54 protein-coding genes (2 of these 54 running past the window's edge) are annotated in these 57,671 nt (G+C 60.9%); 21 read left to right on the plus strand and 33 right to left on the minus strand.

The features are described 5' to 3' along the window. On the plus strand, positions 1-558 hold the 3' portion of the coding sequence (locus tag XB14_RS29905; RefSeq protein WP_077967561.1) for an IclR family transcriptional regulator. 267 nt of this gene lie to the left of the window's left edge; the window shows 558 of its 825 coding nt (coding positions 268-825); its start codon lies off the left edge, out of view; the stop codon is at positions 556-558. Positions 559-791: 233 nt separating this feature from the next. Here the strand turns inward: XB14_RS29905 and hutH are convergent, their stop codons facing one another. From hutH to XB14_RS29970, 13 genes are all read right to left on the minus strand, one after another. After that, a complete protein-coding gene (gene hutH / locus XB14_RS29910; RefSeq protein WP_077967563.1) occupies positions 792-2,312 on the minus strand; it encodes a histidine ammonia-lyase in 1,521 nt (506 codons plus the stop codon). Between the two features lie 148 nt (positions 2,313-2,460). Then, positions 2,461-2,949 carry a YbaK/EbsC family protein gene (locus tag XB14_RS29915; protein ID WP_077967565.1) on the minus strand — a complete coding sequence of 163 codons (489 nt, stop codon included), beginning with the start codon at positions 2,947-2,949 and terminating at the stop codon, positions 2,461-2,463. A gap of 79 nt (positions 2,950-3,028) precedes the next feature. Further along, a complete protein-coding gene (locus tag XB14_RS29920) occupies positions 3,029-3,931 on the minus strand; it encodes a LysR family transcriptional regulator (protein ID WP_077967567.1) in 903 nt (300 codons plus the stop codon). Between the two features lie 235 nt (positions 3,932-4,166). After that, positions 4,167-4,751, minus strand: coding sequence for a hypothetical protein (locus tag XB14_RS29925; protein WP_077967569.1), 585 nt, complete (start codon positions 4,749-4,751; stop codon positions 4,167-4,169). 125 nt (positions 4,752-4,876) lie between these two features. Next, entirely contained in the window at positions 4,877-5,653 is a 777-nt protein-coding gene (locus tag XB14_RS29930) for a hypothetical protein (RefSeq protein WP_143348603.1), read from the minus strand. Between the two features lie 100 nt (positions 5,654-5,753). Then, entirely contained in the window at positions 5,754-6,047 is a 294-nt protein-coding gene (locus XB14_RS33705) for a hypothetical protein (RefSeq protein ID WP_077967573.1), read from the minus strand. A 318-nt stretch (positions 6,048-6,365) separates the two neighbouring features. Continuing rightward, complete coding sequence (locus XB14_RS29940) at positions 6,366-7,223, minus strand: carbohydrate ABC transporter permease (RefSeq protein ID WP_077967575.1); 858 nt, start codon at positions 7,221-7,223, stop codon at positions 6,366-6,368. 9 nt (positions 7,224-7,232) lie between these two features. Then, a complete protein-coding gene (locus XB14_RS29945) occupies positions 7,233-8,126 on the minus strand; it encodes a carbohydrate ABC transporter permease (protein WP_077967577.1) in 894 nt (297 codons plus the stop codon). Then, entirely contained in the window at positions 8,123-9,220 is a 1,098-nt protein-coding gene (locus tag XB14_RS29950) for an ABC transporter ATP-binding protein (protein ID WP_077967579.1), read from the minus strand. The genes XB14_RS29945 and XB14_RS29950 overlap by 4 nt, the downstream gene beginning before the upstream one ends. Positions 9,221-9,225: 5 nt before the next feature. Further along, positions 9,226-10,014 (minus strand): 6-phosphogluconolactonase, encoded by a 789-nt coding sequence (locus XB14_RS29955; RefSeq protein WP_179119705.1) that lies wholly within the window; start codon positions 10,012-10,014, stop codon positions 9,226-9,228. A 65-nt stretch (positions 10,015-10,079) separates the two neighbouring features. Continuing rightward, complete coding sequence (locus XB14_RS29960) at positions 10,080-11,351, minus strand: ABC transporter substrate-binding protein (RefSeq protein ID WP_077967584.1); 1,272 nt, start codon at positions 11,349-11,351, stop codon at positions 10,080-10,082. A gap of 31 nt (positions 11,352-11,382) precedes the next feature. Continuing rightward, on the minus strand, positions 11,383-12,318 hold the full coding sequence (locus XB14_RS29965) for a PfkB family carbohydrate kinase (protein WP_077967586.1): 936 nt from the start codon (positions 12,316-12,318) through the stop codon (positions 11,383-11,385). Beyond that, positions 12,309-13,694, minus strand: coding sequence for a 6-phospho-beta-glucosidase (locus XB14_RS29970; RefSeq protein ID WP_077967593.1), 1,386 nt, complete (start codon positions 13,692-13,694; stop codon positions 12,309-12,311). Before XB14_RS29970 ends, XB14_RS29965 begins: the two co-directional genes overlap by 10 nt. A 173-nt stretch (positions 13,695-13,867) precedes the next feature. On the opposite strand from XB14_RS29970, the gene XB14_RS29975 reads away from it, so the two are divergent. The 7 genes from XB14_RS29975 (at position 13,868) to XB14_RS30005 (ending at position 21,534) form a co-directional block, all read left to right on the plus strand. Further along, the gene (locus XB14_RS29975) at positions 13,868-14,641 is read left to right on the plus strand and encodes a GntR family transcriptional regulator (protein WP_077967594.1); all 774 of its coding nucleotides are present in this window, start codon (positions 13,868-13,870) and stop codon (positions 14,639-14,641) included. Between the two features lie 207 nt (positions 14,642-14,848). After that, positions 14,849-15,958: a flavin-containing monooxygenase gene (locus XB14_RS29980; protein ID WP_077967596.1), complete on the plus strand. Its 1,110-nt coding sequence runs from the start codon at positions 14,849-14,851 to the stop codon at positions 15,956-15,958. A gap of 263 nt (positions 15,959-16,221) precedes the next feature. Continuing rightward, complete coding sequence (locus XB14_RS29985; RefSeq protein WP_077967598.1) at positions 16,222-17,565, plus strand: extracellular solute-binding protein; 1,344 nt, start codon at positions 16,222-16,224, stop codon at positions 17,563-17,565. Positions 17,566-17,641: 76 nt separating this feature from the next. Beyond that, positions 17,642-18,532, plus strand: a complete 891-nt coding sequence (locus XB14_RS29990; RefSeq protein WP_060521199.1) for a carbohydrate ABC transporter permease — start codon at positions 17,642-17,644, stop codon at positions 18,530-18,532. Positions 18,533-18,539: 7 nt separating this feature from the next. Then, a complete protein-coding gene (locus XB14_RS29995) occupies positions 18,540-19,427 on the plus strand; it encodes an ABC transporter permease subunit (RefSeq protein ID WP_077967600.1) in 888 nt (295 codons plus the stop codon). 42 nt (positions 19,428-19,469) lie between these two features. Then, a complete protein-coding gene (locus tag XB14_RS30000) occupies positions 19,470-20,591 on the plus strand; it encodes a sn-glycerol-3-phosphate import ATP-binding protein UgpC (RefSeq protein WP_077967602.1) in 1,122 nt (373 codons plus the stop codon). 28 nt (positions 20,592-20,619) lie between these two features. Then, complete coding sequence (locus XB14_RS30005; protein WP_077967604.1) at positions 20,620-21,534, plus strand: TIM barrel protein; 915 nt, start codon at positions 20,620-20,622, stop codon at positions 21,532-21,534. Positions 21,535-22,045: 511 nt separating this feature from the next. Here XB14_RS30005 and XB14_RS30010 read toward each other — a convergent pair. The 10 genes from XB14_RS30010 to XB14_RS30055 form a co-directional block, all read right to left on the minus strand. Next, positions 22,046-22,627, minus strand: coding sequence for an intradiol ring-cleavage dioxygenase (locus tag XB14_RS30010; RefSeq protein ID WP_077967606.1), 582 nt, complete (start codon positions 22,625-22,627; stop codon positions 22,046-22,048). A 78-nt stretch (positions 22,628-22,705) separates the two neighbouring features. Beyond that, the gene (locus XB14_RS30015) at positions 22,706-22,897 is read right to left on the minus strand and encodes a hypothetical protein (RefSeq protein WP_234804185.1); all 192 of its coding nucleotides are present in this window, start codon (positions 22,895-22,897) and stop codon (positions 22,706-22,708) included. Between the two features lie 198 nt (positions 22,898-23,095). Beyond that, positions 23,096-26,269: an efflux RND transporter permease subunit gene (locus tag XB14_RS30020; protein WP_077967608.1), complete on the minus strand. Its 3,174-nt coding sequence runs from the start codon at positions 26,267-26,269 to the stop codon at positions 23,096-23,098. Continuing rightward, positions 26,266-27,696 carry an efflux RND transporter periplasmic adaptor subunit gene (locus tag XB14_RS30025; RefSeq protein WP_077967610.1) on the minus strand — a complete coding sequence of 477 codons (1,431 nt, stop codon included), beginning with the start codon at positions 27,694-27,696 and terminating at the stop codon, positions 26,266-26,268. Before XB14_RS30025 ends, XB14_RS30020 begins: the two co-directional genes overlap by 4 nt. Beyond that, entirely contained in the window at positions 27,693-28,097 is a 405-nt protein-coding gene (locus XB14_RS30030) for a FixH family protein (RefSeq protein ID WP_077967612.1), read from the minus strand. Before XB14_RS30030 ends, XB14_RS30025 begins: the two co-directional genes overlap by 4 nt. 108 nt (positions 28,098-28,205) lie before the next feature. Continuing rightward, a complete protein-coding gene (locus XB14_RS30035; protein ID WP_234804186.1) occupies positions 28,206-28,571 on the minus strand; it encodes a hypothetical protein in 366 nt (121 codons plus the stop codon). A gap of 525 nt (positions 28,572-29,096) precedes the next feature. Then, positions 29,097-29,918 carry a response regulator transcription factor gene (locus tag XB14_RS30040; RefSeq protein WP_077967616.1) on the minus strand — a complete coding sequence of 274 codons (822 nt, stop codon included), beginning with the start codon at positions 29,916-29,918 and terminating at the stop codon, positions 29,097-29,099. 183 nt (positions 29,919-30,101) lie between these two features. After that, positions 30,102-31,193 (minus strand): hypothetical protein, encoded by a 1,092-nt coding sequence (locus XB14_RS30045; RefSeq protein WP_077967617.1) that lies wholly within the window; start codon positions 31,191-31,193, stop codon positions 30,102-30,104. 32 nt (positions 31,194-31,225) lie between these two features. Next, on the minus strand, positions 31,226-32,557 hold the full coding sequence (locus tag XB14_RS30050; RefSeq protein ID WP_234804187.1) for an HlyD family type I secretion periplasmic adaptor subunit: 1,332 nt from the start codon (positions 32,555-32,557) through the stop codon (positions 31,226-31,228). Between the two features lie 20 nt (positions 32,558-32,577). Then, on the minus strand, positions 32,578-34,416 hold the full coding sequence (locus XB14_RS30055; RefSeq protein WP_077967619.1) for a type I secretion system permease/ATPase: 1,839 nt from the start codon (positions 34,414-34,416) through the stop codon (positions 32,578-32,580). Between the two features lie 601 nt (positions 34,417-35,017). Between XB14_RS30055 and XB14_RS33420 the strand changes: the two genes are divergently transcribed. Next, a complete protein-coding gene (locus XB14_RS33420; RefSeq protein ID WP_179119706.1) occupies positions 35,018-35,722 on the plus strand; it encodes a hypothetical protein in 705 nt (234 codons plus the stop codon). 383 nt (positions 35,723-36,105) lie between these two features. Here the strand turns inward: XB14_RS33420 and XB14_RS30065 are convergent, their stop codons facing one another. Both XB14_RS30065 and XB14_RS30070 read right to left on the minus strand, forming a co-directional pair. Further along, complete coding sequence (locus XB14_RS30065) at positions 36,106-36,690, minus strand: hypothetical protein (RefSeq protein ID WP_077967620.1); 585 nt, start codon at positions 36,688-36,690, stop codon at positions 36,106-36,108. Positions 36,691-37,260: 570 nt separating this feature from the next. Beyond that, positions 37,261-38,244 carry a LysR substrate-binding domain-containing protein gene (locus XB14_RS30070; RefSeq protein ID WP_077967621.1) on the minus strand — a complete coding sequence of 328 codons (984 nt, stop codon included), beginning with the start codon at positions 38,242-38,244 and terminating at the stop codon, positions 37,261-37,263. 36 nt (positions 38,245-38,280) lie between these two features. On the opposite strand from XB14_RS30070, the gene XB14_RS30075 reads away from it, so the two are divergent. The 5 genes from XB14_RS30075 to XB14_RS30095 all read left to right on the plus strand — a co-directional run bounded on the left by XB14_RS30075 (position 38,281) and on the right by XB14_RS30095 (position 42,436). Then, on the plus strand, positions 38,281-39,675 hold the full coding sequence (locus tag XB14_RS30075; RefSeq protein WP_077967622.1) for a M20 family metallopeptidase: 1,395 nt from the start codon (positions 38,281-38,283) through the stop codon (positions 39,673-39,675). Positions 39,676-39,709: 34 nt separating this feature from the next. Further along, positions 39,710-40,540: a transporter substrate-binding domain-containing protein gene (locus XB14_RS30080; RefSeq protein ID WP_077967623.1), complete on the plus strand. Its 831-nt coding sequence runs from the start codon at positions 39,710-39,712 to the stop codon at positions 40,538-40,540. 6 nt (positions 40,541-40,546) lie between these two features. Continuing rightward, positions 40,547-41,257 (plus strand): ABC transporter permease, encoded by a 711-nt coding sequence (locus XB14_RS30085; protein WP_210190055.1) that lies wholly within the window; start codon positions 40,547-40,549, stop codon positions 41,255-41,257. A 2-nt stretch (positions 41,258-41,259) separates the two neighbouring features. Continuing rightward, complete coding sequence (locus tag XB14_RS30090) at positions 41,260-42,000, plus strand: ABC transporter permease (protein WP_077967624.1); 741 nt, start codon at positions 41,260-41,262, stop codon at positions 41,998-42,000. A 226-nt stretch (positions 42,001-42,226) separates the two neighbouring features. Next, positions 42,227-42,436, plus strand: coding sequence for a dodecin (locus tag XB14_RS30095; protein ID WP_065774255.1), 210 nt, complete (start codon positions 42,227-42,229; stop codon positions 42,434-42,436). A 235-nt stretch (positions 42,437-42,671) separates the two neighbouring features. Here XB14_RS30095 and XB14_RS30100 read toward each other — a convergent pair whose 3' ends face one another. From XB14_RS30100 to XB14_RS30135, 8 genes are all read right to left on the minus strand, one after another. After that, entirely contained in the window at positions 42,672-44,450 is a 1,779-nt protein-coding gene (locus XB14_RS30100) for a cation:proton antiporter (RefSeq protein WP_077967625.1), read from the minus strand. Between the two features lie 327 nt (positions 44,451-44,777). Next, entirely contained in the window at positions 44,778-45,287 is a 510-nt protein-coding gene (locus tag XB14_RS30105; protein ID WP_327327660.1) for a PTS sugar transporter subunit IIA, read from the minus strand. A 335-nt stretch (positions 45,288-45,622) separates the two neighbouring features. After that, on the minus strand, positions 45,623-45,904 hold the full coding sequence (locus XB14_RS30110) for a MurR/RpiR family transcriptional regulator (protein ID WP_077967627.1): 282 nt from the start codon (positions 45,902-45,904) through the stop codon (positions 45,623-45,625). Between the two features lie 48 nt (positions 45,905-45,952). Next, a complete protein-coding gene (locus XB14_RS30115) occupies positions 45,953-46,972 on the minus strand; it encodes a Gfo/Idh/MocA family oxidoreductase (protein ID WP_077967629.1) in 1,020 nt (339 codons plus the stop codon). Positions 46,973-47,000: 28 nt separating this feature from the next. After that, entirely contained in the window at positions 47,001-47,795 is a 795-nt protein-coding gene (locus XB14_RS30120; protein ID WP_077967631.1) for a TIM barrel protein, read from the minus strand. Positions 47,796-47,877: 82 nt separating this feature from the next. Next, the gene (locus XB14_RS30125; protein WP_077967633.1) at positions 47,878-48,666 is read right to left on the minus strand and encodes an ATP-binding cassette domain-containing protein; all 789 of its coding nucleotides are present in this window, start codon (positions 48,664-48,666) and stop codon (positions 47,878-47,880) included. Then, positions 48,666-49,787 (minus strand): ABC transporter permease, encoded by a 1,122-nt coding sequence (locus XB14_RS30130; protein ID WP_077967634.1) that lies wholly within the window; start codon positions 49,785-49,787, stop codon positions 48,666-48,668. Before XB14_RS30130 ends, XB14_RS30125 begins: the two co-directional genes overlap by 1 nt. A 118-nt stretch (positions 49,788-49,905) precedes the next feature. Next, on the minus strand, positions 49,906-50,856 hold the full coding sequence (locus XB14_RS30135; RefSeq protein WP_077967641.1) for a sugar ABC transporter substrate-binding protein: 951 nt from the start codon (positions 50,854-50,856) through the stop codon (positions 49,906-49,908). A 181-nt stretch (positions 50,857-51,037) separates the two neighbouring features. On the opposite strand from XB14_RS30135, the gene XB14_RS30140 reads away from it, so the two are divergent. The 7 genes from XB14_RS30140 to XB14_RS30170 all read left to right on the plus strand — a co-directional run. After that, on the plus strand, positions 51,038-52,033 hold the full coding sequence (locus XB14_RS30140; protein WP_077967643.1) for a LacI family DNA-binding transcriptional regulator: 996 nt from the start codon (positions 51,038-51,040) through the stop codon (positions 52,031-52,033). An 85-nt stretch (positions 52,034-52,118) separates the two neighbouring features. After that, positions 52,119-53,030 (plus strand): myo-inosose-2 dehydratase, encoded by a 912-nt coding sequence (iolE, locus tag XB14_RS30145; RefSeq protein WP_077967645.1) that lies wholly within the window; start codon positions 52,119-52,121, stop codon positions 53,028-53,030. A 245-nt stretch (positions 53,031-53,275) separates the two neighbouring features. After that, on the plus strand, positions 53,276-54,298 hold the full coding sequence (locus tag XB14_RS30150; RefSeq protein WP_077967647.1) for a LacI family DNA-binding transcriptional regulator: 1,023 nt from the start codon (positions 53,276-53,278) through the stop codon (positions 54,296-54,298). A gap of 34 nt (positions 54,299-54,332) precedes the next feature. Beyond that, positions 54,333-55,289: a substrate-binding domain-containing protein gene (locus XB14_RS30155; RefSeq protein ID WP_077967649.1), complete on the plus strand. Its 957-nt coding sequence runs from the start codon at positions 54,333-54,335 to the stop codon at positions 55,287-55,289. Further along, entirely contained in the window at positions 55,289-56,092 is an 804-nt protein-coding gene (locus XB14_RS30160; protein WP_077967856.1) for an ATP-binding cassette domain-containing protein, read from the plus strand. Before XB14_RS30155 ends, XB14_RS30160 begins: the two co-directional genes overlap by 1 nt. Continuing rightward, the gene (locus tag XB14_RS30165; RefSeq protein WP_077967659.1) at positions 56,089-57,087 is read left to right on the plus strand and encodes an ABC transporter permease; all 999 of its coding nucleotides are present in this window, start codon (positions 56,089-56,091) and stop codon (positions 57,085-57,087) included. Before XB14_RS30160 ends, XB14_RS30165 begins: the two co-directional genes overlap by 4 nt. Positions 57,088-57,092: 5 nt before the next feature. Further along, on the plus strand, positions 57,093-57,671 hold the 5' portion of the coding sequence (locus XB14_RS30170) for a phosphotriesterase family protein (RefSeq protein ID WP_060521154.1). 489 nt of this gene lie beyond the right edge of the window; the window shows 579 of its 1,068 coding nt (coding positions 1-579); it begins with the start codon at positions 57,093-57,095; its stop codon lies beyond the right edge, outside the window.

Consider the following 57,671-nt stretch of genomic DNA (forward strand, 5'->3'; position numbering starts at 1 on the left):
CTCGATTTCGGCTATCACTACACCCGCGCCAGCGGCTTCGTCGAACGCGGCATGCCCTATCTCCTGCATCTGAGCAAAGCCACCGAGGAGACGGTCAATCTGACTGTGCTCGACGACACCGACATCGTTTTCGTGTCGCGCTTCATGAGCCGGCACGTGCTCAACAACGACGTCATCACCGGCACGCGGCTGCCGGCCTATTGCACGGCACCGGGCATTGCGATTCTCTCAGGTCTGCCGGAGGATCTCGCGCATGCGATCCTCGAGAAATCGGATCTCTATCCGTTCACGCCGCACACCACCTGGGACATCGGCGCGCTGAAGTCGAAGCTGAAACAGTCGGCAACCAAAGGCTACGCTACGGCCTTCGAGGAGTACTTCCACGGCGACCTGTCGATCGCAGCACCGGTGCTCGATGCCAACGGCACGCCCTACGGCGCCATCAACATTGCCGTGTCGCGCAGTCGTTATACGCCGGAAGAAACGGAAGAACGGTTTGCGCCACTGGTCACTGCGGCGGCGCGCTCGATCTCGCTCGTCGGTGGCGCACGAAGATAGTTGCTCACGGGGCAGCGCACCTATCCGCCCATGATCCCTGCCCGTGGAGCGGTTGATCCGTTCATTGTGATCTCCTGTCGTGCTTGATCGGCCACCGGAATCGGTCGAGCACACCTTGCCGTTGCTGAATGGTTCTCGCCACATCACCGCCGATGCCTAGGCTCGGTATTGCTGCTCAGAGGATGGCGCGCCGTTGCGGCAGGTTGCTCGGTCCAAGCGGGCACAAATTTTACTCAGACGGGCTCGCTCCACCCACAGGCTGCGAGCAGCGCGCCGGACGTCACGAGGTCGCGGGCAAATGCGTGGTCCGGCGCGAAGTACCGATCACGGTCCATCCGGGCGACCCTCTCCCTCACAGCTTGACGCACCGGTTCAAGCCGCGATCCGAGTTGGAAACCGTGATGATCGCAGCCTTCAACAGCAGCGAGAAGCTCGGTTGCCAGGATGTAGTTGAGGGTGTCGACCATCGCCAGCAGTCGTCGGGCGCCGTGTGTCGCCATCGACACGTGATCCTCCTGATTGGCAACGGTCGGAACGTTGTCCACGGAAGCCGGATGCGATTTCTGACGATTTTCCGCGACCATGGCGGCAGCTGCGATCTGCGCGCACATGAAGCCAGAATTCAGGCCCGGCTCGCTGGTCAGGAACGGGGGAAGACCCGACATGCCAGGATCGGTCATCAGCGAAAGTCTGCGCTCCGCAATCGATCCGATTTCGCAGATGGCAAGAGCAATCGTATCTGCGGCGAATGCCACAGGCTCAGCGTGAAAATTGCCGCCGGACAGGACTTCCAAGGTGTCTGCAAACACAAGCGGATTGTCGGTCACGGCATCCGCCTCAAGCGCAAGCACGTTTGCGACGCTCGCCAGAAGATCGCGGCAGGCTCCAAGAACCTGGGGCTGGCACCGAATGCTGTAAGGGTCCTGGCGGCGGCCGGTGGTCAGCGCGGGTGCCCGAAATCCACTGTCGGAGATGAGATCCAAGATCTTCTGCGCCACATTGATCTGGCCCGGATGACGGCGCAGCGCGTGGATCCTTGCGTCAAACGCCTCGGACAGACCAAGGACTGCCTCGGTGGTCAGAGCCCCGATGACGACCGAGCTTGCAAGGGCGCGCTCGGCACGGAACAGGCCGGCCAGTGCAAGTGCGGTGGAAACCTGCGTGCCGTTGAGCAGCGCCAGTCCTTCCTTGGCCTGCAATTCCAGCGGCTCTATCCCCATCCGGCGATGTGCCTCTGCGGCCGTTATCACCGCGCCCTTGAAGTCTACATCGCCAAAGCCGATTAATGCGGCGCTGAGATGGGCGAGCGGGGCAAGGTCGCCGGATGCGCCCACGGATCCTTGCGCCGGTACCACCGGATAGATTTCAAGTTCGAGGAACAACTGCAGCCGTTCGACCAGTTCGAGCCGGACGCCGGAGTAGCCTTTCGCCAAAGCTGCAATCTTCAACGCAATTGCGAGTCTGACGACGTCGGTCGGAAGCGGGTCGCCTGCCCCAACGCAGTGCGAAACAACAAGATTATACTGGAGACGCTCCAGATCTTCCTGCGCGACGGACCGATTGGCCATCTTGCCGAAACCGGTGTTGATCCCATAGACCGGCTTGCCGTGCTCAACGATCGACTGAACGGCGCGGTGCGAGGCACAAATTGCCGCGACCGCTTTCGGCGAGAGCGCGATTGTCGTTGGTTCCAAGTAGCATGACCGCCACACCGCGATGTCTTTTGGCTGATTGTCGATGGTGATCGTAGGCATAGTTTTCCCCACTGTTGGAGGGCCGGCCCTCCGCTTTTTGATTTCTCTGACTGGAAATGTCCGGGAGCCCATCAGGATGGTCACCGTTCCGGACTTGCGACTTTCACCCAGGGCCATACCGCGTAGCCGGCCGGCCAGCGATCTTTGGTCAAGCCGGTTTAGCAAGGTCGGTGACGACTTCCAGACCGGGAGTGTTCAGAAGTATTTCAGGAACGACCTTGATCTTGCTCGTGCGGTTGCCCCCACCAAGGATCACAAAATCGAAGGTCATTATGCTGCTATCGACCCAGACCGGGATCCCCGAAGGCAGGCCGAGTGGGGTAACCCCACCAATTTCCATACCCGTCTGAGCAACCGTTTCATCGCTTGACGCAAAAGATACCTTGCCGCCGCCAAACTTCTTGCGTGCAGTACCGTTGACATCCAACCGCGCCAAAGCGGGAACCATGCAGACTGCGTATTCGGGCGGAACTCTCTTGCTTTTGAGGACGATCGCGTTCACCGAGTTTTCCAGAGAGGCTCCATAATGGGCGCAAAATGCCTGAGTGTCAGTCAGGCTGTCGTCGCAAGCCATGATCTCAAACGCCAAGCCGCTGCTTTCAAGTATTTGATGGATATGGGGGAGAGTATCGGTCATCAGAGGGCTCTTTCGTTAAGCACCCTAGCTCTTACGACGCGGGATTTATCTGATCCAATAAGAACGGAAGCAGTGCGAATTAGGAACTCTGATCGGCAAGCGCGATATCCGCTCCGACCAGCCGAGCCAGATCCCGCACGCGATGATCCTCTGCCCGCCAGGCAAACCGAACGCGGATGGAAGGCGACGCCGCAAGTTCAAATGGCAGAACCTTTACGCCTTTGGGCGTCGCTTCGGCCATCGCCAACGGTATCAAGCCCCAGCCCATGCCCATCTGGACCATCGCCAGAATGGAGGGGAAAGAAACGACTGAGTGTTTGATTTGGAGCGTATGCCCCGCCTGGGTGGCAATACTGATGAGCGCATCGAACAATTCCGGTTCGGTTTCTCGCGGCAGGAGAAGCAGCGGATGCCGACATAGTTCCTCGATTTTGATCGATTGCAGGGCGGTTTCGGCCGGTAGCGCGATGCCCATCGGCAAAGTCGCCACAAGTTTCTCTTCGACGCCGGGGCGAGAGATCGGGAGCGTCGTTACGGCCAAATCGTTTTCACCGGAGAGCAGAGTTGCTTCGACATCGTTCGCGGCGAGCACATCCACAAAGAAATCGACTTCCAGCGCAGCTTCCAGCGCGACTTTCAAACGGGGGAGAAGCGTCGTGTGCGCAACGGCATTTGAAAGCACCAGTCTGATTGGCCGGGCACCGTTCTTTCGAATTGCCTCGGCCGCTTCGAGCGCTGCGCGTTTGGCAGCAATCAGCGCCCTCGCCGGCAGCAAAAGTCTCGCACCTTCCGGAGTCGGTTCCGCACCTCTGCTTGTCCGCATCATGAGTTTAAGTTGAAGATCGCTTTCCAGCTTGGACAGGCGCTGAGACACTGCAGATTGCGTGATGCCCAGGGCATCGGCTGTATTGCCGAAATGACCGAGCTGAACCAATGTCACGAACGCTTCCCAATCGCGAATGTCGAGTCTTGTCCGTTGCATGATGACCTATCGATACTGGCCGCCTTTTATCGAGGGGAAGCGCTTGCGGATTTACTGGAGAAGCCCCGAATACACTCAGCCCGCAGAAATATACACCACTTTGTTGAAGCTCTGACGCGGTGGAATTTGCCTTGCGATGATGAAATCCTTCGTAGGCGCGTTGCATCTTTGCGATAAATCCAGGCGTGCGGACGAACCTACGAACCGATGAGCAAGCCACCGAAGCAGCGCACCGTCAGCTCACCCGCCGCTGCGCGGGGATGCGCATCAATGCGTCAGCGACCAGGCTTGGCGCAACCAGCGGACCACAGCGCAACCAGCGGACCACAGTGGTTGGTCTCAACCTCGATATAGGACCACCCCGCACGAGAACGGAAACGCTCAGCGATCGGTGCAAACAGGAATTCGAACTGCTCCCCTTGAACCGGAAACCGAAAAAATGTTCGGGCCACCGTGTCAGCTTCGGGGTTGTAGAGGCGAATGGGCTGCCTGTGAGTTTCGATCGGCTGGGACTGGCGGCGAGCTTTTCGACGTACCAGCGACGCAGGCGGTCATCGGTCACCCAGCCGCGCTCACCTTCATCCATCTCGTCTGCAGTTCTGAATGAGGCAAGCCACCCATTGCCATACCGTTGGGCCCGGATTTCCATCTCGCTGCGGAAATCGGGGCCGTTGAGGTCGAACAGCGACTGCCGGTCCTGCGGCACCTCTGCATCCAGGTAGACGACGTGAGCGAGCTTGCCGGGCAGCTGAAATCGATGCGGATGCGCGCCGCGACGGCCATTGGACTTCGAGAAAATCGGTCGAGCACGCCTCATCATGAAACTGCCACGACACGGCAAGCAGCTTTCAGGACTGCGGTTCCTGTGCCGTTGAGCACGCGGATCGAAGCCTACGGGTGGCGGTGGTTACAAACTTGAGCCATGCCGTGCAACGCTGACAGATATCATCGCTCCATGCGGCACAGTCCGTCGCGAAACTGAAACGGCCGGTTGCACTCCCAGCCGTTACCGGAACGATCGAGATGTGCGTTTTCAGGAAGCTTGATTTCTGAACATGTGTTTCCCTTCGCTTCAAACCCGCGATCACATTTCCATTTCTGGCCGTAGGGAGTGTCCGCAAAACTTGCGTTCTTGGGAACCATCACCGCAGCACAGGTCTGATCCTTCATTTCAAATCCACGGTCGCACAGCCATTCATTGCCGCTGGTCGTCAGGTAGGCATGGTCAGGAACGATCAATGCGACGCATTTCTCCCCGACAACCTGGTAACCTCGTTCACATTCCCATCCCTCGTCATAGCTCGAGTCCGTCAGAAACGCGTTGTCCGGCAAGTCGATAAGGTCGCATTGAATGTCGTTTCGGCGATATCCGCGCATGCATCGCCAACGATCGCCGGAATACGGATCCAGATAGGCATTGGCAGGCACCACAACAGCAAGGCACTCGCCGTTCCTTTCAGAAAATCCGTAGTGGCATTCCCAGCCCTTGCCATAGGTCTCGCTCGTTAGGAAAGCGTGGTCGGGAGCCGTCACCGCAATGCAAGAATCGACCTGCCTTCGGAAGCCACGATTGCACTCCCAGCCTGATCCGTAGCGGTTTGCTTCGGCATTGGCTGGCACGGGCAGCGTTCCTTGGCCATGTGCACCGGGCATGAACAACAGCGTCGCGAATAGAAGCAGGCTCATTTGGAGAGCCAATGCTGCGGAAGTTGGTTTGGGCATGTCTTGTCTCTCCGAATGAGCCTTTGAATCGCTACGGATGCGGGTTAGCCACGCGATCACTCCACGTGGGCAGGTACGTCTGTACCCGTCCACACGTCGCTTATGTCGCAGGGCGTTGCAGCTCGAGTGGAAGACCCTGGATGGCGTAGCGCCCCAAGCGAGACCCTGAAGGTTGCCTGTGCTTGCCGGCTAGGCCCAACCGACACTCGAGCTTCGCAGCTAGCCCCGAGCGGGAGTGCCCCCCTGCAAGCAGCAGCATGGTCACCAGCAACATGGCAGTCTCGAAAAGTCTCGGATCGTGTACAAGAAGGTCTGCGCCGTAACCGGCTTCGACTAGGATCGACTGAATCTTTGCCTGATCAGAAGGCGAAATGTTGCAAACGGTGGAAGACATGGTGTCCTCCTTGATTGGGGCCAGGGTATCTAGCCCTCAAACAGGAGCGCCCGTGACATCTGCTACTGAAGGTTGGACACTGCGCCTTTGTCATAGGATTAGCAAGCGCGCTCTTCGTTCTTATCCATTGAGCTTTGGCCGATAGCGGGCCGCCTCCAGGCCTCGTTGGCTTGCGGCCCGCTACGATCGGTCTCGCCCGATTGATATTGCTTCGCCGTCAATCCGAAGTGCGCCCCTACCGCGCGTGATGAGCAGAATCGCTCCTGCGCCGCGTCGTCGGTCGATAGCAGAATGCCTACCAGGCAGAATGCACGTCGCCTACCCTTTGACGGCCCCGGTCGTGAGGCCTGCCACGATCTTCCTCTGGAAGATGAGGACGAGAACAAGCAGCGGCAATGTCACCGTCACCGAGGCAGCCATCAGGAGGCCGTATGGCACCTCGTATCGGCTGCTGCCCGTAAGCAGGCCGATCGCCACCGGGACTGTCCGGTTCTCGTCGGTCAGGATGAAGGTCAGTGCGAAAAGGAACTCGTTCCACGACAGGATGAAGGCGAGCAGGCCGGTACTGGCGATGGCCGGCCACATCAGCGGCAGAAGCACATGGGTCAGGATGCGCAGCCGTGAGCAACCGTCGATCAACGCCGCTTCCTCGAGCTCCACCGGCAGATCGCGAATGAAGCTGGCCAGGATCCAGGTCGTGAACGGCAAGGTCAGGATGAGATAGGAAACGACCAGCGCGCCCGGGCTGTTGTAGAGCCTCAGCCAGCCGATCACCTCGAACATGCCCGAAAGCACCACGACCTGAGGAAAGACGGAGATCATCAGAACCGCAATCAGCAGATAGCGCCCCGCCGCGAAATGCAGCCGGCCGAAGCCATAGGCCGCGAGAATGCCGATGGCGAGTGCGATCATGGTGCTGGCAAGCGCGACAATGATGGAGTTCACCAGCGCGCCGATGAACACGGCGTTCGAGAAAAGCTGCACATAGTTGGTCAGGTCGAGGGACGGCAGCAGGCTGAAGCTATAGATCGCCTGCGCGGATCTCGTCGAGGTCACGAACGCCCAGTAGTAGGGAAAGACAACATAGACCATGACCATGGCAACGGCCGCATAAAGTCCAACGGATTTAAGGCGTCGGATCAGCCGATAGGTCGCGTTGGAATGTCGCGTGGCCATGATCGCCCCCTAGTGATGTGGCCGGTCGAGCCGAAGCAAGCCGACGATGACGATGGCGATGAGGCCGATGATCAGGAAGACCCAGGTCGAGGCGGCCGAGCCGACACCGAGATCCTGAAAGCCGATGAGTTGGTCGCGCGCATAGATCGACATGGTCATCGTGTTGGCATTGTTGGCGGCCAACACGTAACTCAGGTCGAACATGCGCAGTGCATCGAGCGTGCGGAAGAGCATGGCAACGCCTATGGCGGGCGCCACAAGCGGCAGCGTGATCGACCAAAAACGTTTCCACTGCGGCACGCCCGACACCTCTGCGGCCTCGTAGAGATCCTCGGGAATGAGCTGGAGGCCGGCGAGAATGAGCAGCACCATAAATGGCGTCGTTACCCAGACGTCGATGAAGATCACCACGCCGAGAAGCAGGGACGGATCGGCCGTCCAGGCAATACCCTTGGCGATGATGCCGAGTTCGACGAGCACCTTGTTGATGAGGCCGAACTGGTCGTTGAGCATCCAGTCCCAGATGCGCGTCGAAACGACCATGGGCATGGCCCAGGGAATGAGGATCGCCGCCCGCACCAGCCCGCGGCCGAGGAACGCACGATGCAGCAACAGTGCGATCGCCAGCCCCAACATGGTCTCGATGCCCACGGAGACGACGGTGAACACGAGCGTATTGCGGACGGCCCGCCAGAAGGTGGCGTCTTCCCAGACGGTCACGAAGTTCGCGAAACCGACGAAATCATAGCTGCCGGGATTGTCGAGATAGGCATCGGTAAAGGCGAAGAACACCGTGCGGCCCAGCGGCCAGATGGCGACCGCCAGCAAGATGACGACAAGCGGAGCCACGAAGAGCCATGCTACGCGCGTTTCGGCGCGTCGGGCGCGGTCCGTCGGCGTCATGCAACCTCCTCCGCCACGCGGTCGGCTGGCCTGTGGTCGAGCCGCTGGCCATCCCTGTCGAAGAGGTAGAGACTGTCCGCGCGCCAGCCAACATGGACGGTCTGTCCCGGCAAAAACGCGGGCAGCGCGCCAGAACCTCGAACGGTCCAGATCAGCCCTTCGCCGATGCGGACATAGCAGAGGTATTCGTGGCCGAGATCTTCCGCTCTCTCGAAGATGCTCTCGATCGTATCGGAGCCCGGCTGGGCCGACAGCGCCAACGCTTCCGGCCGCAGCCCGATCTCGCTCACCGTTGTGCCCGTCGCCAAGTGAGGCGCATAGGAAAACCCGCCCGGCCCCGCCAGCCGGCCGTCGGTCAGCAAAGTCGGCGCGAAATTCATCTTCGGGCTCCCGAGAAAGCCGGCGACGAAGCGGGTCGCGGGGCGATCGTAGAGTTGACGGGGTGTGCCTACCTGTTCGACCTTGCCGTGGTTCAGGACAACGATCCGATCGGCGAGTGTCATTGCCTCGGTCTGGTCATGGGTCACGTAGATCATCGTCGCCTTGACCTCGGCATGCAGCTTGGCGATTTCGAAACGCATCTCGGTGCGCAGGTCCGCATCGAGGTTGGACAGTGGTTCGTCGAAGAGGAAGACTTCCGGATCGGCGACGAGCGCGCGGCCGATCGCAACGCGCTGGCGCTGGCCGCCGGACAGCTGGCGCGGCTTACGCTCCAGCAGATGACCGATCTTCAGCATGCTGGCGACGGCCTCGACCCTGCGCATGATCTCCGCCTTGCCGATCCGTGCCGTCTCCAGGGCGAAACTGATGTTGCGCGAAACGTTCATGTGCGGATAGAGCGCGTAGGACTGGAAGACGAAGGAAATGCCGCGCTTGGAGGCCGGGACATCCGTCACTTCATCACCGCCGATCAGCACGGCGCCGTCGGAAACCGGCACGAGGCCCGCGATCAATCGCAGGAGGGTGGATTTTCCGCACCCCGAGGGGCCCACGAAAACCACGAACTCACCGTCGGCGATCTCCAGGTCGACATTGCGGATGATGTCATAGACGCCGAAGCTCTTGCTGACGTTTTTCAACGTAACGGACGCCATATGCTTTATCTCCGATTGTCGGCCGCGGCATAGTCCGCGAGGATGTCGTGGCTTGCTGCGGCCAGCACGATGCTTGCGGGCCAATCCGCATCGAAGCCGGCGGCATCGGTGACCCGCCGAAACGCTTCGCGCTTTTCCCTCCCCCAAAGCATAAGCATGCAATGGCGAGCCGACCGGATCGTCTGCAGCCCAACGCTGACGCCATGGCGCGGCACGGCGTCAAGGTTTTCGAAGGCAGGGAAGGTCTTCAGATTGTCGATCCGGGTCTGCTCGGCCAACGTCACAATGCGCGTGAGGCTGCCGAGTTCGCTGCCCGGCGGATTAAAAGCGACATGACCATCGCCGGATCCGGACGCAACCAGGAAGCAGTCGATACCGCCGGCGTCCGCAATTTGCCTGTCATAGGAAGCCGGTTCGTCCACGTCGGGAAACCAGATGTTTTCCGACCGGATCCGGAACTCCGGCGGCAGGACCGCATTTATCGGCGCGACGATCTCCCGGTCAGCGAAGCCGCGGCAGGAAAAATGCGCGGACGGGTCGGCAAGACGAAGCCGTCCGGTGCCATCTTCGATCGTATATTCGTCCATCATCACAAGCACGAGATGCGAGAGGTCGAGCGGCTCTTTCCGCACTGCTTCGGCGAGTGCGGCATAGACGGGTCGTGGCGTGCGCCCCGTCGGGCATCCGAGGAGATAAGGCCTGCCCACGGCCCTGGCCGCGCTGAGGCCCGCCAGGAGATGGCTTGCCGCATGGTTTCCGATTGCTTCGGGCGTTTCGAACAGGCGAACGGTCACTCGAGATTCCTGTTTGCGTGGAGATTGATCCCGGCAGACGACCATGCCCGCCGGGACCTTCGATGTCAGTCGGAAGCCTTCACGTCGCGTTCGATGCGACGGGCCATCTGCTCGACCGTTCCCGCAACGTCATCGGCGCCCGAAATGATCTCGTGGACGGCGCGGTAGAAGGTCCGCGAAACACGGTTGTAGTTCTTGCCCGTGACAGCCGAGGGACGTGCCACCGACTCCTCGAAGGCTGCCTTTGCCATTTCAAGGAACGGGATCTTCGCCAGCACATCCTTGTCCTCGTAAAGGGCGGCGACAGTCGGATTGTAGCCACCTTCAATCGCCCGCATCTTCTGGTCCTCGAGGCCAACCATATAGCGCAGAAGATCCGCAGCGATGTCCTGCTTCTTCGAATACTTCGAAACGCCGAGATAGGCCGTGCCGAGCGAGCCGCTGGAGCCCTCGCCTGCAGCGCCCACGGGCAGCGCCATCACGCCGACCTTGCCGACGAGGCCGGCGCCTTCCGCCTGGGAAGTTCCCCAGACATAGGGCCAGTTGCGGTGGAAGACGGCGTTGCCGCTTTCGAAGATCGCACGCGAAGCCTCCTCGTCGTAGTTCAGCACGCCCTGCGGCGAAATGGTGCCGATCCAGTCGCGCGCCCGCGTCAGCGCCTCGACGGCCTTCGGATTGTTGATGGAGACTTCACCGTCGTTAGAAATGATCGTGCCACCACCGCTCGAAGCGATCCACTCCAGCGCATCGCAGGTGAGGCCCTCATAGCTCCTTCCCTGCCAGACGTAGCCCCAGATGTCGGGGCTACCGGCCGCCCGCTCTGCGTCCTGGACCTCCTTGGCCGTTGCAGTCAGTTCGTCCCAGGTCTTCGGCGGCTGCTTGCCGTACTTCTCCAGAAGGTCCTTGCGATAGAACATCAGGCCGGTGTCGATGTAGAACGGCATGGCGACAAGCTTGTCTTCAAGCCGCGCCGCGTCGGTCGCCGAGGCGAAATGCGCCTTCACCTCGTCTTCGGGCACCAGCGGCGCAAGGTCGGCAAGGTGATCCTTGAACATGCCGAGCCAGATCACGTCGATATAGAGCACGTCGACGTCAGCGGAGTTGGCGGCGAAGAGCTGCTGGTAGATCGGGATCGCATCGTCGAGGTTCTGCGGCATGCGATTGATCTTCACCTCATGGCCCGAGGTTTTCGACCATTTCGCCGCTCCCTTTTCGCAGAGTTCGTAATCGGTTGCCGAGCAGAACATCGAAACGGTTTCGGCTCGCGCCGAAACGGCCGATATCGATGCCATCAGGGCGGCCGCGCCGGCCAGGAGTCCCAGTTTGTATCTTGCCATTGTTCCCACCTTTGTTTTGCACTGGACGCTGCTATACGGGAGCCCTCGCTCGCCTGTATTTCGGAATGTCGTGGAGAAAGGGAAGATTGCGGCCGCCATAGCCGGTGACGGCCAGCGAACCACAGATGACGCCAATCTCGAGTGCGGACTCGAAGTCTGGTTCGCTCAGGAGGCCGTGCACGAAGCCAGCATTGAAGCAATCGCCTGCGCCCGTCGTATCGAAGACCTCGACCGCAAGTGCCGGTGCAGCGTATCGCCGATCCTCGTGCATCGCGATCGCACCCTCCCCGCCGCATTTGACCACGACTGTCGGACAGAATTCGGAGAGAAGCGCCAGGGCACCCTCCACGTCCGCTGCACCGGTCAGGTCGACCGCCTCCTTGGCATTGGGCAGGAACACGTCGATCGACGACAACGCTTCCCGCATCGAAGGCGTATCGAGCGTCATGTCGATGTGCTGGCAATCCGAGCAGACCAGGACGCCGAGAGAACGCGCCTCTTCGATCAGAGCAAGACGCTCGGGGTCCAGCGAGAAACCTTGCAGCAACAGGACGCGCGGCTTAAGGCGCCGAAGGTCTTCGCGTGCAATCAGTCCCTCCGGTTCTTCCGAATAGCTCATGAAGCCGCGGTCGTGCGAAAGCGAAAAGGCGGCACTGACGCGCCTGAGCGGCCGGTCCACCATCTGGAAGAGTTCTGTCGGTATGCCTTCCCGCCGCGCTTCGTCGACGATCATGCGGCTGAAGATGTCGTTGCCGAAGGTGCACCACCAGCCGGCCCGCGTGCCGAGGCGGGCAAGCGCAAGCGCGGTCGAGAACGACGCCCCCGGAAGCCAGTCGAACTCCTTCGCCCAAATGTCCGTCCCGATCGTTGGCGCCCCGGGCAGGCCGCGGAAGATCATGTCGAAATAGTATTCGCCGATCACCACGACCTCGAAGGCCGGTCGATCATTCGGTTCACTCAATGCCATTCTCCCGTGTGGGCTGCGTGCGCGGCGAGATATTCGTCCACGAGCGGCTCTGCGCGGGAATAGGACAGAACCAGCGGATGCGCCATCAGCGCCTCGATCGCTGTCTGCCGGTCGCGCTCAAGGATCGCGCGGATCGCTAGCCGTTCGTAGCGCTTCACGTTGAGGATCAGTTGCGCCTGCGATTCCGGCATCTTTCCGATCGGCAGCGGCTTGATGCCCGCCCTGTCGACGACGCAGCTCACCTCCACGACATCGTCATCGGCAAGCCCCTCGATCGCACCCTCGTTGCGCACGTTCAGACCGCTGTAGCAGGGCACGCCGGTCTCCAGCGCGTCGATGAGATTGAGCGCGACGCCGGCATAGCCTTCTCCCTCCTCGCCGGTCTCGCCGTGAGCGGAATGATCCGAGACCTGGTCGGCAGCCTCCATGCTCGGCGCGTCTTCAAAGGCGTAGTGCATATAGGTGGCGTTGCGCCGGCGCTCGTAGGCGTAGTAGGCGGAGAGGGCCGCATCGGCATCGCTGTCGAGATCCATCCCGCCGAGGCGCGCCATGAGTGCGGCGTTCAGATCCTTGACCTCCTCGCCGCGCGTGCGAGCATCCGACTTCAGCGCCTCCACGGCGCGTTCCGCGTAATAGTAGTAGTAGAGATATTCGTTGATCCAGTTGCGCTGGCGACGGATCAGCCTGGGATCGAACATCCGCTGCGACGTAGCCTTGAGGAAAGCCTCGTCGTCGAGCAACGGCTGCAGCACTTCCTTGCCGTTCAGCGTCGCGCCGCGGGTAAAGGAGAGATGGTTCAGCCCGTAGACTTCGGCGTGGACATCGTTCTGCGGTACCTTGAACCAGCGAGCAAGCGCTTCCTGGGCTCCGTTCGCGCCGTCGCAGATTCCGATGGTGCGGTGATAACCGGAATCCTGGAGCGCCTGTGCAACCAGGCCGGCCGGGTTGGTGAAGTTGAAAAGCCAGGCGTCAGGGCTTCGCCGCTTCAGGATCTCGGCATAGCCGAGGATTACCGGAATGCTGCGGAGCGCCATGGCGAATCCGCCGGGGCCGGTGGTCTCCTGACCGAGCACGCCGTGGGCGAGCGCGATCCGCTCGTCCTTGATGCGCCCCTCCTCGTCTGCGGGGCGGACGGTCGTGACCACATATTTCGCGCCGTCGAGCGCGCGTTCGGCATCGGGCGTCATGGTTATGCGCACCGGCGATTGCACGCGCCGCGCCACTTCCTGGCTCACCCGACCGAAGAGCTCCAGCTTCTTCTCATTGATGTCCTGAAGGCAGATCTCGGTCAGCCCGCTCTTTTCCGCGCGCCGCAGCGCCGAACCGACAAATAGGGGGGCGCGGACACCACCGCCGCCGATCAGGGTAAGTTTCATGTCATGCTCCGCCGATTAAGACTTCATGATCACTACTGGTCATAACCAGTCATGTCAACTATGATTAGCGGACGCTACGCCGTCATCAGCGCGGCCATGCGGGCGTTTCACCGGACGACGTTTGCGTGTATTTGCAATAATCAAGCGGCCTCGATCACAAAGCAGGAACCTCAATGTCGGCGTACGGCAACCAACGCAGCGAACCTCTGATAGAGCGCAATCATCCCGATCCGCTCTATGTCCAACTGCGCAATCTGCTGAAGGCAAAGATTGATCAGCGCGAATGGGCGACGAACGAGAAACTTCCCTCAGAAAGGGAGTTGGTGGCGCAATACAGCGTCAGCCGAATAACCGTGCGCCAGGCTCTGAAGGAGCTTGAACATCTCGGTTATCTTCAGAGCCGGCCGGGCAAGGGCATCTACGTGTCGGAGCCGAAACCGAGCTATGAGCTGGAGATCGTCAGGAGCTTTACGCAAACGGCAATCGAGAACCGGCTGCGGCCAGGCATGCGCCTTCTGACAGGCGAAGTGATCAAGGCCGGCGAAGAGATTGCGCGGTCCCTTTCTCTGCCGATCGGCTCCGAGGTGGTTTATCTTGAGCGATTGCGCCTGCTGAACGACCTGCCGGTCGTCGTCCAGCGCGACTGGTTTTCTGCGGCAATGACGCCCGGTATTCTCAAGCTCGATTGGACGGCGGAGAACCGTTCGCTCTACTCGGAATTCGAACAAACCTACGGCGTGTTCCCGGCTCGCGGGCAATCGACGGTCAGCGCACGGCTTGCGACAGACGCAGAGGCCGATCTACTGCAAATGGAAATCCCGGCTGCGGTTCTTACTCTCGACCAGGTTGCCTATGATGCAACCAACCGAACCGTCAACATCAGCGCTGCCGCCTATCACCCGCTGCGTTACCCATTGACGCTAACGCAGATGAATCAACGTCGGTAGTGAAAACGCTTCCTATGTCAATCCCCGCGGATAAGAGTCATCGCTCGCTATCGATTAGGGTGTTGCCCGGAAGGTAACAAGCTCCCCCCACCCCGTCATAGATGGTTCACGATCAGGCGCATTGGCAGAAAGCGCGGAGGGCGGCGACCTGCCACTTGTTCTCGAGCCTTTGCCGAAATAATCTCCGTTGATGGGAGCGACCGTCGCGTGGATACCAATGTCGTGATCGTCGGCGCCGGGCCGGCTGGCCTTGCGGTCGGCGCCTGCCTGACACGGGCGGGGCTCGAGTTCATCATCCTTGAAAAAGCGCAGGAGATCGCGCCGGCCTGGCGACGTCATTACCGGCGCCTGCACCTGCATACGGTCAAGGCGTTCTCCCCGTTGCCGCACATGCCATTCCCGAAGGACTATCCGCGTTATGTGCCGCGCGAGAAGATGGTCGAGTACCTTGAGGCCTACGCCGAGCGTTTCGAACTCCGACCGCACTTCGGCGAGACGGTCAACTCGATCCGCCGCGAGAACGGCAACTACCTGGTCGAGACCGGCACGAAGACCTTGTCCGCGCGCCACGTCGTCATCGCCAGCGGCAACAACGCTGAGCCCGTCGTGCCCAACTTGCCCGAGATAGAGACCTTCGCCGGCAGGCGGTTGCACAGCGCTGACTATACCGATGCCACCCCCTTCACCGGCCAATCGGTGCTGGTTATCGGCATGGGCAACACCGGCGCTGAGATTGCGCTCGACCTTGCCGAGCGCGGTGCCTATCCAACTCTGTCGGTACGCAATGGCGTCCACATCGTGCCGCGCCAGCTCTTCGGCGTACCGATCCAGATGATTGCTATGGCCACGCGGCCGCTGCCGCGAGCGGTGAACGACAGGTTGTTCCCGATCATCCTCGACCTTGCGCTGGGCAAGTCCGAAGAATACGGCATCGTCAGACCAAAGCAGGGCATCCTCGAGCAGGTTGCCGCCGGGCACATCCCGGTCATCGATGTCGGCACGGTGGCAGCGATCAAGTCCGGCAGCATCAAGGTGGCACCTGCCATCAAGCGTTTCACCAAGCGCGGCGCCATCTTTGTTTCCGGCGGACAGGCCGAGTTCGACAGCGTCATCCTCGCCACCGGTTACCGGCCGAGTTTCGAGAAACTCCTGCCTGCGAACTTACGACCCGGCAAGAGCGGCGTCACCCGGCAGTCCGCCGAGCTCGGCCTCTATCTCGTGGGCTTCCATAATCCGGTCACCGGGCTGCTCAGGGAGATAGGAAGGGAGGCGGCTGCCGTGACCGCCAGCATCGAGCGACGAAGCCGCATACGGTAATTGCTGCGATATGTGTGCGATTCTGGTGGATGCACGCGCAGCGCAGCGGGCAACTCCAGGCAGACAGCATTGGAGAAGCACAATTGTCATTGCGACGGACTGGCCGTCCTTATTTCCAAGACGCCTCGCTCCAGCGTTATGAAACTTTCATTTTATCATCATGCAGATTGTCACGGACTGTCACACGCAACTGTTAGCAAGCGCCCCGGCTTCATTCGTGCCACCGATCCTGGTGTCCGCCAATCTGCAAGGAGCGTTTTGCAATGAGAGTTTCCGTCACTACCTCCGTATTCCTCGGCCTGATGGCAAGTGTCGCCCTTGGCCCGTCGGCGACCGCAGCTGAAAAGACGAAATTCGAGTTCTGGTACGGCCTGTCGGGTGACCTGGGCGAGCGGGTTCAAGACGCATGCAAGAAGTTCAACGACAGCCAGTCCGAATTCGAGATCGTCTGCACCTCGCAAAACGGATACGACACGACCCTGCAAAACACGATTGCCGCTTACCGGGCCAAGAAGCAGCCGGCGATTACTCAGATCTATGACGCAGGCACCCTGGACATGATGTTGTCCGGCGCCTTCGTGCCCGCGAAGAAGCTGATGGCCGACAACGGCTACACCATCGACTGGAACAACTACTTCGGCGGCATCGCCAATTACTACGCCACGGCAAAGGGCGAGTTGAACTCCTTCCCGTTCAACTCTTCCACCGCAATGTTTTATTACAACATCGACGCATTCCAGAAGGCTGGCATCGATTTCAAGCCGGACACCTGGGAGCAAGTCGAGGAAGCGGCCCGCAAACTGAAGACGGCCGGTTACGAATGCCCGCTCGCGTTCAATTTCGACACCTGGCCGCTGATGGAGCAATTCTCGGCGATCCACAACCAGCCGATCGCCACCGCGGCCAATGGTTACAACGGTCTGGACGCCGAGCTCGTCGTCAACAAGACCAAGTTCGTCGATCACGTGAAGTTCTTCAAGAAAATGGCCGACGAGAAGCTGTTCGTGGTCAAGACCAAGCAGCTCGGCATGGACACCGTCCCGGCCTTCACCTCCCAGACCTGCCAGATGATCCAGACCTCGATCGCCGACCATGGCACGATCGGCAAGACCCTTCCTGAGGGTGTGAAGTGGGAAGTTGCCATGCTGCCCGTATGGAAGGGCACGGAGCGGCAGAACTCGCTCGTCGGTGGCGCATCGCTCTGGGTGCTCGCCGGTCGTCCTGAAGCCGAATACAAGGGTGCCGCCGCCTTCCTCAACTATCTCGCGACGCCGGAAATGGCCGAGTGGTGGTCGACGGTAACGGGCTACATTCCGGTGACCGAGACCGGCTTCGACGCCATGAAGGCTAACGGGTTCTACGACAAGGCACCGTACCAGGGGCGTGAACTCGCCATTGAGAGCCTGTCCTTCACCCCGACCTCGGAAAACACCCGCGGCATTCGTCTTGGCGGCTTCACGCAGATCCGCAAGGAGTTCGCAACCGCCCTTGAAGCGATCTTCATGCAGAACGCGGACGTGCAAGCCGAACTCGACAAGACGGTCGAACGCGGCAATGCCGTTCTGCGCCGCTTCGAGAAGACCTACGCCGGACAAACGCTGAACTAAAAATCTGATCCGCCCGGAGCCTGCCGCAATACCGGCAGGCTCCGTTCTCTATTCTTGCGCATCGGAAATTCGACACATGGACAAGCGCGCGGCCTTTCGCAGCTGGTGGCTGCCCAGCCTCTTCGCCCTGCCGCAGATCATTTTGATCCTGCTCTTTTTCTATTGGCCGGCTGTCGCCGTTTTGCGATGGGCCTTCACGCTGGAGCCACCCTTCGGGGGTGCCGCGGAGTTCGTCGGTCTTGCCAACTTCCAGGAAGTCTTCGCCGATCCGCTCTACTGGAACTCGGTCGGCGTCAGCCTGGCATTTGCCCTTTGCGGCACGCTTGCCACGATTTTCATCGGCCTTGTTCTCGCCCTTGCAGTCGATCGACAATTGCCGGGCTCCGCGCCCTTCCGATTTCTCTACATTCTTCCCTACGCGATTGCTGGGCCTGCGGCAGGCATGGCCTTCCGTTTCATCCTGTCGCCCGAACGCGGGCTGATGGCTTCGGTCAACGCCGCCTTTCCTGATTTCTGGAACCCGGCCAAATACGGCAGCCACGCTCTCATCCTCGTCATCGTCGTCTTCGCCTGGAAATGGGCGGGCTACACCTTCATCTTCCTGCTCGCCGGCCTGCAGTCGGTTCCGCGCTCGCTCATCGAGGCCGCGGCGATGGACGGCTGCGGCCCCATCCGCCGCGCGGTCGATATCCAGATCCCTTTGCTGGCGCCCACTCTCTTCTTCCTGCTGGTCATCATGATGACCGAAGGCTTCGTCGGCGCTGACACCTACGGCATCGTCGCCCGCACGACGGATGGCGGCCCGAACCACGGCACGGACGTGATGGTCTACCGCATCGTCGAGGAGGCGTTCCGCGGCTTGAACTATTCCGGCGCGTCGGCGCAGAGCCTCGTGCTCATCGGTCTCATCATGATCTTCACCTTCATCCAGTTCCGCTTCATCGAGCGCCAGGTCCATTACAAGTGAGGCTTCCATGATCCAGCGGACCCCTTTCGCCAACGCGCTGACCTATGGCGTGATGATCTTCGGCTTTCTGCTTTTGATCGGCCCCTTCATCGTCATCGTCTCCGGCGCGAGCCAGACGTTCCAGCAGGTTAACGCCATCCCCTTCAGCTTCGTGCCGCAGGATCGGCTCTTCGAGAACATGGGCGCCGCCTGGTCGCGCGCCAACCTCGGAACGGCGATGCTGAACAGTTTCATCATGGCGAGCCTGGTCACGGTCGGCAAAGTGTCGCTCTCGGCGCTGACGGCCTTTGCCATCGTATTCTTCCGAACCCCGCTGAAGGGTTTTTTCTTCTGGATGGTGTTCATCACCCTGATGCTGCCGCTCGAAGTGCGCGTGGTGCCCACCTATGCGGTCGCGGCCGACCTGTTCCAGCCCATCCGACTGCTGATTTCGGCCGTCACCGGTTTTGAGGTCTCCGTCGACTGGAACCTCCTCAATTCCTATACCGGCCTCACGCTGCCCTTGATAGCAACCGCGACCGGCACCTTCCTTTACCGCCAGTTCTACCTGACCCTGCCGGACGAACTGGCCGAAGCAGCACGCATGGACGGGTCGGGTGCGATCCGCTTCTTCATCGATATGCTCTTGCCGCTCTCGCGCACCAACATGCTGGCGCTGACGACGATCATGTTCGTTTATGGCTGGAACCAGTATCTCTGGCCCCTCCTGATGGTGACGGACCCGCAATACAAGACGACGATGATGTCGCTGGTTGCGCTTCTTCCGTCCGACAACGGCACGCCGGACTGGAATGTGACGCTTGCCGGATCACTGATCATCATGCTGCCTCCGCTCGTCGTCGTTGCCGTGCTGCAGCGCTGGTTCGTGCGTGGCCTCGTGGCCACGGAAAAATGACCCCGCTTTCCCCAAACAGAACAGACAGAGAGGTCCGCGCTCATGGCTGACATCGCAATTCGCGCCGTGCGTAAATCCTACGGAAAGAACCCTACCCTGCATGGCATCGACCTTTCCTTCGCGTCGGGAGAATTCGTCGTGATCCTCGGCCCGTCCGGCTGCGGAAAATCGACGCTTCTGAGGATGATCGCAGGGCTGGAGGAAATCACTTCGGGTGAGATCGCGATCAACGGGAAGGTCGTGAACAGGCTCGAGCCACGTGAGCGGGGCTGCGCGATGGTGTTTCAGAACTACGCCCTCTATCCGCACATGACCGTTGCCGGAAACATCGGCTATGCCCTGAAGGTGGCCGGCGTTCCAAAGACGGAGCGTCTGCGCCGGATCGAGGAAACGGCGAAGATCGTCGGACTTTCCGATTATCTCGATCGCAAGCCTGCAGCACTTTCCGGCGGCCAGCGCCAACGCGTCGCCATGGCGCGCGCAATCATTCGCGAACCGAACGTCTTTCTTTTCGACGAACCACTGTCGAACCTGGACGCCAAGCTGCGCGTCACCATGCGGGCCGAGATCCGCAAACTGCATCAGCGCCTCCAGGCAACGTCCATCTTCGTCACGCATGACCAAGTGGAAGCAATGACGCTGGCGGACAAGCTGGTCGTGATGAACAAGGGCGTGGTCGAACAGGTGGGCCAGCCGCTCGACATCTACCACCGGCCTGCAAGTATCTTCGTCGCATCCTTCATCGGCTCGCCGGCGATGAACCTCTTCGATGCCACCGTCGACGTTGAGAACGCTTACCTCGCATTCGGCGGCACGAAAATGTCGATCAACAATGGTCATGCCGTGCGATTGGGCTCGCGACAGATCACGGTCGGCATCCGCCCCGAACAATGTGTCGTTGCGCCTGATGGCGTCTCGATCAAGGTGGACTTCATCGAGGAACTTGGCTCCGGCCGCATCATCCACTCGGAACTGAACGGCTACCCCTTCGCCGCCAGTGTCGACGAGCATTTACGCGTGCGGCCGGGTGATCGCGTCACCCTGAAGCTGCCGCTCGCGCACATGCATCTCTTCGACAAAGAAACCGGCCGGCGGATCGAGATCGATCTGGAACCGCGCGGCACTGGCAGCTTCTCCAGCCAACCGGCACTCCAAGCTGTCTGATCATTTCCATAAATCAGGAGACATCGTAATGAACGACATCATTTCCGCCGTGGGATTCTGCAACCGGACGGGCAAAGGCGACCTTTCCAGCCTTGACGCTTCCTTGCGCGAAATTGCCGAGACCGGAGCCGACGCCTGTGAAATCGGGATCTATGGCGAAGAAATCGTCAGTGGCGGCCGCATCATCGAAGACCGTGTTGAGCGCGTCGCCAAGATCACGAAGGAATACACCTTCAACAAGCTTTCGCTGCACGGCCAGATCGTCTCCAACTTCATGGATCGCCAGCACCACCATCTGCAGAAGAAGGTCGTGAGAGCCATGCTTGAACTCTGCGACCGGCTTGGTGCGGGCATCCTCGTCCATCACTCCGGCGCCGCCCAGCTTGCCCCCGGAGAGAACGCCGCTGATCTCGACAGGATGGAACGCGACGCCCTTGCGGAGATGGCGGAAGTCGCAAGAGGATTCGGGGTCCGCATCGCGCTTGAGAACATCTTCACGACGGAAGCCGGCCAATATCGGCAAACGCCGAGCCAGGTCGCGGAAACGGTGCGGGCGATCGGCTCCGACAACGTCGTCGCGCTCATCGATTTCTCGCATGCTTATATCGAAGCCACGCATCGCGGTCTGGATTTCCGTGACGAACTCAGGGCCATGGCCCCGGTAACCGGCCACCTGCATGTTCACGACAGTTTCGGCCTGCCCTATTCCATGAACCGCTTCTATCATCCGGCGGAAGCGACCGCGCTCGGCATCGGGGACCTGCATCTGCCGATCGGCTGGGGCGACATTGCCTGGGATGACATCTTCTCCGAATTGACGTTCCTTCCGGATACGACGCTGATCATGGAAATAGGTGCGGAACGCTTTGCCGACCAGCAACCGGCGTGCCTCGAGCAAGCCAGGCGTCTGGCGGCCGGCGTGGGGCTTCGGCGCGCTGCTTAGCGTGCCACCGACGGCCCGGCCGAGCAGCTGGGTGCTTTCGGGCCGTCGCACTCGAAGACACCGACAGGATCAAACGTTACGAAAACGTGTGATCGACGAGAGGTGCGCCTCAACGTGGCAAACCTGCGCGCCATGGCATCCGGTCTCCGCCTCTCTATTGCCCGGCGTCGCCAGCGACCGGGCGACACCGGTGATGTCGTCACGTGACGCGGTTGGATCCCCTTGTTCCGGGCAGTTGTTCGTCGAGCCGAAAGCTGGCGAGGAAGCGCCCTCCAACCTACCGCGAGGACACAAGGTAGGCACCGCACCGATTGCGGGAACGCGTGATGGCCGCGGTGCGCTCGGGAGGCTGGACGGCATCGAGGCGAGCTCCTCTGGGCGGTTGCCTCTCCGATTGATCGCGCGGCAAATGACAGTGGTGATTTGGTGTTGCCTTTGTCTCTAGCCGTGCCCAGCGCTGCTGCGCGGCAGGGAGTAACGAGCCGAACACCCGGTGGACGCAACGCGCCAGCTACGCCACGATGAAATCGTAGCGGCCGAATCTTCCGTCACTCGTCGCCCTGACATCAAGCAACAAGGCTGCGTTGAAAATGCGGTCACGGTCATTCTCCGGCTCACCGGTAAAATAGAGCTGCGTCGTCAGCACTTTCCCGCCGGGCCGTTGGACTTTCACGTGGTAGTGCCGGGTGCGACCAGGATAAAGCCCTGGCACGATCGTCTCGAACCACCATCTGCCTTCTGCATCCGTGAATTGGTGTCCGCGGAGTTTGTATCCGCTGTTGTCGTAGGTGCCGCTCTCATCAGCGTGCCATAGCTCGATCAACGCGTTCGCTACCGGCTGGCAGTCCCTGGTTAGGACGTAACCGGCAAGCGTCAGCCTTTCACCGCCCGGTGCATCGCTGGCGAAGTCCTGTTTTTCAGGGCTCTGCGGCGTAAAATACGGGCCTTCGGTCTGTGCCGGCGTCAGCTCGTCGTCATCACCGCAACTAGCCGTAAGCGGCAGCTCCACCGGAGCGCCGGCGGCATGGCCTAGGCTCGGCAACACAATCGGCGTGGCGACGAAGCTGATAAGGAAATGTCGCCGGGTCGGCATGCGCTGCATCTCCAAACATGGAAGCCAAGATCGTTGCGGCTCCATTGGGCAAAAGTGGGGCGGACGTTAGCAGAATTCTCAACCAACAAGTTCGTAGGCAGCCGGAGCAGGATTATCTCCGGCCGGGACGTGCGCCGCCGCGGGCAGCGTCGCGGCAACAGGGGCTGCGCAGAGCTTGCCGCGGGCCATCGCCTTCATCCCGCCTGCCTGGTCGGGACAATCCTGGCAGTCACCGTGGTCGGACATCGTCATATCCGCCATGGTCGCCATCTTCGCATCCTGCTCGCCCGGGCAACCGACAGCCCCATCCCCGCGGCGACGAAAACCGCGAGGAGAAAGAGGCCAAGCTGTCGGACAGAACAGCGCTTCATGACGACGAAAATCGCGCCGAACGTTCGGGAAGAGACCAGCCGCGTCAACACTGCGTGACGCGATGCGGGTCCAGACCTTGGCGTGGGTTGCTATCCTTCATTCGGCCGCTTCGTTGAGCCTCATCTCGGTGGTTTCGACCATTGGTCGGTCGTCGGCGCGGGCTGGCAGCCGCCAGCCCTTTACCAGTCCGTAGATCGCCGGGATCACCGCCAGCGTCAGCACCGTCGACGAGATCATGCCGCCGATCATCGGCACGGCGATGCGCTGCATGATTTCCGATCCGGCCCCGGTGCTCCAGAGGATCGGCACCAGCCCCGCGATGATCGCCACCACCGTCATCATCTTCGGCCGCACCCGTTCCACTGCGCCGACCATGATCGCGTGATGCAGGTCGTCCCGCGTGAAGGGGCGCTGTTCGTGATCGCATTCCTCACGGCGTTCGCGAAGCGCCTGGTCCAGATAGATCAGCATGATCACACCCGTCTCTGCCGCCACGCCGGCAAGCGCGATGAAGCCGACGACCACGGCCACCGAGGCGTTGAAGCCCAGCCACCACATCAGCCAGATGCCGCCGACCAGCGCGAAGGGCAGCGACAGCATGACGATGAGCGTTTCGGTCAGCGCCTTGAAGTTCAGGTAGAGCAGCAGGAAGATCAGCGCGAGCGTTAGCGGCACGACAATCGCGAGGCGCGCTTTTGCCCGTTCCAGATACTCGTACTGCCCACTCCAGGCCACCGAGTAGCCTGATGGAAGCGACACGCTCTTCGCGACGGCTGCTTGAGTTTCGGCGACGTAGCCGCCGAGGTCCCGGTCAGCGATGTCGACGAAGATGTAGACCGCAAGCTGGCCGTTCTCGGTCCGGATCGTCGTCGCACCGCGCTCGAGCCTAACGTCGGCGACAGCACCGAGGGGCACCGTTCCGCCGCCGGGAAGTGCGACCTCGATGTCGCGCGCGATCGACTGCGGATCGCTTCTGAAGGCCCGCGGATAACGGACGGCGACGCCGTAGCGCTCCCTTCCCTCAACGGTCAAGGTGACCACCTCGGACCCAAGCGCGGTGGCGATGACATCCTGCACGTCACCGATGCTGAGGCCGTAGCGGCCGAGTGCGGTTCGATCCGGCACGATGTCGAGGAAGTATCCGCCGATGACGCGCTCGGCATAGGCGCTCGACGTGCCGGGGATCGCCTTCAGCACCGTCTCGATGTCGCGCGCCAGCCGCTCCATCTCCTTGAGATCGGTTCCGTAGACCTTGACGCCGACGGGCGTGCGGATGCCGGTCGACAGCATGTCGATGCGGGCGCGGATCGGCATGGTCCAGGCGTTGGAAACACCGGGGAACTGCAGTGCTGCGTCCATCTCCTGCTTGAGGCTGTCGATGGTCACGCCTGGCCGCCACTCGGACTTCCGCTTCAGGGTGATGATCGTCTCGAACATCTCCGTCGGCGCGGGATCGGTGGCAGTCAGCGCTCTTCCCGCCTTGCCGAAGACCGTCTCGACCTCCGGGAAGGACTTGATGATGCGGTCCTGCGTCTGCATCAGTTCGGCCGCCTTGGTCACCGACAGGCCGGGCAAGGTCGTCGGCATGTACATCAGCGTGCCTTCGTTGAGGGTGGGCATGAACTCGCTGCCGATCTGACGCGCCGGCCACACCGTTGCGGCGAGCGCCGCGACTGCGAGCAGGATCGTGATCGTCTTCGCCTGCAGCACCCCGGCAATGATCGGGCGGTAGGTCCAGATCAGGAAACGGTTGAGCGGGTTCTTGTGCTCAGGCACGATCCGGCCGCGCACGAACAGGACCATCAGTGCCGGAACGAGCGTCACCGATAACAGTGCGGCTGCCGCCATCGCGAAAGTCTTGGTGAAGGCGAGCGGTCCGAACAGCCGCCCCTCCTGCGACTCCAGCGTGAAGATCGGCAGGAACGACACGGTGATGATCAGCAGGCTGAAGAAGAGCGCCGGGCCGACCTCGCTTGCAGCTTCGATCAGGACTTCGGTTCGGGGTTTGTCGGGCGGCGCGCGCTCCAGGTGCTTGTGGGCGTTCTCGATCATCACGATCGCCGCGTCGATCATCGCACCGATGGCGATCGCGATGCCGCCGAGGCTCATGATGTTGGCCCCGATGCCGAGCGTCCGCATCGCGATGAACGAGATCAGGATGCCGATCGGCAGCATGATGATGGCAACGAGCGCGCTCCTCACATGCAGCAGAAAGGCGATCGTCACCAGCGCGACAATGATCGATTCCTCGACCAGAGTTCCCTTGAGCGTCTCGATCGCCGCCTTGATCAGCTCGGAACGGTCATAGACGGGCACGATCTCGGTGCCCGCCGGCAGACTGTCCTTGATCGCCGCCAGGCTCTTCTTTGCACTGTCGATGACGTTGAGGGCGTTCTCGCCCACGCGCTGCAGGACGATGCCGCTTGCGACCTCTCCTTCGCCGTTGAGTTCGGTGATGCCGCGCCGCTCGTCGGGAACCGTCTCCACCCGCGCGACGTCGCCTAGGCGCAGCGGCACGCCGCCTTCGGTCATCAGCACGATGTTCTCGATGTCCTTGATGCCTTGCAGATAGCCGCGGCCGCGGACCATGAATTCGAATTCGGAGATTTCGACGGTGCGGCCGCCGACGTCGCGATTGCTGGCCCGCACCGCGTCGGCGATCTGTTTCAGCGTCACGTTCTGGGCGCGCAGGCGCGCCGGATCGACGACGACGGAGTATTGCTTGACGAAGCCGCCGACGCTCGCGACCTCGGCCACGCCCTCCGACTTCGAGGCGGCGAAGCGCACGACCCAGTCCTGCAGCGAGCGCAGTTCGGCGAGCGACAACTCCTTGGCGACAAGGGCGTACTGGTAGACCCAGCCGACACCCGTCGCGTCCGGCCCGAGGCTCGGCGAGACGCCCTCGGGAAGGCGGCTTGCGGCGGCGTTGAGGTATTCGAGCACGCGGCTTCGCGCCCAATAGGGATCGGTCCCGTCCTCGAAGATGACGTAGACGAAGGAGATGCCGAAGAAGGAGAAGCCGCGCACGACCTTCGACCGCGGTACCGTCAGCATCGACGTCGTCAGCGGATAGGTAACCTGGTCCTCGACCACCTGCGGTGCCTGACCGGGATAGTCGGTGAAGACGATGACCTGCACGTCCGAGAGGTCGGGAATGGCGTCGAGCGGCAGCGAGCGCAGGGAGTACATGCCCGCGGCGATTGAGAGCGCGGCTGCAACGATGATCAGCACCAGATTGCGGGCGGACCAGGCAATGACGTTCGAGATCATGGCTTCACCTCGTCCGCAGTGAGCGCGTTCAGCGCCGCATTGAGGTTGCTCTCGGCGTCGAGCAGGAAGTTCGCGGAGACCACGATCTTCTCTCCGGCTTCGATCCCCATCCTGATCTCCGTCCGCTCGTCGCCGCGCGCTCCGAGCGTGACGTCGCGCGGTTCGAAGCGCCCTTCGCCCTTGTCGACGAACACGACCTGTCGGTCGCCCGTGTCGATGACGGCGCTGTTGGGTACGGCGACGACCGGCGCGGTGTCACCGGAGGCGATCTCGACTTCGGCGTACATGTTGGCGAGCAGCAGTCCCTCCACGTTGGAGAGCTCAATCCGCACCTTGGCCGTGCGCGTCTGCATCTGAAGCTCGGGATAGATCAGGTCGACCGTGCCTTGGAACGTCTTGCCGGGCAGGTTCCGCACCCTCACTGTCGCTTGCGCACCCTTGCGTATGGTCGCGGCATCAAATTCTGGCACGTCGGCGATCACCCACACCCTCGACATGTCGGCAATTCGGAACAGGACGTCGCCGGCCTCGGCCATCATGCCCGTGGTCGCGTTGCGTTCGAGCACGACGCCATCGCTCGGGGAGAGATAGGCGATGCTTCTGGGCACCGTCCGGTTTTGGGCGATGGCTCTGACGGCCTCTCCCGGCACGCCGAGATTGCGCAGTTGCAGCGCGCCGCCGATATCGAGGTCCGGCTTGCCGCCGCCGCGCAGTTCCGTGGCATATTCGGCGCCGGCCCTTGCGATGTCCTTGGAGAAGAAGTGGAAGAGCGCGTCTCCCTTCGTCACCCGGTCGCCGGTCGTCACATCGGCGACGCCTTCGACGAAGGCATTCACCCGCATCGAAACGATCCGCACCAGGCGCTCGTCGAACGTGACAGTACCGGGCACCCGCACCTGGCGGCTGACGACGGCATTCTCCGCCGTCGCCGTCTTCACCCCGGTCCGCTGGAGCTTGCCGAGCGACACCGTCACGGCGGAGCTATCCGCGTCCTCTCCGTCGTAGACAGGAAGGTAGTCCATTCCCATCGAGTCCTTCTTCGGCACCTTGGAGGTGTCGGGAAGGCCCATTGGATTGCGGTAGTAGAGCACCTTGCGCTCGGTGGCTGCCGACGCGGCTTCGGCCTTCTTGGGGGCGGCCTTCTTCCCGGTATCGAAGGAGACGTCCTCGCTCTCGCGCACCGCGACGAAAGCCCGACCGTCCGCGGTCTCCCGCGGCATGGCCGAGTATTCCGGCGAACCGTCCGGGTGGCGATAGTAGACGATCTTGCCCGTCGGCATGACAGCGGGCTGAACGGTTTCCCCGAGCGCCTGCTCGGAGAAGAGTTTGCTGAAATCGGTGGCGAGGCCGCGCGTGCCCGCCACGTAGCCTCCCCCGCCGGCGACGGCGAGGGAGCTAACGAGGAGCAGGAATTTCACGGGCTTCACGGCGTGGCCTGCAAAACCAGTTCGCCCTGGACGGTTTCGGTCTCGCCTTGCACCTTAGCCGCGAGCTTGAAGCGCCAGCCGCCCTCCATGCTGAGGTTTGTCTTGAAGCGATAGACCCCGGGTTCCGTTGATGGCATCGCCTCGACAGGAGTGGTCATCGCCTCCATGCCTTCCGGTGCCATGTCCATCCGGGTCGTAAAGATCACGGCATCGGAGACGGGTTTGTCGGTTCTCTTGTCTACCAGGCGGACGGCGACAGTCGCTTCCGGTCCGTTGGCCACTTCGGACTCGACGAGCTTGAACTCGTAGTCCGTCGCGGCGGCGTAGGAAGTGGCAGTCGATGCCAGCGCGATTGCCAGAGACGCGAAGATTGCCTTCGCGGAAAATAGCGTTGCAGTCATATTGAAATCTCACCTGGGACGGGCGCTTCGGCCGCATCCCTGAAAAATACGATAGTCGGAAACCTCCGCCGTGCAGGCAGAGCGAATCCGGTGGATCGAAAGGTGAGATCAGGCTTTGGGAGGTCGCGCCGGTGGTTCGACGAGGGCAGACGGCAGGCGGTTTTCCTGGAGGACCGGATGCGACAGTTCGCGTGCCGACAGATCGATGCGCCAGCTACTGGCCTTGCTGCCGTGCGCCAGAATGATGGAAGAGCAGACAAGTGCGAGAGGGCACGTCTTTCCGCAGTCATTCTTCTGAGCGGGCTGCTGTTCCGGACAGCAGGACATGTCGTCCATGCCCGTCATCTCGTCCATCTGCATGTCGGGCGAAAGAGCCATGGCGCTCGCAGCCGTGCCGACGCTCACGGGACCAAGCACGATCCCGAGCAATGCCAACACGTAAAAAAAGCGCCTGAGCGCGACCACTACGAACATGCGCTTATGCTTGCATAGCGCGGCGCCCATTGGAAGATGGTCACGGAAAGTTGCAACCGACCGCCGCACTGCCGTTGTCGAGCGGCCACATCGGTAACGTTCGAAGACCAGATTGCACGCCTCGATGGGAATCGAACTGCGCTAAAGCAGCACTCCAGTCTATGCATCGCTCACGACCAGCCACTTGGCTCCCGGATACCATCAGCGATGTCAACGACGGCGACGGGCTTGTCGTGCCTAGCAGTTACAGGCCGAACCCACCCCACCGTGACGATTGCTTGCGAAGCCGCCCCACAAGCACCTCTGTTCTTTCCGCCCGCTTCGAAAGGCTGTCCAGAGACAGTCGGAGCCGGCCACCATTTCTCTTTCGAGCCGCGCGACAAGTGCACGGCAGACCAATGCGAAACCGACGAGGCTGCCAGCGGATTTCCGGGCAAGACCGGGATCGGGCGACGACATGTCAGCACATCAAGACGACCGCAGGAGCGAACTCAAGACGAGATAAAACTTGGGGTCAAAAATGCCTCAATTCATCGGGGGCCGGACGAGACTCATGACGGGGTGATGCTCCGAGAGTGCGGAGCGAAAGTCATCCATCATGTTGCCTTGCGCGGCGAGGGCGACTTCAGTGCGGTTTGTCGCATTTAACTTGCGCATGATGTTCGAGATGTGAACCTTTATTGTGTTCTCCGACAAATTCAGCTTTTTGGCGATGACTTTGTTCGGTAGGCCGCGCTGCAAGCTTGCCAGCACCTGTCGCTCGCGTTCCGTAAATGCAACACGTGATCGGTCGCTACAGGAGGCCGTCTCACCGGCCTCGTCGCCGACCGGCAATTGCAGTGCGCCGCTATTGTCAGGCAAGACGGAGACATTGGTCATACAGCCTTCCCCGCCTCCAGTCGTCGATTGCGGAAAGTGGACACCGCCGCCCATGACAAGCCGAAGGCACGACAGGACGAGTTCAATAGGCGCATTGCCCGTAATGTAACCCCTCACTCCAGATCGGGCGACCTCGGAAACCATTGAATCCGATATCGTCGATGCATCCCATTGGGTAATTAGGACGACCGGGACGTCGGCCAGCGATCGCCGAAGAGAGGCCAGCTTTTCCCGCACAAGATCTACCGTCAGGCCGTCGCCCTCTATATTGAGAACAACCAGACCGATCGGCCCAATTATGTACTCCAACTCGTGCGTTGTAGCTATGTCCAGGACGCCGAAACCTTGGAATTCGTGTCGAAGGACACGAGAAAGGCAACTTCGCAATAGTAAAAAGCGGTCAACGATAACAATGGATGAACGCTCACCATTGAATCCATACTGCTGGTCTGCTGTCGAAAGAGGCATGTCTACCCCCTCTCCAGTCGTTACTCAAACACGCCCGCTGCCAAACCCTGTCCCGGATGTACTATACCAAATAAAAACACCAAGGCTATCCTAGTATTTCGTTATATTCGGAAATTCTTATGGTAAACAACATCAATCGTGGAAAGGCGTGCCTGCGACGGCAGGCTACTCCGAGCTCTAATATTATGCGACGGCGAAATCCACTAGCGCGATAGTTTGCTGATCGACGGCCGCAGCCTGCACAGCGTCAACGGCCACGTCAATTTCGTCATTTGAAAATGCGATCCCGACGCTGGCTTGCTGAGCGACGGCGACTTCCTGAGCAACGCCGATTTCCACTTTGACGACGTAGCGCTCTTCCAGTTCGTCCTCGATGTCGACATCGATGTCGACATCTTGTTCCAGCTCGATGTCCTGATCCACCTCGACGGAGCCACCAGGCGGCCCGTTGCCGAGTTGCACGTCTATTGAGGTATCCTGCTCGATCTCGATCGAGTCGCGCAGGAAAAGATCGATGTAGAGGACCCCATCCGCATCGAAGATATCGAGATCAATTTCGATCTCCTGGCCGATGTACATGTCCTGATCGACCAGAATGGCAAAGTGCCCGCCGCCGTCGGTCGTCAGGGCTATGTCCACGTCTTGGTCCAGCACGAGGTCCTGCTCGATATGCAGCCGTGCAACCACCTCACCCGGATAGCCGTTGACGATGATCCGCGCGTCCTGTTCCGCAATGGCGGTCTGCAGCACGCTGACCTCATGCCCATGATCGACATCGTTTTCGGCATCCGGTGGGTTGGCATTATCGGCATCCGGTGGGTCGGCGTGGCTCTCTGTTTGGCGCGCATCGCCGCCCCTCCCGGGTTGTGCCATCGAACCGCCTTCGCCGTGCCCGTCGCTTTCTCCTCCACGAGTGGACTTCGGTTCCAAGGACGTTGGGGCAATCGGAAGGCTAAGGGAAGGAAGAATGTTCGCCTCACCCACGGGCACTTCCGGAGCACCGACCGTGTCGCTCGGTGTCACCGGTCCCTTGACCGAAATCATCTCCATTTCCGCAAAGGAATCCTGAGCAGGCTGCAGATCGGCATCGACAGGCGCCCCCGAAGGGGTGCCTGGAAAAGCCGCCCCGCTCGCCGGATCCGCGCCGCCGGTGGGGGCGAACGCTTGCCCGAGCATTTCTTCCGCATTGTCTTCGATGGGCAGCAGCAGGTCACGCGTACCCCCATCTGCAAGGATATCCGGCCCCTCGGTTTTCAGATGCAAATCCGCCCCCATGAAACGTCCCCCTCAGGCCCTCTATGCGTTGCTCAGTCCTCTCGGAATGCGCGGTTGAAGCTCTCCAGAAGAGGGCGCAAGACGTAGTGGGCCACGGTGAACTGCCCGGTCTTGATCAGCACCTCAGCCGGCATGCCAGCCATGATCTCTACGTCCGGCAACGCGCGCAGGGACGCGTCATCGATCCGGACACGGGCAACGTAGTAGGCTCGTTCCGTCTGCCTATCGACCAGGCGGTCGGCGGAGATATAGGTGAGGACACCTTCGACCGGCGGAACCCGGCGATGCTTGTACGCCAGAAGACGCACGCGGGCCTCGAGGCCGGGACGAACCAGGTCGATGTCTTCTGGCTTGACCTGAGCCCGCACGATCAGCCGATCCTGGCGTGGAACGAGATCCATTAAGGGCTCGCCGGCCGTCACCACTCCTCCGAGCGTGTGGATTCTCAAATCTGTGATTGTACCGGCCTGGGGCGCACGAACCACCGTGCGTGCGAGGACGTCGCTCGCAGCCTGAATGCGCTCCAGGAGTTCAAAGATCCGTGACTGGGTGTCGCGCAGACTTTGGGCGATCTCGGTTTGCTGGTCGCTTTCGAGCTTGAGGATCATCGCCTGCGATTCGCCGATTGCTTGCTCGGCACGCGAAACTTGAGCAAGCGCGTCACCGAGCCGTCCGTCGATCTCCGCCTGCTCGCGCTCGAGCTGCAGGAGGCGAACGCGCGTCTGCAGCCCCTTGGCAACCATCGGAACAACGGTCGCCAGCTCCTTCCGGATGATCGCCGCCCGTTTGGTTGCTGCATTCACCTGAAAACGGAGCGCGGCGATTTCCTGTTGTGTCTGCGCTTTGCGCTGTTGAATGACCTCGATTCGCAATGCTTGAAGCTCGCGGCGTGTATCGAAGATCTTCACCTGTCCCGCGAGAATCTCCGCCAAGACAGGGTCGCCCCGCGCGGCCGACCTGAGGAGTGCCCCTGGAAACTCGATCCTCTCGTCTTTGTTACGCTCGGATAGCAGGCGCGCCTCCATGGCTTGGGCGTCTCGAAGCTGCGCCTGAAGCACCTGGGCGGTCGCGCGGGCCCTGGTATCGTCCAGCCGGAGAAGGGGTTGTCCCGCCGCAACTTCGTCGCCGTCGTGCACAAGGATCTGCCTGATAATTCCGCCCTCCAGATGCTGAAGGGTCTTACGGCTCGATTCTGCCTCGATGGCGCCGGCGGCAATAGCGGCGCTTTCGAGCGGAGCGATGCTTGCCCAGGTGCCGAAACCGATCACGAACACACCAACGAGCCCGAACGCTCCCGCCGCGAGCAGGCGCAGGGATTGGAACGGCGTGCCCGACGGCGTTGGAAGAGTCGCAAGATCCGACATGGCAACGCGTCTTGACCCTCTCACGGCACCGTCCTCCCGGATCTTTCCCCGGCTATGAAGCCCTCCTGCGTCCAGACCGGGGACGGTTTCGAGGCCCCACGGCCGCCCGGCCGGTCTTGACCCCGGTCAGCAACGACGATCTGCTGGGGTTTGACAGGAAGGCTGGTGCGCCCGGCCCTGATCTTGCCGGCGACGTCCTTGCGGCTCCCGAACGCATCCATTGCGCCGTTGTCGAGCACGAGTATCTTGTCGGCCATGTTCAGGATGCCGAGGCGCTGGGCGATGATGACGATCGTCGCACCCCGATGGCGCATCTCCTGGATCGCTTGCCGCAAGGCCGCTTCACCTTCGGTGTCGAGACTGGCATTCGGCTCGTCCAGGACGATGAGACGCGGATGGCCGAACAGGGCCCGCGCCAACCCCAGCCGTTGCCGCTGTCCGCCGGAGAGCCGCACGCCTCCCTCGCCGATGTCGGTCTCGTATCCCATGGGTAGCCGCATGATCATTTCATGCAGCCCGACCATGGCGGCCGCGCCGATCACATCATCCGGTTCAGCCTCCTGCAGACGGGCGATGTTGTCCCGAACCGTTCCGCCGAAGAGTTCGATGTCCTGTGGAAGGTAACCGAAGTGCCGGTGGCCACCGGAGGCAAGCCATATTCCGATGTCGGCGGCGTCGAGGCGCACATGGCCCGCTGTCGGGGCGATGGTGCCGGCGATGAGACGACCGAGCGTCGACTTGCCGGCCCCCGACGGCCCTATCACGCCGAGGACTTCCCCTGGGTTGATGACGAAGGACAGTCGGCGGAGGGTCGCCGTGTCGGCGCCGGGCGGCATGAACGTTACCTGTTCCACGGAGAGCTGGCCATTTGGGCGCGGCAGTTTCATGGCTTTTCGAGGTTGAGGCGCCGCCGCCATGATCTTGCGGAGGCGGCCATAGCCCAGGCGCGCACCGCTGACTGCCCTCCACGTGCCGATTGCGCTCTCCACCGGGCCGAGGGAGCGCCCGAGCAGGATGGTGGCGGCGAAGATCGCCGCCGGGCTGATGTCGTGCAGGATCACGAGCCAGGCCGCGCAAGCCATGACGATCACCTGAGCGAGAAGACGGATGAACCGCGCGAGCGCCTGGATCGCGGACGCTCGCGCGGCGGCGGAGAGTTGAGCCTCCTTGGCAACCACCTGGTCATCGTTCACCAGGCGAGCCACACCCGGCAGCATGCCCATCGCGCTGATGGCCTCGACGTTGCGCAGGAGCGATTCAAACCGGTGCTGGCTTGCGACCCAAGCCGCGCTGGCGCGAGCAAAAGGCCTGCGGGTCACGATCTCGTTGAGCATAGCTAACCCAAACAGGACGACCGACGCCAAAAGGCTTATCGCGCCGAGCAGCGGATGCACGAGGATCATCGCGAGAATGAATATCGGCGTCCAGGGGAGGTCGAACAGTGCCGTGCAGGCGCTACCGCCGAAGAAGGAGCGAAGGCCGCTGAGATCACGCCAGGCCTGCGCGGCCGCCGCCGCATCGCTGCGCAGGGCCGACTGGACTGCTGAAATCAGAACAGAAGCTTGAAGGCGATCGTCGAGCCAGACACCGATGCGGGCAAGCATAGCCCGCCGCAAGGCTTCGAGCGTGGCATGGACGGCCAGCGCCGCGACCACGATCAAGGTCAGCATCACAAGCGTGTCGATGCTGCGGCTCGCAAGGACATGGTCGTAGACATGCAGAAGATAGAGCGGGACCGTCAGGGCCAAGAGGTTTACGAAGAAACTGAGCACGAAGACCACGAGGAGAGACGCCCGGCACAGCATGAATGCCTGCTCGACTTCCGTTCCTGCGCGGGAGTTGGTTCGGGAGGCGGCCATGGGGCGACTACCGCGCGAACGCGCCGCGGCGGACGAACGTCCCACTGCGATTAGAAGATAAAGGCGGCGCAATGCCTGCTCGATTTGCGTTCCCGCGCGAGACCTCAGTCGGGAGAGCATGAGGAGACAGCCTCGCCAGCCGGCCACGGCGGACCGGCGTCCCGCCGCGATCACGAGGGAAATACGGCGCCATGCTCGCTCTATTTCCGTTCCCGCGCGAGACCTCAATCGGGAGAGCATGAGGAGACAGCTTCGCGCGCAAGCCGCGGCGGACCGGCGTCCCGCGGCGATCAAGAGGGAAATACGGCGCCATGTTCGCTCGATTTCCGTTCCTGTACGGGAGCTCATTCGGGAGAGCATGAGGAGACAGCTTCGCCAGCCAGCCGCGGCGGATCGGCGTCCCGCTGCGATCAAGAGGGAAATACGGCGCAATACCTGCTGGATTTCCGTTCCCGTGCGCGAGCTAATTCGGGAGAGCATGAGGAGACAGCTTCGCGCGCAAGCCACGGTGGACCGACGTCCCACCGCGACCGCGAGGCAAAGGCGGCGCCATGCTCGCTCTACTTCCGTTCCTACGCGGGACATAATTCGGGAAAAAGCCATGGGGCGACAGCCTCGCGAGCGAGCCGCGGCGGACCAACCTTCCGCCGCGATTGGCAAGGGCGGCGCTCGGACTTATCCGGGCGCCTACTTTCGGGGAGATCGTTCAGGCCACATCGAAATCGAAGTCGATATCGATGTCCGCGTGCTGCTCGGCGTACTGATCTTGGTCGACATCTACGTCGACATCCTGATCCTGATCGACGGTCACGTCGTTGTCATTGTCCTGATCGGTGTCGTTGTCATTCCGGGCGTCGCCGTCGGCATCTGCGTCGGCATCCGCGTCGCTACGATCGTCGGCGTCGGCATCGGCGTCGGCGTCATTGTCGGTGTCAGCGTCCTGATCAGTGTCGTTGTCATTGTTGTTGTCGATATCGACATCGGAGTCCTGGTCGGTATCGGTGTCTACATCTTGATCCTGATCCTGATCGAGGTCCTGATCGATGTCGGCATCGATGTCTATGTCGAAATCATTGTCTTTAACGTCGGGCATTTCGTGCACTCCTCCGGTTGCTTTCTCAACGCATCGATGGCTGTTTGGATTATCGATCATGACGATCAACTATCCTCACGGATTCTTCGTCCAGCGATCGATTGCAATAAAGCATCACTGTTTCCGACGCCGGAAAACAGTTGCCAATTCGGATTGACTAAAGGGATAGTTGCGGGAGGGATATTCTTCTTAATTTGGACCGAACATATCTGATAGGTTAATTCGTTCGTTCATTTGTCTGGTGCAAAACATGCAACCAAACCAACCTAGATGAGCCTCATTATTAAAGGGTGCTGCTATCTCTTCTAGGAATGCCCTCCAGAGATGCATTGACGAGCACCATCTCTGCCGGGAGCTTCCTAAGGCGGGCGTTCGCATTCTGCTGCGCCTGAACACGATGGCCGCCGCTAACTCCGATGCTGCCAAATCTGGCCTTCCTCACGCCCTGCTTTTGGCATGTTTCGGCAACAGGAACGCCTTCCTGGAGCGCTCGCAAGACACCGTCTCTGTTCTTCGATGAAGCTGTTGCGTCTTATTTCCGGGTCCGCAACTGGACCAGATCGTGTATCTGCCGGACCTCATCCGGCGAGGCAGTCTCACGCGTCGTTTACTTCGACGTCCACGCCGATATCGCCGTCGGCGGCGGCTTCTTCATACAGGGCGACAGCGATATCGCCGTCATCATCCTGCTCGTACGCCCCCCTTGCCACGGCCTCCAGTAGAGAGGCGACGTCCACGTCGACTTCGGCGTCGAGGTCATCACGGACCTCCACGTCGATATCGATGTTTCCGTCGTTTTCAGTGTCCTGATCGAGTTCGACGTCAAGACTATCTTCGTCGTCGGCGTCGATGTCAGCATCGACATCGCTCTCGATCTCGACATCGTCTTCCACGTCCATATCGATTTCGACGACGACAATACCGTCGTCCTCGCTTACTTCGACATCCACTTCGATCCGCTGATCGACCTCGGGCCGTTGATCAGCAGACACGTCAATGTCCCGGATGCCCAACTCCTCTAGGTCGCTGCCGATGTCTGTCTCCTGGTCAATTTCGCCATTCTGGTCGACCTCGGCGTCGAGCTCGACGACGGCAGCGGACGGCGAACCAACGTCCACCTCGATATCGGCATCGTCTCTGAGTTCCGAGTCCTGACCCAGGTCGATCTCATCCGTGCCCATGATGCATCTCCTTGTGAACAGCGCCAGCTTGCTCCTGCGATCGAGAATCCCACCTTTCGAACGACAGGGATAGACGCCAACTCGGGCGAAGGACGGCAACGAAGAACCAAAATGGCAGACGTCAGTGCTAGCCAGGGCGAGTCCGAGATCAGGCTTCTCACGCCGCCGCCACCAGAAATGATTAGCATCAATGTATGTGGGAGCGTTTGATCGTCATGGGCGAAGGAACAAGAAGCCCTCATCACCGAAAGCATCGACAAGACAAATCCCGCCAGGCTGGCGTCCTGCACTTGTTCGGTGCGGAGGCACAGTGTGAACGCGACCTGATCCGGGGAAGAGCCCAGGCAGGATCGGCAGAGGAGCGCGGGCGGTGTGGGGGCCGGAAAGCCGCTGCTGACCGCTCCGGAAAGGCTCCCCAAAACCCAGCGCAGCCGGCGGTCGGTTCGAACGTTCCAGGGGATGCATGATGCGATCTCTTTAGCCCAAAGCTTGGACGCCCTCGCAACAACGCGTGCGCGCGGGGTCAAGCACGGCCGGCGAGGACTCCGACTGAAAGCACATGCGGGACAGTTACCCCAGTTTCGCCGTCGCAATACCTTGGTCCAAGAGCCAGCTCCTTAAGACCGCAACCTCTGGCCGCGCAAGACTTGCGTCAGGTGTCATGATGACATAGGGCTGCCTAATCGGCAGCGATATCCCGAAGGCATCAACCAGCCGCCCGGCGTAAAGCTCCTTTTCGACGAGGAAGTCTGGGACCAGAGCGAAGCCGGCGCCTGATAGACAGGCATCGATCGCAAGGTGCACCAGGTTGAACGACAGGGTTGACCGCAGTTCGAGATGCCCAAACCCGGTTGCGGCAAACCATGCTTCCCACCCTTCGTCGTGCCAGCCCGGTTCGGCATAGTCCACCTTGATCAGGGGCCGGAACAGCAAGTCAGCGGGTGTCGCCGCAGGCGGGAGGTTGGCAGCCAACTCGGGCGAACCGACGACGATCAGGCTGCCATTAATCAGTGTGTCCTGCCGGACGCCCGGAATCGCTCCGCGCCCATGATAGATTGCAAGATCCGGATCCGGTTCCCTGGCGCTCCACCGGTGTGGCAGAGCCATGACAGCCACGGAGATGTCGGGATGGGCCTTGCGAAACGTGCCTATGCGGGGTGCAAGCCATTTTGTTGCGATTGAAAACTGGCAACGAACGGAGACGGTGCTGAGCCCGCCAGGTGCTCGCGCCGCAGCGCCGACGGCGGTGAGTTGATCGAAGATTGCACCAAGACGCGTTGCAAAAACCCTGCCGCTCTCAGTCAAGCCCACGCCGTTGGCGCGCCGTTCAAACAGCGGTCCACCGACCCACTCTTCGAGCTGCTTCATTTGATGACTAACTGCACCCGGGGTCACGCTAAGCTCACCCGCCGCCCTGGCAAAGCTGAGATGGCGCGCCGCGGCTTCGAAAGCGCGCAGTGCGGGCAACGGCGGTAAATGACGGGCCATGTCGAGACTCAATCCAGCTAATGGTAACGGAGAGAACTTTTGGTTTGCTTGCATATTCTTCCGCATGACATCGTTCTGTCAACGCAATGAATGAGCAGGATTATGTCTAGAGATCAATCTATAGCCACCGCAGTCGCCTATCTGGCCAACGGCCGCTTCGTGGCTGATCTGACACGGCGCGTCGCAATCGCGACCGAGAGCCAGAACCCTGCACGGCGACCGGAATGCCTGCGCTACGTAAACGAGTTCAGACAGGATCTCGCAAAGCTCGGCTTTACCGGCGACGTTCTGAACAATCCGAACCCTCAAGGCGGCCCGCTACTCATCGCAAGGCGCCACGAAGCCGGGCATCTGCCGACACTGCTCGTCTACGGACATGCGGACGTGGTGGCTGGCATGGAAGGCAAATGGTCGAATGGCCGTGATCCCTGGCGCGTAAGCGTCGAGGGCGATCGCCTCTACGGTCGCGGTACCGCCGACAACAAGGGCCAGCACACAATTGTGATGCTGGCTCTGGAAGCAGTTCTGGCAACACGCGGATCCCTCGGCTTTAACGTCGTGGTGCTTATCGAAACTTCTGAAGAGACTGGTTCGGCGGGACTTCACCAGATTTGCTCGGAACATCGTTCGAAGCTCAAGGCCGATTTGCTGATCGCATCGGACGGACCTCGCCTGGCCCGCGACCGCGCGACACTTGATGGCGGCACCCGTGGAACCGTTGATTTCGATCTGATCTGCGATCTCAGGGCCGGCGCACGTCATTCCGGCAATTGGGGCGGTCTGATTGCCAACCCGGCCGTGATCCTCGCCAACGCCATCTCCAGCCTGGTGTCGGCGACAGGTCAGATCAATGTTCGAGGAATTCTGCCTGTTGACGTTCCTCCAGGCGTCATGGCCGCACTCGGCCGGATTGAGCTTCAGGCCGAAAGTGGCGGTCCGGAACTCGATGGCTGGTGGGGCGAGCCCGGGCTGACACCATCGCAGCGCGTCTTCGGCTGGACGGCCCTTGAGGTACTGGCGATGACAGCAGGCACACCGGCTCAACCGATCAATGCCATACCTCCCCGCGCATCTGCGCGAATGCAGATTCGCTACACGGTTGACACCGACCCCACCGGCTTCATGCAGACAATTCGCGCCTATCTTGATGAAAACGGCTTCGGCAATGTCGCCGTCGTTCCAAAGGCTACGGAACTGGAATGGGGCGCCACACGCCTGGATCCCGAGCATCCTCTGATGCGCTGGGCAGCCGCGTCCGTTCAAAGGACGACGGGCGTGGAACCGACAATTTTGCCGAATGCCGGAGGCTCACTACCAAACGACTGCTTCGCAGATCTTCTAGGAATTCCAACGGTCTGGGTGCCGCACTCATATTCTGGATGCTGTCAGCACGCGCCGGATGAACATCTACTGAGGCCACTTGTCGCCGAGGGTCTTGCAATCATGGCAGGTCTGTTCTGGGACCTCGGCACAGACGACCGGCCCGAACGTTTGTAAGCCTGCCAACAACAAATCAAAGAGGGGGACAATCATGAATGGAAAATGGACGGAACGGCTTGCAGCCGTGGCGCTTGCAGCAGTTTTCGCAACGCCGGTCTCGGCTGAGGATTTGCCTGAAGTGCGCATCGGAACGGATGGCGGCTATCTGCCCTGGACCTCGATGACGCCAGCGGGAGAGCTGACGGGCTTCGATATCGAGCTGGCGAAGCTCGTGTGTGAGCGAATGCAGCGCAATTGCCGCTTCACCGCCCAACCCTGGGAAGGGCAGATCCCCGCTCTTGAGCAGGGCAAATATGACATCCTCGTCGGTGGGATATCGATCACCCCTGAGAGGCAGAAACGCCTTGCCTTCACGCAAAGCTACGGCAACCTGCCGATCAATTTTGCCGCCGCCAAAAGTTCTGACCTCAACGGAAAAAGCTCCTGGTCTGAACTGAAGAAGGCGCTCATCGGCAAGACGATCGGCGTTCAATCCGGCACGCAAAGTCAAAAATTCATCGACAATGAACTGAAGGGCGACGTTGATGTCCGCCTCTACGACAATCAGGACAGCCTCAATCTCGACCTATTGGCTGGAAGGATAGACGCCGCGCTTGCGGGGCGTTCGCCATGGATAGCACTCACGGGTTCGTCGCAAGGCGAAACGGTCGAGATCCTGTCGCCCAATCTTGATTTCGAGCAGTTCGACTATCTCGGCGTCGGTGTCGGCGGACTGATGCGCAAGGAGACCGAGGAGCTTCGAAAAGCTTGGGACGTGGCCCTTTGCCAACTGAAGAAAGACGGCGAAGTCACGCGGATCTCGCAGCAATGGTTTGGCTTCGACATCTCGACAAAAGCCGACCCGAAGATCTGCGGGGAATGATTTTTGATGGCTGCGGACGCGTCCATTCTTCAAATGCTGGCCTGGGGCGATCAGGGCTGGTCCAGGCCGCTCCTATTCGGGCTCGGCGTCACCATAGCCTGCGCGAGCCTCGGCTACGTTCTCGGTGTCGCCCTTGGGTTTGCGATTGCTCTGGCAAAGCTCGGAAACAATCGATGGATCGCGAGCGCAGCCAATCTCTACACGACGGTGGTGCGCGGGGTGCCCCCCTTGCTCGTCATTTTTCTTCTCTTTTTCGGAACCAATGGAGCACTGATGTGGGTCGCGCGCGGCTTCGGCTACACCGGCTACATCGAGATAGATGCGTTTACGGTTGGCGTAATGGCCGTCACCCTCGTCTCGGCATCCTATAGTTCCGAAGTGTTCCGCGGCGCGCACGGCACAATTCCTGCCGGGCAGTTCGAGGCTTTCGCCGCGCTCGGCCTTCGTCCGTTTCTGGGACTTTGTTTGGTCATCATGCCGCAAATGTTCCGGCAGGCTCTGCCGGGCCTGGGCAATGTCTGGATCATGGCTATCAAGGAAACGACACTGCTTTCCGTGATCTCCGTGGCCGAACTCATGCGGGTCGTCGGCCTCGCGGGGCGCACGACCGGACAACCCTTCGTCTTTTACGGGGCTGCGGCTGTCATCTATTTCGTTCTCGTCGCCGTATCCTCGCGTGTGTTCATCGCCGTCGAGAACAGAATGCGCTGGGGCTGATCATGGACTTCGAAACCACACTACACGTTGCGAGCGAACTGGCTGGCGCAATCTGGGTCACACTGGCGCTGGCGGCAGCAACCCTTCCACTTGGTTTCGTCCTGGCGGGTATTGCCACTTGGGCGCGTGCTTCGCGTCATGGTTTTCTTCGGGCTATCGCATCAGCCTATGTTCTAGCGTTCCGCTCCACGCCGCTGCTGGTTCAGATCTTCGTCCTCTATTATGGCCTCAGCCAGTTCACATGGCTGCGCCAAAGTCCAGCATGGATCCTGTTGAGAGAGCCCTTCGCCTGTGCGGTGATCGCCATGAGCCTTTGTTCGGGCGCGTATACCGCCGAGGTGATGCGCGGCGGTCTGGCCGCCGTGCCCAAAGGCGCGATCGAGGCGGCACGCGCGCTCGGACTGTCGCCGCTCAAGGTCTTTCTTCTCGTCACCGCTCCGATAGCTGTGAGACGCGCTTTGCCCGCCTACAGCAACGAGATCGTAGTGACGCTCAAGGCGACGTCGCTCGCCAGCACCATCACGGTGATGGAACTGACCGGTGTAGCAAAGGATCTGATGAGCGAGACCTTCGCCGTCATCCAGGTATTCTGCATGGTCGCCGCCATATATTTGATCATTAATTCAGCGCTAATCTTCGGATTGCGCTTGTTGGAAATCTACCTTGCCCCACCACACGAGCGGCCGCTTAGGCGTCAGCGCGGGAGAAATCGAAAGGCCGAAGCAAGACCAGCGGACGCATGAATTGAAGCAAGGCGTGTTCAGAACTTGGCGTGCCTTGGGTGAGATTCGAGCCATCGGCCCGGACTTTATGCCTGATCTGAAGTGCTGCGACGGCGGGTGCAAAGTTTGACAAGGATTTGCATTTTGCAGATCGTTACATGTGGTCAAAATCCAGGCGCCAGATGCAGCGATGCAAGGCCGCCTGGAATCCACGCTGGCATTCTCTCACCGTGAACCGGAGGATCGCATGAGTGACCATGTCTACAAGAAAGTCGAACTCGTTGGCAGCTCGAAAACCTCTGTCACTGACGCGATAGAGACTGCTATTGCGCGGGCGTCAAAGACGATGAGAAACCTCGAGTGGTTCGAAGTCGATCAGATCAGGGGGCACATCAAGGACGGGGAGGTGGCGCATTATCAGGTGGTGATGAAAGTCGGATTTCGGATCGACGACTAACTTTCGTTTTCACGCCGTTGTGCCAACCGGCGCTTCAGCCGATGGTTCACTCTCTCGGGGACCGACAGGTCCTCGGGCATTGTCCCATGAGCGGCTGCCCTATGACGGGTCACGCCGAAACAGTTTGCCCCTGCAGGAGGCATTGGCCGGCCGATAGGGTCGCGCATTCCCTAAACCTGTGGCCGACGGCGGCATGCCTCCGAACGTTTCACTCGTGCTTCCGAGTGAGCTCGTCTCACTTCGATTTTCGCGGCCGGATCGCATGCCGCTCCCTATTCGAACCGTCCTCTGGCTGAAGCATCCTGCGAAACTCATCCCGCCGTTCATGGATGGATGCTATTACCGGCCCCATCGGAATGCCGATGCCAACGAGCACCGCCTGCGACAGCTGGAGGCTGGCTTCGATGGTCTCTGGCACCGCATCCGTCACCTTGAGTTCGTATAATTCAGTTGCGTGCGCCGCATCCCGTGCGCGGGCGACAATAGTGAGATCCGCCCGCTCGGATCTTGCAGAGGAGACGATAGACGCCACTGCCTCGGCATTATCCAAGGTCACAACAAGGGCGCGAGCACTCTGGATTCCGCAGCGTCGAAGCAACTCGACTCGGGTAGCATCGCCGTAATAGATCGTAGTGCCGCGCCCTCGCTCCTTGCCGACAAGCACTGGATCGGCGTCGACCGCCAGGAACTTCAACCCATGTCGCGTGAGCATCTCCGCGACCAGTTGCCCGACACGTCCGTATCCAACCACGATCACACGCTCCAAGCCGTCGTCATGCTCAGGCGTTAACCCTGCAAACGAAGGATCGGCCGCTCCGGTAGGTGCCCGGTCGCGGTCCAGCAGGCGCACCAGCAAGGGAACGCCGATCATCGTTAAGGTTGCCGCTACTGTGGCAGTGGCGGCAACGGCACCAGGAACCACATTGCCTGCCACAGCAGCACCGATAAGGATCAATGCGAACTCGCCGCCAGGTCCCAATACAAGCGCGACCTCGCCGGCATTGCGGGTCGTTAGTCCTGATAGGCGCGCGATGGGAAAGAGGGTGAGAGCTTTTGTGGCAAAAAGGCCGACGGCGACGCCAAGGGTGACGACGGGGTTCGCAATGATCTCGGATAGATCCAGGCGCGCTCCCACGGATACGAAGAAGAGCCCAAGCAAAAGCCCCTGGAACGGTTGGATGGTTACCTCGACCTGACGACGATACTCGGTTTCAGCGAGCAAGAGACCAGCAACGAAGGCGCCGAGCGCCATCGACTGACCACTGAGGGCTGTGATCAGACCAGAGCCGATTACGACCAACAGGCATGCAGCGACGAACAATTCGTTACTCTTTGTCGTTGCGACCAGCTTGAACAAAGGTCGCAGAATGAGGCGACCGAGGCCGGCCATCGCGAAAAGCGCTACCACGGCAGGCGCCAGGGCATACAACAGGCCGGCGCCGAGCCCCGTCCCCTCACGTGTGCCCAAAATCGTCACCATGAACAGTAGAGGCGCCACCGCGAGATCCTGGAAGAGCAGTACGGCGAAACTGGCCCGTCCAACCGTCGTGTTCAGCAGTCTGCGCTCGACAAGCGACGGTATGATGATCGCCGTCGACGACATGGCGAGCGCACTTCCCAGTACCACCGCTGACGCCGGCGTTTGGCCCAGCAAGCCCGCGATGGCCGCGAGGATGGCCGTCGATGTGAGAACCTGCAATCCGCCCAATCCGAAGACGAGTTTGCGCATGAGCAGAAGGCGGCTCCACGACAGCTCGAGCGCAATCATAAAAAGCAGGAATGCCACACCAAATTCCGCAAGATGCGCGATCTGTCCGGCGTCAGTGATAGAGATTGCAGTGAGCCACGGCCAATCTCCTGCGAGTGCTCCAAGACCAAAAGGACCAAGCAGGACGCCGGCTGCAAGAAACCCAAAAACCGGGCTGACTTTCAATCGCCCAAACAGTGGCACTATGACGCCGGCCGTCGTCAGAAAAAGCAGAAGCTCCTTGTAGTTTTCTAGTCCTGGCGTCATCGATGGCTCACACCCCTTGGCTCAGAGCGATGGGCTCATACAAGCCGACTGGCATCTCTTTCCTCCACTGAAGGATCCTACTCTCATTTTCAGAGGAATGTCCCGGGAGTGGTACCTGGGCTCGCGCAGCGACAGTTCCGTACTCACACGAACGGGTTTCGTGACGTTAGCAGGTTCGTATGCCTGCCAACCTGCGCCTGATACCAACGCCTAGGTGGCTACCGACGCTGGACAAGGGAGAACAAGCTTGTTTCGCATGCCAAGCCAGCCAAGACTCGGCAAGAAGCGACGACCGAACGCGCCAATCACGCGATTTAGGGCATCCAACTACCGCAGGAGCGGGCCATGTGAGGCTGTGACAGAGCTTCGTGCACTTGGAGACGTTGTGCAAACGGCGGCCGAAAGCACGTTTAAGGCCTCTGTTTCAGATCGTACCCCTCGTAGGGCCGCCAACAACTTCTTTGAGCGAAAGACACGACAAAGCTTGGAGAGGAATTGCAAGAAACCCTCATGTTGACCGTGGGGCCATATCACCGCGAGTAAGATATCGACTGGCTCGTCGTCGGGTGCATTGAACTCGATCGGTTCGCGCAGGGTAACAAGCACTTTAGCCGGAGTTACCAAACCCGGAATAAACGCGTGCGGTAGGGCAAAGCCTTCCCCGAAACCCGTCGAACCAAGAGCCTCCCGGGCGAGCAGGCCGTCTAGAATGAGACTGGCTGGGACTTGAGCGCACGGCGCTAGGTGAGACGAAATGGCTTGGAGAACCGCCCGCCCGCCCCCAGCCGGCACGTCGAGCATCAAATCATCTTCAAAGCCGAGTTTTCCATCGTTCATCTTCTCCTCCCGCTTCTCTCTGGCCGGCAAAGATCGCGCTGGTTTCACTCCACATTGCTCAATTTTGAACTGGTGCCTTGTGCCTCCGATTTCAAGCAATGTCACTGCAAACGCCCACTAGTCTTTCGCAGCGGGGACGACCGTCCTCAAGAAGTATTTCGAGTACGATCTTCATCGGAATCTGCTCCGTTTCCTCAGGTTAGAACCATGCTTTTGACTGCCAGTTGCAGGTTGCGCGCGCGTCGAACGATGTCGATGGGAGCGATGAGCAGGATGCGCCGGTGCAGGCGTTCGCGACCAAGGCGAGACTTCGTTTAGAGGTCCGCATCGACGCGCTAGGAGAGTGGTAAGCTCCTTAAATGCTGCTGGAAGAAAGTCTTGAAATCCCGAAAGCTCTCGAAGCCAAGGACTGTCGCAAGCCGTGTGACCGTGGTTGGTGAAACAGAGCACGCAATCGCGACCGAGCGGGCACTTCCGAATGCCACAACCTCCGGCCTTGCCAGTGCCTTGCGAGCGACTTGTTCCAGCTGTCTCGGAAGCCTGACGGTTCTGGACGCAACCATTGCCCTTAGCTCCGTCACATCACCAGGACGCCGGGTTGCCTCGCTTGCCTTCATGACCGCGTCTCCATCGCTCGCCGATGTTTCACCAACCCAGTCGAGAAGCTATCGCAACGACACGGGTGCCATCGTCGAGACGGACTCAATGCAGGCAAGGGCGATCGCAAGCGCGTTGCGCGCAGCAGCACCGCTCGGCCCTTCCGTCATTTCACCGCGACGAACCGCTCTGACGAAGGAAGCAAGCTGCGCCGTGTATCCGTGAACGAAATGCTCGGTGTCGCGGCGCCAGGTCTCGTTCGAGGTGCCGTCCTTGTCGAACAGCGTCATGCTTGAGCGGCGCACATCCCCCATCGTCACCATGCCACCGGAGCCGAAGACCTCGCCGCGGATGTCATAGCCATACATTGCGCTGAAGTTCGCCTCGGCGACCGCGATCGAGCCATTGTCGAACCGGATGGTCACAACCGCCGTGTCACGGAAGCCTTTCTCACGGAAATCCGGCCGGACGAGTGCGTCCGCAACGGCCATAACCTCGATCGGCCTTGCATTCGCGTTCAGCCAAAGCAGCGTATCGAAATCGTGGATCAGCGTTTCGTAAAAGATCGTCCATTGCGGGATCTTGGCGGGGTCGGCGCCGAAAGGACCGGGATCGCGGGTCAGCGAACGCAGAAGCTGCGGCGCACCGACCTTGCCGGCATCGATCGCCGCGCGTCCTTCCGAGAAAGCCTGGTCCCAGCGCCGATTGAAGCCTACCTGAAGGGGAACGTTGGCTGCGCGCGCCGCGGCGATCGCCCGATCGGCATCCTCAAGCGTCAGCGCCATCGGCTTCTCGCAAAAGATCGCCTTGCCGGCTTCGGCAGCCTGTACGAGGACATTCGTGTGGAACCGAGCCGGCGTCGCGATGATGACGGCATCGAGACCCGGACGGGCAAGAAGGTCAGCAACGTCGGTGTATGAGCTATCAACGTCGAGTTTGCCGGCGAGAGCGGCGGCAGCCCCTGGCGCGGGGTCAGCGATGGCGACGAGTTCGGCGTCGACAAGGCGGCGTGCGACGGTCTCACCGTGGAAGGAACCGATGCGTCCGGCGCCGATGAGGCCGACATTGACGGGCTTGTTCTTGGGCATGGGATTGATCCTGTCGAGGTTGAAAATGTCAGATGGTGAATGCGGCGCGAAAGGCCTCGAGCGCCACTTCGGGGTCGCCGGCGGCCCAGGCTTCCATGCCGATCGGGCCGGAATAGCCCATGGCACTCAGCGCCCTGGCGATGCCGTTCCAGTTGACCTCTCCGGTACCGGGCTCAAATCGGCCCGGCACATCGGCCACCTGGATCTCACCAATCCAGGGCAGGCACTTGCGGCAGAGTTCGATCAGGTTCCCCTCGCCGATCTGGGCATGATAGAGATCGAGGTTGAGACGCAGACGCGGATGATTGACGCTTGCGACCAGCGCCAGCGTGTCCTCGGCGCGACCGAAGGGTACGCCGGGATGGTCCACCGGGAGATTGAGGTTTTCGAGCGTGAAGGTGACGCCTTCCTCCTCCGCCATCTCCACCACACGGCAAAGCGTATCCCGCGCCTTCAGCCACATGGCGCCGGTAACGACTTCGATGGGCTGAACGGGCAGGCCCCTGTCTCCAAGGCCCGTGCCATGCAGATTGAGCCGCTGGACGCCGAGCCGCTTTCCGATCTGAGCGGTTTCGCGCGCAGTCCTCAGGAGTTCTGCTGCTCCCTCGTCGTCCGTGAGGCGGCCGGTAAGGTAGCCGTTCATGATCGTAAAGGTGGCGCCGGTCGCTTGCAATTTGCCGAGATCGTGCTCCGGCCAATTCCAAAGGCCGACGCCGAAACCCATTTCCTTGAGGCGCGAGGCACGCCATTCGATCGGTTTGTCGCGCCAGAGCATTTCTGCGCAGGCGGCAAGTGGGAAAGAAGAAGTCTTGGGCGCACTCATGGTGGATTCCATATTTTTGGACATGACGATGGGTGGAGCGGCGCAAAGGGCGCCGCACCGACAGGCTGGGATGTGAATTCGATTAGATCGTTCCGCCGAGCTCTTCCGACAGCGATTGCAATTCCTTGCCACCGGCCATCAGGTTCTGAAGCGCCTCGATGCCGATAGCGTCCTTCGTGTAGGTGCCAAGCGTCTTGCCACGATTGAGCACCGTGAAGCGGTTGCCGACCGCATAGGCGTGGCGGACGTTGTGGGTGATGAAGATCACACCCAGGCCCTTGGCGCGAACCTGGTTGATGTACTTCAGCACCATGGAGGTCTGGGCCACGCCGAGCGCCGATGTCGGCTCGTCGAGGATCAGCACCTTCGCGCCGAAATAGACAGCGCGGGCGATCGCCACACATTGCCGCTCGCCACCCGAGAGCGTGCCGACCGCCTGCTGCGGATCACGCACGTCGATGCCGATCTTGTGCATCTCGTCGCGGGTGACATTGTCGGCCTCGTCCATGTTCATGCGTTTGAACGGGCCGAAACCGACCATTGGCTCCCGCCCCATGAAGAAGTTGCGGGTTACCGACATCAGCGGGATCATCGCAAGATCCTGGTAGACGGTGGCAATGCCGGCATCGAGGGCATCGCGCGGCCCGGAAAACAACCGCGGCTGACCGTCGACCAGAAAGTCGCCCGAAGTCGGCTTGTGCACGCCGGCAAGCGTGTTGATCAGGGTCGATTTTCCGGCGCCGTTGTCGCCGAGCAGGCAGAGAACTTCGTTCGGATAGACATTCATGGACACGCCATTGAGGGCGATAACCGAGCCGAAATGCTTGACGAGGTTCCTCACCTCGACGAGGGGCGTCTGAGATGTGCTCATCAGCGTTCTCCCGTGACGCGTTTGCGGATGACGTTGTTGAAGACGACGGCGGTCAGAAGCATTCCGCCGAGAAAAACGAGATACCAATCCTGGTCGATCGACGTATAGGTGAGGCCAATCAGCACCATGCCAAAGACGATCGATCCGAAGAACGCGCCGATGGCCGAGCCATAGCCGCCTGTGAGCAGGCAGCCGCCGATGACCGCGGCGATGATCGCTTCGAATTCCTTCTGGAAGCCGCGGCGGGCGTCGGTCGAGCCGGCGTCGAGGACGGTCAGGATGGCGACCAGCGTGGAGCAAAGAGCGGTAATGACGAAAAGCGTCGTCTTGACGCGGGCAACTGGTACGCCCGACTTGCGCGCGGCGCGCGGATCGCCACCGGACGCAAAAATCCAGTTGCCGAAGCGCGTGCGCAGTAGAACCCAGGTGGCAAGAAGTGCAATCGCGACAAACCACAGGATCTCGACCGGGATGCCCGGAACCTTGGGCGTGCCATTCGGGAAAGTGTCGATGATTCCGGCCTCGGCGAGCCAGGCGAACAGGCCGGGAAAGGCATCACCGGAAAAGAGCGGCGCGAGCGGGCTGTCGGCCACGGCTTCCTTCATGCCGCGAAGCTGCGTTGCACCGCCGCTTGCCCATTTCAGACCCACGAGCGTCAGGCCACGAAGGATGAAGAGGAAAGCCAGTGTCACGATGAACGAGGGGAGACCGGTGCGCATCGTGAGCTGCGCGTTTGTCACTCCGATGAAGACTGCAAAAGCAATCGCGACAAGGATCGCCAGGCTCAGCGGCACCTGCCAGACGACAAGCGCCGTGCCGAAGACAAGGCCGGCGAAGGCGACCATCGATCCGATCGACAGATCGAACTCGCCGCCGATCATGAGGAGCGCCGCACCTACGGCAAGAATGCCGAGTTGAGCGGCCGGCGCCATGAAGTTTACGACACCCGCCAAGGTAAACATGGCTGGGTTGGCGGTCAGCAGGAAGAAGACGGTTACGAGCACCAGACCGGCGACGGCGCCAAGTTCGGGACGCCGCAGAACTCCAGTTAATGTTGATACCTTCTTCAGCCGCTCGTCGGATCTGGCAGCAGGCCCGTTCTGTTCGTTAGCGAGGGTCATCGTCGTACCTCAGCATTGTAATTGTTATCCGTGCGCCATCGGTCCCGCTCACGCGATGCGCGGAGCAGTCGGGCGATGAGAGCAGCTCCCGCTGGCGCGGGAGCTGATGTGGATCCGGCTAGCGGATGCCCTGGGAGGACTTTTCGATAACGGCTGCGGCCGCATCCTTCTCGACGAAGCTCGGTCCGGATGCGACGTTGCCGGCAGGAACGGTTCCATAACGCGCATTGAGTGCCAGGAATGTCACCGGCAGATAGCCCTGCAGGTAGGGCTGCTGATCGATCGCAAACAGCGCCTTGCCGTCAGCAACGGACTGCAGGAAGCCGGCGGAGAGATCATAGGAGGCGACCTTCACCTTGTCGCCAACACCCATCTTCTCGACGACGGCAACAGCGCGCTCGCCGACGAGCGGGGCAGATAGCCCGAGCACCAAATCGATCGACGGGTCGGAGGTGAGTGCCGCCTGGATCTTGGCCTCGATCTCGGCCGGGTCTGCAGTCGTCGGCAGGATCGTTACCTTGCCACCTTCAAACCCCTGCTCCGTGCCGGCGCAACGCTGATCGAGTGCGGCATTGCCAACTTCCTGGTTCACGCAGAGCAGGTGCTTGAGGCCGAGCGACTTGAGCTTGGCGCCCACCTTGATGCCGGCCGGAAGCTCGTCCTGACCCACATGCAATTTGATGCCGAGTTTTTCAGCTGCCGAGATACCGGAGTTCATCGAGATCACCGGGATGCCCGCGGCAACCGCCTTCTCGATCGCAGGTCCGAGCGCGTCCGGATCCGGGTTTGAAATGACGATCCCGGCAGGGTTCTGGTTCACGGCAGCTTCGATGAGCTGCGCCATTGCCACCATGTCGAAGGTCTCCGGCGCGCGGTAGTCGACCTGGACGTTGCTATCCTTACCGGCCTGCATGATGCCGTTCTTGACGATCGACCAGAACGGGTCGGACGCCTGCCCGTGGGTCACCGCGATGATGGTGGGCTCCTGAGCCTTCGCGCTGATGGCGGCCGTGGTGGCAACGCCGAGCACAACCGCGCCGAGTGCGAGCTTCTTCAGAATGGATTTCATTTGTTCCTCCTCCAGTCGCCAACTCTCCACAGTCGGCGAGAAAAACGATTGCTACCGGGTGCATTTCTGTTTGCTACCGGGTGCAAACGGGTGCATATTACGCTGAGATGAATTAAAAGCAAGCATTCATTTCATCTTGAAATAGAAATGGAATGTGCATTCCATTTCGCAGGGAGGCTCCATGCGCAAACGAGCAACGGCGAAGGAAGTGGCGGATGCCGCAGGTGTTTCGAAGTGGACGGTCATACGGGCCTTCACGCCGGGTGCGTCGATTGCAGAGGAAAGCAAGCGCAAGGTTCTGGAAGCGGCCGCAGCGCTCAACTACTCGCCGAACTTGCTTGCACGCAGTCTTGCGACGAATTCCACCCGTCAGGTGGCAGTCTTTGTCGACGACTTCGCCAATCCTCAAAAACTGCCCTTCCTCGAAACCTTGACCGAGAGACTGCAGGCCGAGGGCCTCGTCGCGGTGCTGATCAATATCAACACCCACTTCGATCACGTTCACGCGCTGCTGCACGCGGACCAGCGCCAGGTCGATGCCGTCATCCTGTTCGGCACGGCGTTTCGCAGTGAGACGCTCAGCGATCTGCAGCTCGGCCGGGGCACGCCGCCGATGTTCGTGCTCGCGAGGGACAGCCAGATCGAAGGTGTCCCGGCCGTCGTCTGCGATGCCGAGCTGGCTCTGCGGGAGATCGTCGACCATCTTCATGAACGAGGCTATCGGCGTCCCGGCTTCATGACGGGTGCGCCCGCGCTGTCGACCGCCCTGCGGCGTCGGCATCACTTCGCCGACTTCTGGAAGCAGAACGGTGTGGACGAGATCGCTTCGCTTTCGGCCGACAAATACAGTGCCGGAGCCGGAGCCGAAGCGGTCCGCAGCTATCTCGAACAGACCGCCCCCGCCGACAGAGTAGACGTGCTGATGTGCGAGAATGACATCCTGGCGCTTGGGGCGATGGATGAGATCCGCAGCCGGTTCGGTCTGCGGATCCCCGAAGACATCGCCGTTGTCGGTTTCGACAATTACGAGTTCTGCGGATCGCCCGCCTACAGCCTGACCACATATGAGCAGCCGCGGCAGGAAATGATCCAGGTCATCGTTGGGATGATTGCAGGACGTCTGGAGCCGGAGACGGTAACGCTGCAAGGCACACTTGTGGTCCGCAATTCCACCTGACGCACCTTCATCCGCGAGGCCCTCGCCTCTCAAGCACGTCGAGCACTCATAACCCAAGAACTTATCCCAATGGGGGGAGCCCATGATGTCTCAGAATGCCATTGCTTTGCCCGACGGCGTGCGCCTTGCGGTAAGTCCCCTTTCGTGGGCGAACGACGTGCTTGAGGATCTTGGGGCAGACATTCCACTCGATACTTGCCTCACCGATGCGGCCGAAGTCGGCTATCAGGGGGTCGAGCTCGGCCGGAAATTCCCGAGGGACGCAGCGAACTTGCGCCCGCTTCTCGCAGGCCACGGCCTCGACCTGGCTTCCGGATGGCACTCGGGGGAACTGGCCGAACGCGACGTCGATGAAGAGATGCGTGCTGTTGCCCCTCACGCCGAACTTCTCCGCGCCATGGACTGCAAGGTCATGGTCTATGGCGAGGTTGCAATGATGACGCCAGGATCCCCGCTGGACGCACCGATGTCGCAGCGGTTGGTAATGCCCAGGGCGGACGTGGCCGCCTACGCCGAACGGCTGACGGAGTTCGCCAGCCGTCTTGCGGGCGAGTATGGGCTTGCGCTTGCTTATCACCACCACCTGATGATGGTCGCAGAGACTTTCGACGAAATCTCCGACATCTTCGACACAACCGGCGTGGAAGTTGGCTTGCTGCTCGACACCGGCCACGCGGTCGCAGCTGGTTTCGACTATACGCAGATCATTGAACGCTTCGGCGATCGCCTCGTGCACGTCCACCTGAAGGACGTCCGCAAATCGGTGATGCGGGAGGTTCGGACCGCCGACCTGAGCTTCAATGCCGGCGTGCGCAACGGAATGTTCACGGTGCCAGGCGACGGTATCGTCGACTTCACTCCGATCGCTCGCTTCGTTCGGGACAGTGGCTATCGAGGATGGTTGGTCGTCGAAGCCGAACAGGATCCAGCTCTCGCCCCGCCACGTGCAGCCGTTGCACGCGCGTTCGATCACTTCAGCGAACTATTTGCCGACTGATCGCAAGAAGAGGCCGGGCAAGGCAGCACCTGCGAACATTCTTCCCCGATCTAATCGCTTGGCCGAGCCTGCTTTCATAACAGGCAGGCCCGCTCGCATCCGTTGCCTGGGATCGTTCACAACGACACCGTGCCAGGACATATCTCGCCGGAGCAGAGAAATTATCTTGACAGAACGCGAAAGTCGAAATTTTATTGTAAAGCGCTTTAGTAAATCGGTTTACAACGGCAAGGGATGGAGCCAAGGTGACCACACGACGCGTCACAAGCCTCAAGGATGTAGCCCGAACTGCCGGCGTTTCCGTGACGACGGTCTCGCGCTTGCTGAACGGATCGCTCGATCTGCCCCATGAGACGAAGAAGCGGATCTCGGATGCGATCCGTGACCTCAATTACCAACCCAATCCCCATGCCCGCCGGCTCAGCCGCGGTCGTTCCGATACGATCGGTCTTGTAGTTCCGGATATCGCGAACCCCTTCTTCGCGACGCTTGTGGCCGCGGTCGAAGAAGAGGCGGATACCCGGGGACTTGCCGTTTCCCTCTACGCCACCCTCAACCGGGCCGGTCGCGAGGTCGCCTATCTCCAGCTGATCGAGCGCAATCACGTCGATGGCCTGATCTTCGTCACCAACCACCCGGATGACGGTCAACTCGCCACGTTGATAAATCGCACCGGCAAAGTCGTGATCGCCGACGAAGACGTCCCGGGTGCGCAGGCGCCGAAGCTCTTTTGCGACAACGAGCTGGGCGGGTCGCTGGCCGGCAGGCATCTGGCCGAATTCGGACACAGAGATGTTCTGTTCGTCGGCGGCCCGGAAGCGATGATCAGTTCGCGTCGGCGCTTCAACGGTCTTGAACAAGCGTTGCGGAACGCGTTTGGCGAAGATTTCCGGCTTTCAAAATACGCTGGCGACTACACCGTTGCTTTCGGACGGCAGGCGGCGAAGCGCTTCATCGAGGAAGGTCGCCCGGCAACGGCGATCTTCGCCAGCTCGGACGAGATCGCCATCGGGATGATCGAGGTCTTCCGCGACCAAGGGGTGTCCATTCCAGACGACGTCTCGGTCATCGGCTTCGACGATGTCGGCCCGCTCCACCTTTTCGGTCCGCCCATGACCGCCATTCGCCAGCCGGTCCGCACGATCGGCGAGCGTGCCCTCTCCCTTCTTCTCGAAACAAACTGGCAGGACAAGCAGGCTCCCGTCGAGGAGCTCCTGCCAGTCGAAATCGTCGTGCGGAAATCCGTTGCTCCGCCGGCGAAACGATAAATCACGCAATGGAGAACCAACAGAGGATGAGAACATGAACTGGACTTTGAAACGCAGGACTTTAGTCGCCACGCTCGGGTTCACGGCGTTGACGACCCTCGGCGCGGCCCTTTCGCCGGCCCTTGCCGCCGAAAAGACCTTTGCACTCGTGCAAATCAACCAGCAGGCGCTTTTCTTCAATCAGATGAACGAAGGCGCGCAGAAGGCGGCCGACGCTGCCGGCGCAAAGCTCGTCATCTTCAATGCCAACAACGACCCGGCCGCGCAGAACAGTGCGATCGAGACCTACATCCAGCAGAAGGTCGATGGCATCGCCGTCGTCGCGATCGACGTCAACGGCATCATGCCGGCGGTCAACCAGGCGGCCGAAGCCGGCATCCCCGTCGTAGCCATCGATGCGATCCTTCCGGAAGGCCCGCAGAAGGCGCAGATCGGCGTCGACAACGCCACGGCGGGTGCCGACATGGGCAAGTTCTTCCTCGATTACATCAAGGGCAATGCCGATGGCAAAGCCAAGATCGGTGTCGTCGGCGCGCTCAACTCCTTCATTCAGAACGTTCGTCAGGAAGGATTTGAAAAAACCATCAAGGATGTCGACGGTATCAGCTCGGCCGGCGTCGTCGACGGACAGAACGTGCAGGACAACGCGCTCGCTGCCGCAGAGAACCTGATTACCGGCAATCCCGACCTGACCGCAATCTATGCGACCGGCGAGCCGGCCCTGATGGGGGCCATCGCCGCGGTCGAAAGCCAGAGCAAGCAGGATAGCGTGAAGGTCTTCGGTTGGGACCTGACGGCCCAGGCGATCGCCGGCATCGACGCCGGCTACGTCACCGCCGTGATCCAGCAGGATCCGGCTGCCATGGGTGCCGCTGCCGTCGACGCCTTGAAGAAGGTCTCCGACGGCGGCAGCGTCGAGAAGACCATCGCCGTGCCGGTAACGATCGTCACCAAGGACAACGTCGAGCCATATCGGGCGATCTTCAAATGATGACGACTGAAAGACAGCATCCTCCCGCTGTCGCTGGTGTCGGGGGGGCTTTGCCCTCCCGCGCCGGTGTCAGCCCCCGCGTGTCCCTCAAAGGGATCGTCAAGACGTTCGGATCGCACCAGGCGCTGCGTGGCGTCGACCTCGACATCTATCCCGGCGAGTGCCTTGGCCTCGTCGGCGACAACGCCGCTGGCAAGTCGACGCTGACCAAGGTCATCTCGGGCACCTACATTCCCGATGGCGGGACCATTACGCTGGAAGGCGAAGAGGTTCGGTTCTCAGGCCCTGCAGACGCGCGCAACCGCAACATCGAAATGGTCTTTCAGGACCTGAGCCTTTGCGACCACATCGATGTGGTCGGCAATCTTTTCCTCGGCCGAGAAATCAGCAAGGGGCCATTCCTCGATACAAAGACCATGCTCGAGGAAGCACGCAAGATGCTCGATGCGCTGGAAATCCGCATTCCGCGTCTGACCGGCAAAGTCGCTCAGCTCTCCGGCGGTCAGCGCCAGGCGATCGCGATCGCGCGCGCCGCTTCGTTCAATCCGAAAGTCCTGATCATGGACGAGCCCACCTCGGCGCTCGCCGTGGCGGAGGTCGAAGCCGTGCTCGCGCTCATCAACCGCGTCAAGGCAAAGGGCGTCTCGGTCATCCTGATCACCCACCGTCTCCAGGACCTGTTCCGCGTCTGCGACCGCATTGCCGTCATGTACGAAGGCACCAAGGTCGCCGAGCGAGAAATCGGCAAGACCAACCTGGAAGACCTCGTCAAGCTGATCGTCGGGGAAGGAGCCAAGCAATGACGGCCTACACCGAACGTGCGAAAGGCTCGCCGGCGGCAGACTTCCTTTCGGAAAACGCCCAGGTCCTGTCGATCGCCTTTTTCTTCCTCGCCTGCGTCGTCTTTTTCGCGGCCACGACCGATACCTTCATGACGGTCGGCAACATTCTGAACGTCATCCGCCAGGCAGCGCCGATCCTCATCGTCGCGGTCGCCATGACGCTGGTGATCATAACCGGCGGCATCGACCTCTCGGTCGGCTCGCAGGTCGCCCTGGTCAATGCGGTTGCGGCCATTGTCCTGGCGATGGGCTATCCCTGGCCGCTCGTCGTCGTCGCCATGCTCTTCTTCGGCGCCTTTCTCGGTTTCGTGCAAGGATGGTTCACGGCCTATCAGGGCATCCCGGCCTTCATCGTCACGCTTGCCGGCCTGTCGATCCTGCGCGGATTGGCGCTCTATCTGACGCAGGGCTACTCGATCCCGATCAAGGATGCTCCCGGCTTCTTCATGCTCGGCCGCGGCGAATTGCTGGGCATTCCGATGCCTGCCCTGATCGCGGTCGCGGTCGCGGTCGCCGGCTATGTCGTCATATCCTCGACCAAATACGGCCGCCAGGTCGTCGCCGTCGGGTCCAACATGGAAGCCGCCCGCCGCGTCGGTATGCCGGCGAAATGGGTGATCGCTTCGGTCTACATGATCGCCGGCGTTGCCTGCGCCCTTGCCGGCCTCCTGATCGCCGCGCGCCTCGGGTCGGGCTCATCGAATGCCGCCGTCGGCTTCGAACTCCAGGTCATCGCCGCGGTGGTGCTTGGCGGAACGTCGCTGATGGGCGGTCGCGGCACCATCCTCGGCACTGTGCTTGGCACCATGACGATTGCGGTCATCGGCAACGGTCTGATCCTGATGCATATCTCGCCGTTCTTCACGCAGATTGTTACCGGAGCGATCATTCTCGTTGCGATCTGGCTGAACACCCGGATCTTCACCGCCAACTTTCGCTTCGGCGGCAAGAGATGACCGTCATGAGCAAGGAGCTGTCAGAAGGACATGTGCGGTCCGGCAAGGTGATGACGGTGAACGGCGCGATCAACGCGGATCAACTCGGCATCACACTGATGCACGAGCATATCCTCAACGATTGCCGCTGCTGGTGGAACGCACCGCAAACGAAGGAGCGTCAGTATCTCGCCGAAGGCTTCGTCTGCATGGAGATCCTCGGCGAACTGCGCCAGGACCCCTTCGTCAACAAGCACAACATTACGCTCGACGACGAACCCTTGGCTATCGCCGAGTTGCAGGCTTTCGCGACCGCAGGCGGCCGTACAGTCGTCGAACCTACCTGCAATGGCATCGGTCGAAACCCGCTCGCCTTACGGCGGATCTCCAAGGCGACGGGTCTCAATATCGTGATGGGGGCCGGATACTATCTTGCCTCCTCGCATCCGGCCGAGGTCGCCGACATGAGCGTCGACCAGATCGCCGACGGCATCGTCCGCGAGGCCATCGACGGTGTCGACGGCACGGGCGTGAAAATCGGACTGATCGGCGAGATCGGCGTCTCCTCCGATTTCACCCCGGCCGAGGAGAAGTCCCTGCGTGGG

The organism is Ensifer adhaerens (genome assembly GCF_002007205.1).
Lineage (GTDB): Bacteria > Pseudomonadota > Alphaproteobacteria > Rhizobiales > Rhizobiaceae > Ensifer > Ensifer adhaerens_D.

What these genes read in the sequence shown, in the direction of transcription:
- XB14_RS30155 (WP_077967649.1), top strand. Translation starts at nt 54,333, where the DNA reads ATGAACTGGACTTTGAAACGCAGGACTTTAGTCGCCACGCTCGGGTTC.
- XB14_RS29925 (WP_077967569.1), bottom strand. Translation starts at nt 4,751, where the DNA reads ATGATGAGGCGTGCTCGACCGATTTTCTCGAAGTCCAATGGCCGTCGC.
- XB14_RS33705 (WP_077967573.1), bottom strand. Translation starts at nt 6,047, where the DNA reads ATGTCTTCCACCGTTTGCAACATTTCGCCTTCTGATCAGGCAAAGATT.
- XB14_RS30020 (WP_077967608.1), bottom strand. Translation starts at nt 26,269, where the DNA reads ATGATCTCGAACGTCATTGCCTGGTCCGCCCGCAATCTGGTGCTGATC.
- XB14_RS29940 (WP_077967575.1), bottom strand. Translation starts at nt 7,223, where the DNA reads ATGGCCACGCGACATTCCAACGCGACCTATCGGCTGATCCGACGCCTT.
- XB14_RS30050 (WP_234804187.1), bottom strand. Translation starts at nt 32,557, where the DNA reads ATGTCGGATCTTGCGACTCTTCCAACGCCGTCGGGCACGCCGTTCCAA.
- iolE (WP_077967645.1), top strand. Translation starts at nt 52,119, where the DNA reads ATGTCTCAGAATGCCATTGCTTTGCCCGACGGCGTGCGCCTTGCGGTA.
- XB14_RS30120 (WP_077967631.1), bottom strand. Translation starts at nt 47,795, where the DNA reads ATGAGTGCGCCCAAGACTTCTTCTTTCCCACTTGCCGCCTGCGCAGAA.
- XB14_RS30130 (WP_077967634.1), bottom strand. Translation starts at nt 49,787, where the DNA reads ATGACCCTCGCTAACGAACAGAACGGGCCTGCTGCCAGATCCGACGAG.
- XB14_RS30030 (WP_077967612.1), bottom strand. Translation starts at nt 28,097, where the DNA reads ATGACTGCAACGCTATTTTCCGCGAAGGCAATCTTCGCGTCTCTGGCA.
- XB14_RS30115 (WP_077967629.1), bottom strand. Translation starts at nt 46,972, where the DNA reads ATGCCCAAGAACAAGCCCGTCAATGTCGGCCTCATCGGCGCCGGACGC.
- XB14_RS30070 (WP_077967621.1), bottom strand. Translation starts at nt 38,244, where the DNA reads ATGCGGAAGAATATGCAAGCAAACCAAAAGTTCTCTCCGTTACCATTA.
- XB14_RS30095 (WP_065774255.1), top strand. Translation starts at nt 42,227, where the DNA reads ATGAGTGACCATGTCTACAAGAAAGTCGAACTCGTTGGCAGCTCGAAA.
- XB14_RS29915 (WP_077967565.1), bottom strand. Translation starts at nt 2,949, where the DNA reads ATGACCGATACTCTCCCCCATATCCATCAAATACTTGAAAGCAGCGGC.
- XB14_RS30135 (WP_077967641.1), bottom strand. Translation starts at nt 50,856, where the DNA reads ATGAAATCCATTCTGAAGAAGCTCGCACTCGGCGCGGTTGTGCTCGGC.
- XB14_RS29930 (WP_143348603.1), bottom strand. Translation starts at nt 5,653, where the DNA reads ATGCCCAAACCAACTTCCGCAGCATTGGCTCTCCAAATGAGCCTGCTT.
- XB14_RS30160 (WP_077967856.1), top strand. Translation starts at nt 55,289, where the DNA reads ATGACGACTGAAAGACAGCATCCTCCCGCTGTCGCTGGTGTCGGGGGG.
- XB14_RS30090 (WP_077967624.1), top strand. Translation starts at nt 41,260, where the DNA reads ATGGACTTCGAAACCACACTACACGTTGCGAGCGAACTGGCTGGCGCA.
- XB14_RS29970 (WP_077967593.1), bottom strand. Translation starts at nt 13,694, where the DNA reads ATGAAACTTACCCTGATCGGCGGCGGTGGTGTCCGCGCCCCCCTATTT.
- XB14_RS30005 (WP_077967604.1), top strand. Translation starts at nt 20,620, where the DNA reads ATGAACGACATCATTTCCGCCGTGGGATTCTGCAACCGGACGGGCAAA.
- XB14_RS29950 (WP_077967579.1), bottom strand. Translation starts at nt 9,220, where the DNA reads ATGGCGTCCGTTACGTTGAAAAACGTCAGCAAGAGCTTCGGCGTCTAT.
- XB14_RS30065 (WP_077967620.1), bottom strand. Translation starts at nt 36,690, where the DNA reads ATGGGCACGGATGAGATCGACCTGGGTCAGGACTCGGAACTCAGAGAC.
- XB14_RS30035 (WP_234804186.1), bottom strand. Translation starts at nt 28,571, where the DNA reads ATGTTCGTAGTGGTCGCGCTCAGGCGCTTTTTTTACGTGTTGGCATTG.
- XB14_RS30040 (WP_077967616.1), bottom strand. Translation starts at nt 29,918, where the DNA reads ATGCCTCTTTCGACAGCAGACCAGCAGTATGGATTCAATGGTGAGCGT.
- XB14_RS30105 (WP_327327660.1), bottom strand. Translation starts at nt 45,287, where the DNA reads ATGAACGATGGAAAACTCGGCTTTGAAGATGATTTGATGCTCGACGTG.
- XB14_RS30045 (WP_077967617.1), bottom strand. Translation starts at nt 31,193, where the DNA reads ATGGGGGCGGATTTGCATCTGAAAACCGAGGGGCCGGATATCCTTGCA.
- XB14_RS30085 (WP_210190055.1), top strand. Translation starts at nt 40,547, where the DNA reads ATGGCTGCGGACGCGTCCATTCTTCAAATGCTGGCCTGGGGCGATCAG.
- XB14_RS30100 (WP_077967625.1), bottom strand. Translation starts at nt 44,450, where the DNA reads ATGACGCCAGGACTAGAAAACTACAAGGAGCTTCTGCTTTTTCTGACG.
- XB14_RS30015 (WP_234804185.1), bottom strand. Translation starts at nt 22,897, where the DNA reads ATGGCGACCATGGCGGATATGACGATGTCCGACCACGGTGACTGCCAG.
- XB14_RS33420 (WP_179119706.1), top strand. Translation starts at nt 35,018, where the DNA reads ATGGGGCGACAGCCTCGCGAGCGAGCCGCGGCGGACCAACCTTCCGCC.
- XB14_RS29960 (WP_077967584.1), bottom strand. Translation starts at nt 11,351, where the DNA reads ATGGCAAGATACAAACTGGGACTCCTGGCCGGCGCGGCCGCCCTGATG.
- XB14_RS29995 (WP_077967600.1), top strand. Translation starts at nt 18,540, where the DNA reads ATGATCCAGCGGACCCCTTTCGCCAACGCGCTGACCTATGGCGTGATG.
- XB14_RS30140 (WP_077967643.1), top strand. Translation starts at nt 51,038, where the DNA reads ATGCGCAAACGAGCAACGGCGAAGGAAGTGGCGGATGCCGCAGGTGTT.
- XB14_RS29920 (WP_077967567.1), bottom strand. Translation starts at nt 3,931, where the DNA reads ATGCAACGGACAAGACTCGACATTCGCGATTGGGAAGCGTTCGTGACA.
- XB14_RS29990 (WP_060521199.1), top strand. Translation starts at nt 17,642, where the DNA reads ATGGACAAGCGCGCGGCCTTTCGCAGCTGGTGGCTGCCCAGCCTCTTC.
- XB14_RS30165 (WP_077967659.1), top strand. Translation starts at nt 56,089, where the DNA reads ATGACGGCCTACACCGAACGTGCGAAAGGCTCGCCGGCGGCAGACTTC.
- XB14_RS29965 (WP_077967586.1), bottom strand. Translation starts at nt 12,318, where the DNA reads ATGGCATTGAGTGAACCGAATGATCGACCGGCCTTCGAGGTCGTGGTG.
- XB14_RS30055 (WP_077967619.1), bottom strand. Translation starts at nt 34,416, where the DNA reads ATGGCCGCCTCCCGAACCAACTCCCGCGCAGGAACGGAAGTCGAGCAG.
- XB14_RS29945 (WP_077967577.1), bottom strand. Translation starts at nt 8,126, where the DNA reads ATGACGCCGACGGACCGCGCCCGACGCGCCGAAACGCGCGTAGCATGG.
- XB14_RS30000 (WP_077967602.1), top strand. Translation starts at nt 19,470, where the DNA reads ATGGCTGACATCGCAATTCGCGCCGTGCGTAAATCCTACGGAAAGAAC.
- hutH (WP_077967563.1), bottom strand. Translation starts at nt 2,312, where the DNA reads ATGCCTACGATCACCATCGACAATCAGCCAAAAGACATCGCGGTGTGG.
- XB14_RS29975 (WP_077967594.1), top strand. Translation starts at nt 13,868, where the DNA reads ATGTCGGCGTACGGCAACCAACGCAGCGAACCTCTGATAGAGCGCAAT.
- XB14_RS29985 (WP_077967598.1), top strand. Translation starts at nt 16,222, where the DNA reads ATGAGAGTTTCCGTCACTACCTCCGTATTCCTCGGCCTGATGGCAAGT.
- XB14_RS30075 (WP_077967622.1), top strand. Translation starts at nt 38,281, where the DNA reads ATGTCTAGAGATCAATCTATAGCCACCGCAGTCGCCTATCTGGCCAAC.
- XB14_RS30110 (WP_077967627.1), bottom strand. Translation starts at nt 45,904, where the DNA reads ATGAAGGCAAGCGAGGCAACCCGGCGTCCTGGTGATGTGACGGAGCTA.
- XB14_RS30080 (WP_077967623.1), top strand. Translation starts at nt 39,710, where the DNA reads ATGAATGGAAAATGGACGGAACGGCTTGCAGCCGTGGCGCTTGCAGCA.
- XB14_RS30010 (WP_077967606.1), bottom strand. Translation starts at nt 22,627, where the DNA reads ATGCCGACCCGGCGACATTTCCTTATCAGCTTCGTCGCCACGCCGATT.
- XB14_RS30125 (WP_077967633.1), bottom strand. Translation starts at nt 48,666, where the DNA reads ATGAGCACATCTCAGACGCCCCTCGTCGAGGTGAGGAACCTCGTCAAG.